At 67.4% G+C, this 57671-nt stretch carries 43 protein-coding genes, 1 pseudogene and 1 riboswitch (1 of these 45 running past the window's edge); of the genes and pseudogenes, 21 read left to right on the forward strand and 23 right to left on the reverse strand.

The genetic code is table 11. From position 1 onward, the window contains the following. The first annotated feature begins 254 nt into the window (after positions 1–254). From RZA67_RS11300 to RZA67_RS11310, 3 genes are all read left to right on the forward strand, one after another. Entirely contained in the window at positions 255–1118 is an 864-nt protein-coding gene (locus RZA67_RS11300; RefSeq protein ID WP_317212840.1) for a pirin family protein, read from the forward strand. 86 nt (positions 1119–1204) lie between these two features. Further along, positions 1205–1939: an aquaporin Z gene (gene aqpZ, locus RZA67_RS11305; RefSeq protein WP_317212841.1), complete on the forward strand. Its 735-nt coding sequence runs from the start codon at positions 1205–1207 to the stop codon at positions 1937–1939. A 99-nt stretch (positions 1940–2038) separates the two neighbouring features. Next, positions 2039–2563, forward strand: a complete 525-nt coding sequence (locus RZA67_RS11310) for a hypothetical protein (RefSeq protein WP_317212842.1) — start codon at positions 2039–2041, stop codon at positions 2561–2563. A gap of 39 nt (positions 2564–2602) precedes the next feature. On the opposite strand, the gene RZA67_RS11315 is transcribed toward RZA67_RS11310, so the two are convergent. Next, the gene (locus RZA67_RS11315) at positions 2603–3454 is read right to left on the reverse strand and encodes a pirin family protein (RefSeq protein ID WP_317212843.1); all 852 of its coding nucleotides are present in this window, start codon (positions 3452–3454) and stop codon (positions 2603–2605) included. A gap of 273 nt (positions 3455–3727) precedes the next feature. Between RZA67_RS11315 and RZA67_RS11320 the strand changes: the two genes are divergently transcribed. After that, positions 3728–5809, forward strand: coding sequence for a carbon starvation CstA family protein (locus RZA67_RS11320; RefSeq protein WP_317212844.1), 2082 nt, complete (start codon positions 3728–3730; stop codon positions 5807–5809). Beyond that, positions 5809–6033, forward strand: coding sequence for a CstA-like transporter-associated (seleno)protein (locus RZA67_RS11325; protein ID WP_317212845.1), 225 nt, complete (start codon positions 5809–5811; stop codon positions 6031–6033). Before RZA67_RS11320 ends, RZA67_RS11325 begins: the two co-directional genes overlap by 1 nt. Before the next feature lie 66 nt (positions 6034–6099). Here RZA67_RS11325 and RZA67_RS11330 read toward each other — a convergent pair whose 3' ends face one another. After that, positions 6100–7257: a DUF3103 family protein gene (locus RZA67_RS11330; RefSeq protein ID WP_317212846.1), complete on the reverse strand. Its 1158-nt coding sequence runs from the start codon at positions 7255–7257 to the stop codon at positions 6100–6102. Positions 7258–7599: 342 nt separating this feature from the next. On the opposite strand from RZA67_RS11330, the gene RZA67_RS11335 reads away from it, so the two are divergent. After that, positions 7600–8856, forward strand: coding sequence for a DUF819 family protein (locus RZA67_RS11335; protein WP_317212847.1), 1257 nt, complete (start codon positions 7600–7602; stop codon positions 8854–8856). On the opposite strand, the gene RZA67_RS11340 is transcribed toward RZA67_RS11335, so the two are convergent. Continuing rightward, positions 8834–10174, reverse strand: a complete 1341-nt coding sequence (locus tag RZA67_RS11340; protein WP_317212848.1) for a HAMP domain-containing sensor histidine kinase — start codon at positions 10172–10174, stop codon at positions 8834–8836. The two genes, RZA67_RS11335 and RZA67_RS11340, sit on opposite strands and share 23 nt — an antisense overlap. Continuing rightward, positions 10164–10868 (reverse strand): response regulator transcription factor, encoded by a 705-nt coding sequence (locus RZA67_RS11345; RefSeq protein ID WP_317212849.1) that lies wholly within the window; start codon positions 10866–10868, stop codon positions 10164–10166. Before RZA67_RS11345 ends, RZA67_RS11340 begins: the two co-directional genes overlap by 11 nt. 384 nt (positions 10869–11252) lie before the next feature. Here RZA67_RS11345 and RZA67_RS11350 point away from each other — a divergent pair, with 384 nt between their 5' ends. The 3 genes from RZA67_RS11350 (at position 11253) to RZA67_RS11360 (ending at position 15761) form a co-directional block, all read left to right on the forward strand. Further along, positions 11253–11945 carry a phosphatase PAP2 family protein gene (locus RZA67_RS11350; protein WP_317212850.1) on the forward strand — a complete coding sequence of 231 codons (693 nt, stop codon included), beginning with the start codon at positions 11253–11255 and terminating at the stop codon, positions 11943–11945. A gap of 80 nt (positions 11946–12025) precedes the next feature. Continuing rightward, the gene (locus RZA67_RS11355) at positions 12026–13603 is read left to right on the forward strand and encodes a phosphoethanolamine--lipid A transferase (protein ID WP_317214001.1); all 1578 of its coding nucleotides are present in this window, start codon (positions 12026–12028) and stop codon (positions 13601–13603) included. A 181-nt stretch (positions 13604–13784) separates the two neighbouring features. Beyond that, the gene (locus tag RZA67_RS11360) at positions 13785–15761 is read left to right on the forward strand and encodes a M2 family metallopeptidase (protein WP_317212851.1); all 1977 of its coding nucleotides are present in this window, start codon (positions 13785–13787) and stop codon (positions 15759–15761) included. A 105-nt stretch (positions 15762–15866) separates the two neighbouring features. Here the strand turns inward: RZA67_RS11360 and RZA67_RS11365 are convergent, their stop codons facing one another. Beyond that, positions 15867–16259, reverse strand: a complete 393-nt coding sequence (locus tag RZA67_RS11365) for a hypothetical protein (RefSeq protein ID WP_317212852.1) — start codon at positions 16257–16259, stop codon at positions 15867–15869. 69 nt (positions 16260–16328) lie between these two features. After that, a complete protein-coding gene (locus RZA67_RS11370) occupies positions 16329–17531 on the reverse strand; it encodes a multidrug effflux MFS transporter (RefSeq protein WP_317212853.1) in 1203 nt (400 codons plus the stop codon). 282 nt (positions 17532–17813) lie between these two features. Next, positions 17814–17916, forward strand: a riboswitch (glycine riboswitch). A gap of 62 nt (positions 17917–17978) precedes the next feature. Here RZA67_RS11370 and gcvP point away from each other — a divergent pair. Together gcvP and RZA67_RS11380 are read left to right on the forward strand one after the other, a co-directional pair. Next, positions 17979–20849: an aminomethyl-transferring glycine dehydrogenase gene (gene gcvP / locus RZA67_RS11375; protein WP_317212854.1), complete on the forward strand. Its 2871-nt coding sequence runs from the start codon at positions 17979–17981 to the stop codon at positions 20847–20849. A gap of 348 nt (positions 20850–21197) precedes the next feature. Continuing rightward, entirely contained in the window at positions 21198–21470 is a 273-nt protein-coding gene (locus tag RZA67_RS11380) for a hypothetical protein (RefSeq protein ID WP_317212855.1), read from the forward strand. Positions 21471–21538: 68 nt separating this feature from the next. Here the strand turns inward: RZA67_RS11380 and RZA67_RS11385 are convergent, their stop codons facing one another. Continuing rightward, positions 21539–22912 carry an amino acid permease gene (locus RZA67_RS11385; protein WP_317212856.1) on the reverse strand — a complete coding sequence of 458 codons (1374 nt, stop codon included), beginning with the start codon at positions 22910–22912 and terminating at the stop codon, positions 21539–21541. 81 nt (positions 22913–22993) lie between these two features. After that, the gene (locus RZA67_RS11390) at positions 22994–23704 is read right to left on the reverse strand and encodes an AraC family transcriptional regulator (RefSeq protein WP_317212857.1); all 711 of its coding nucleotides are present in this window, start codon (positions 23702–23704) and stop codon (positions 22994–22996) included. A 118-nt stretch (positions 23705–23822) separates the two neighbouring features. Here RZA67_RS11390 and RZA67_RS11395 point away from each other — a divergent pair, with 118 nt between their 5' ends. Both RZA67_RS11395 and RZA67_RS11400 read left to right on the forward strand, forming a co-directional pair. Beyond that, complete coding sequence (locus tag RZA67_RS11395; protein WP_317212858.1) at positions 23823–25919, forward strand: catalase; 2097 nt, start codon at positions 23823–23825, stop codon at positions 25917–25919. Positions 25920–25937: 18 nt separating this feature from the next. After that, positions 25938–26117: a hypothetical protein gene (locus RZA67_RS11400; protein WP_317214063.1), complete on the forward strand. Its 180-nt coding sequence runs from the start codon at positions 25938–25940 to the stop codon at positions 26115–26117. Here RZA67_RS11400 and RZA67_RS11405 read toward each other — a convergent pair. From RZA67_RS11405 to hflK, 5 genes and pseudogenes are all read right to left on the reverse strand, one after another. Then, positions 26114–26890 carry a hypothetical protein gene (locus RZA67_RS11405; protein ID WP_317212859.1) on the reverse strand — a complete coding sequence of 259 codons (777 nt, stop codon included), beginning with the start codon at positions 26888–26890 and terminating at the stop codon, positions 26114–26116. The genes RZA67_RS11400 and RZA67_RS11405 overlap by 4 nt on opposite strands. Before the next feature lie 123 nt (positions 26891–27013). Further along, a complete protein-coding gene (locus RZA67_RS11410; RefSeq protein ID WP_317212860.1) occupies positions 27014–29134 on the reverse strand; it encodes a methyl-accepting chemotaxis protein in 2121 nt (706 codons plus the stop codon). Positions 29135–29304: 170 nt separating this feature from the next. Further along, a complete protein-coding gene (locus tag RZA67_RS11415; protein ID WP_317212861.1) occupies positions 29305–30597 on the reverse strand; it encodes an adenylosuccinate synthase in 1293 nt (430 codons plus the stop codon). 280 nt (positions 30598–30877) lie between these two features. Next, entirely contained in the window at positions 30878–31741 is an 864-nt protein-coding gene (locus RZA67_RS11420; protein WP_317212862.1) for a protease modulator HflC, read from the reverse strand. Between the two features lie 155 nt (positions 31742–31896). After that, a pseudogene (hflK, locus tag RZA67_RS11425) lies at positions 31897–32868 on the reverse strand (FtsH protease activity modulator HflK); the annotation flags it as partial. A gap of 216 nt (positions 32869–33084) precedes the next feature. Between hflK and RZA67_RS11430 the strand changes: the two are divergent. Both RZA67_RS11430 and pilH read left to right on the forward strand, forming a co-directional pair. Beyond that, the gene (locus RZA67_RS11430) at positions 33085–34080 is read left to right on the forward strand and encodes a YhdH/YhfP family quinone oxidoreductase (protein ID WP_317212863.1); all 996 of its coding nucleotides are present in this window, start codon (positions 33085–33087) and stop codon (positions 34078–34080) included. 89 nt (positions 34081–34169) lie between these two features. Next, entirely contained in the window at positions 34170–34541 is a 372-nt protein-coding gene (gene pilH / locus RZA67_RS11435; protein WP_317212864.1) for a twitching motility response regulator PilH, read from the forward strand. A gap of 76 nt (positions 34542–34617) precedes the next feature. Here the strand turns inward: pilH and RZA67_RS11440 are convergent, their stop codons facing one another. After that, positions 34618–35511 carry a DnaJ C-terminal domain-containing protein gene (locus RZA67_RS11440; protein ID WP_317212865.1) on the reverse strand — a complete coding sequence of 298 codons (894 nt, stop codon included), beginning with the start codon at positions 35509–35511 and terminating at the stop codon, positions 34618–34620. Between the two features lie 263 nt (positions 35512–35774). On the opposite strand from RZA67_RS11440, the gene RZA67_RS11445 reads away from it, so the two are divergent. Then, entirely contained in the window at positions 35775–36254 is a 480-nt protein-coding gene (locus RZA67_RS11445; protein ID WP_317212866.1) for a peroxiredoxin, read from the forward strand. Positions 36255–36293: 39 nt separating this feature from the next. On the opposite strand, the gene pbpC is transcribed toward RZA67_RS11445, so the two are convergent. Continuing rightward, complete coding sequence (gene pbpC / locus RZA67_RS11450; RefSeq protein ID WP_317212867.1) at positions 36294–38678, reverse strand: penicillin-binding protein 1C; 2385 nt, start codon at positions 38676–38678, stop codon at positions 36294–36296. A 95-nt stretch (positions 38679–38773) separates the two neighbouring features. Here pbpC and RZA67_RS11455 point away from each other — a divergent pair, with 95 nt between their 5' ends. Further along, positions 38774–39556: a carbonic anhydrase family protein gene (locus RZA67_RS11455; RefSeq protein ID WP_317212868.1), complete on the forward strand. Its 783-nt coding sequence runs from the start codon at positions 38774–38776 to the stop codon at positions 39554–39556. A 52-nt stretch (positions 39557–39608) separates the two neighbouring features. On the opposite strand, the gene RZA67_RS11460 is transcribed toward RZA67_RS11455, so the two are convergent. From RZA67_RS11460 to prpB, 5 genes are all read right to left on the reverse strand, one after another. Beyond that, on the reverse strand, positions 39609–44534 hold the full coding sequence (locus RZA67_RS11460) for an alpha-2-macroglobulin (protein WP_317212869.1): 4926 nt from the start codon (positions 44532–44534) through the stop codon (positions 39609–39611). A gap of 168 nt (positions 44535–44702) precedes the next feature. Next, a complete protein-coding gene (gene prpF / locus RZA67_RS11465) occupies positions 44703–45890 on the reverse strand; it encodes a 2-methylaconitate cis-trans isomerase PrpF (protein WP_317212870.1) in 1188 nt (395 codons plus the stop codon). Positions 45891–45940: 50 nt separating this feature from the next. Then, the gene (gene acnD / locus RZA67_RS11470) at positions 45941–48559 is read right to left on the reverse strand and encodes a Fe/S-dependent 2-methylisocitrate dehydratase AcnD (RefSeq protein WP_317212871.1); all 2619 of its coding nucleotides are present in this window, start codon (positions 48557–48559) and stop codon (positions 45941–45943) included. A gap of 96 nt (positions 48560–48655) precedes the next feature. Next, a complete protein-coding gene (gene prpC / locus RZA67_RS11475) occupies positions 48656–49813 on the reverse strand; it encodes a 2-methylcitrate synthase (RefSeq protein ID WP_317212872.1) in 1158 nt (385 codons plus the stop codon). A gap of 36 nt (positions 49814–49849) precedes the next feature. Then, complete coding sequence (gene prpB / locus RZA67_RS11480) at positions 49850–50749, reverse strand: methylisocitrate lyase (protein WP_317212873.1); 900 nt, start codon at positions 50747–50749, stop codon at positions 49850–49852. 158 nt (positions 50750–50907) lie between these two features. On the opposite strand from prpB, the gene prpR reads away from it, so the two are divergent. Next, positions 50908–52488, forward strand: coding sequence for a propionate catabolism operon regulatory protein PrpR (gene prpR / locus RZA67_RS11485; RefSeq protein WP_317212874.1), 1581 nt, complete (start codon positions 50908–50910; stop codon positions 52486–52488). Between the two features lie 22 nt (positions 52489–52510). Here the strand turns inward: prpR and RZA67_RS11490 are convergent, their stop codons facing one another. Continuing rightward, entirely contained in the window at positions 52511–52972 is a 462-nt protein-coding gene (locus tag RZA67_RS11490; protein ID WP_317212875.1) for a DoxX family protein, read from the reverse strand. A gap of 110 nt (positions 52973–53082) precedes the next feature. Then, positions 53083–53700 (reverse strand): pyridoxamine 5'-phosphate oxidase, encoded by a 618-nt coding sequence (pdxH, locus tag RZA67_RS11495; RefSeq protein WP_317212876.1) that lies wholly within the window; start codon positions 53698–53700, stop codon positions 53083–53085. A gap of 21 nt (positions 53701–53721) precedes the next feature. On the opposite strand from pdxH, the gene RZA67_RS11500 reads away from it, so the two are divergent. Continuing rightward, positions 53722–54591, forward strand: a complete 870-nt coding sequence (locus RZA67_RS11500; RefSeq protein ID WP_317212877.1) for a kinase — start codon at positions 53722–53724, stop codon at positions 54589–54591. Here the strand turns inward: RZA67_RS11500 and RZA67_RS11505 are convergent. Next, on the reverse strand, positions 54560–54763 hold the full coding sequence (locus RZA67_RS11505) for a dodecin family protein (RefSeq protein WP_317212878.1): 204 nt from the start codon (positions 54761–54763) through the stop codon (positions 54560–54562). The genes RZA67_RS11500 and RZA67_RS11505 overlap by 32 nt on opposite strands. A gap of 348 nt (positions 54764–55111) precedes the next feature. On the opposite strand from RZA67_RS11505, the gene RZA67_RS11510 reads away from it, so the two are divergent. Further along, positions 55112–57313, forward strand: coding sequence for a hypothetical protein (locus tag RZA67_RS11510; RefSeq protein ID WP_317212879.1), 2202 nt, complete (start codon positions 55112–55114; stop codon positions 57311–57313). An 87-nt stretch (positions 57314–57400) separates the two neighbouring features. Continuing rightward, on the forward strand, positions 57401–57671 hold the beginning of the coding sequence (locus tag RZA67_RS11515; protein ID WP_317212880.1) for a shikimate kinase. It continues 272 nt past the right edge of the window; 271 of the gene's 543 nt are visible here — the first part of the coding sequence; its start codon is at positions 57401–57403; its stop codon lies off the right edge, out of view.

Here is a 57671-nt window from a genome sequence, read left to right on the forward strand (position 1 = left end):
GGGCTTGCGGGGGTGTGGGAGCCCTGGATGGGCGGACACAAGGCTACATGGATGTACTTGCGCCGTCCCCCGCGAGCCCAACCCGCCCGGCCTCCCCGCAGCCGCCCTTGCCCTTGCCCTTGCCCTTGGCACTGACCCCCAGCCGCAAGGGGCTGCGCCGTTGGCTGGAACACCCTGTTACCCCAACGACACCCTCCCCAGCACACAACGCGTGCGATCCTGACGCCCTGTTTTCTGCCAGCGAGATCGCCCGCATGACCACCCTCATCGCCCCGCGCGTCCATGACATCGGCGGGCTCGAAGTCCGCCGCGCCGTCCCGACCCTGCAGCTGCGCAGCATCGGCTCGTTCGTGTTCGTCGACCAGATGGGGCCGGCCGTGCTGCACCCCGGCCACGGCATCGATGTGCGCCCACATCCGCATATCGGCCTGGCTACCGTCACCTACCTCTGGTCCGGTGCCATCGGTCACCGCGACTCGCTGGGCTCGGACCAGGTCATCCGCCCCGGCGACGTCAACTGGATGACCGCCGGGCGCGGCATCTCCCATTCCGAACGCACGCCACCGCCGGAACGCGCCAGCGGCCATCCCCTGCACGGCATGCAGACCTGGGTGGCGCTGCCTAAGTCCTACGAGGAAGTGGAGCCGGCCTTCCATCACCACACCATGGCCAGCCTGCCCGAACTGCGCCGCGATGGCGCCCGGCTGCGGGTCATCGCCGGGCGGGCCTATGGCATGGAATCGCCGGTACAGGTGTTCGCCGATACGCTCAACGTCGCGGTCGATCTGGAGGCCGACGCGGAGATCGATCTGGATACCGGCCATCGCGAGCGCGCGGTCTACATTCTGGAAGGCCAGGCCCAGCTCGATGGCGTCGACGTGCCCGCCCAGCACCTGGTGGTTCCCGCCGACGGCGCCCGTGGGCGGCTGCGGGCCAGGACGCCGGTCAAGGCGATGCTGCTGGGGGGCGAACCGCTCGACGGGCCGCGTCACCTGTGGTGGAACTTCGTCTCCAGCTCCAAAGAGCGCATCGAGCAGGCCAAGCAGGATTGGGTGGCTGGCAGATTCGGCACGATTTCCGGTGACGATCAGGAGTTCATCCCCCTCCCTGCCCACTGATAGGCCGCGACTCTTTAAAACCGCTTAAGTCGCAGAAATCTCAAATGACGCCGCCTCGAGGTGAGGTCATCATTTGAGTAAACAGCATGAGCATTGGAAAACGGGCGGCTGCCGAGTTCATCGGCACGTTCTGGTTGGTCCTGGGTGGCTGCGGCAGCGCGGTGCTGGCCGCGCAGTTCGGCGGTGAAGGCAACCCGCTGGGCATTGGCCTGGTGGGCGTGTCGCTGGCGTTTGGTCTGACCGTTCTGACCGGCGCGTACGCCTTGGGCCATCTCTCCGGGGCCCATTTCAACCCGGCCGTCAGCCTTGGCCTCTGGGCGGGCGGACGCTTCCCCGCGCGCGACGTGCTGCCCTACATGGTGGCCCAGGTGCTCGGCGGCATCGTCGCTGCCTTCATCGTGCTCCAGATCGCCAAGGGTCAGCCGGGCTTTGCGATCGATGGCAGCCAGGCCGGCGCGTTTGCCAGCAATGGCTACGGCCCGCTGTCGCCCGGCGGCTACAGCGCCGCTTCGGCATTTCTTGTTGAAGTGGTGCTTACCGCAGGCTTCCTGGTGGTCATCATGGGCGTTACCCACGCACGTGCGCCGGTCGGGTTCGCGCCACTGGCGATCGGCTTCGCGCTGACCTTGATCCACCTGATCAGCATTCCGGTCACCAATACGTCGGTCAATCCGGCCCGATCGACCGCCATGGCCGTGTTCAGCGGCAGCGCCGCGCTGGGTCAGCTGTGGCTGTTCTGGGTCGCGCCCCTGCTGGGCGGTCTGATCGGCGGAAGCATCGGGCGCTGGCTGGGTTGCGACAGGCAAAACGGTTTCAGCTGAAACCGCGTTTGTGCGCTCGCTCACGTTCCGTTAAGGTCAGCTACGTCACCGCCGGTCGTGCAGACGGGTCGACGCGGCGCCAGGGGATGGCGGGCGGGCATGACAGCCCGCAACGCGGTCGCCCCCGGCGGGTTCGTCGATCTGCTCACCGGGGGAACCATGAACTACCTGCAGGCTGCGTTGCTTCTTTTTGCTACCACGGCTCTGCCCGCCTTCGGGCAGGCCGGGGTCGCTGCGGGCTGTCCTGGCCTGCCGGCCGACAGCGGCCTGCAATGGACCCAGCAGCAGGCCGCCGGCTTCACGGCGTGCCGCGCCTCAACCGCCGATGGCCGCGAGGTGCTGTCGCTGTTGTTGACCGGCACCGACCCGGGCATCGAACTGCAGCGCGCACTGCGCCAGGAACGCGACGAGTTCGCCGGCCAGCGCTTTTTCTGGTACCAGCCGGACCTGGGCGGGCAGCAGCCGGAAGGCTACGCGCACCGCCGGATCAGTGTGATCCGGTTGGACCGTGACCGCTTCGCCCAGGTGGCGTTGTACCCGGCCAGCGAGCAGGAACGCGACAGCCTGCAGAACCTGCTGCGCGGCGTGCGGCTCACCTCGACCGCCGTGGCGGCAGGCAACTGAGGCCGGCGGGGAACCGGCATGCGCTCCCCGCCGGCGTCATCAGAAGCGGCCTTCCTGGAAGTCGACAAACGCCTGCATCAGCTCCTGCCGGGTGTTCATCACGAACGGCCCGTGGCGCATCACCGGTTCGCGCAGCGGCCGGCCCGCCACCAGGATCAGCCGCGCCCCGCTCGACCCGGCGCGCAGCTGCAACTGCGCACCGCCGCCCAGCACGGCCAGCTGCTGGTGCGCCACCGCACGCGCCTGCTCACCCTCGCCCAGGCTGAGATCGCCCTCGAACACGTAGGCGAACGCGTTGTGGCCCACCGGCAGCGTGTACTGCCACGCCACGTCGGCTCCCAGTTCGATATCCAGATAGACCGGGTCGGTGGCCGGCTGCACGATGGGACCGCGCGTCTGGTCCACCTGTCCGGCGATCACCTTGACCTGCACGCCCGGCGCCGGGCTCAGCTGCGGAATATGGTCCGGGGCGAACTCCTGGTACTTCGGTGCGGTCATCTTGTCGCGCGCCGGCAGGTTCACCCACAGCTGGAACCCGCGCATGCGTCCACTTTCCTGCTCGGGCATTTCCGAATGCACCAGGCCGCGGCCGGCGGTCATCCACTGCACGCTGCCCGGGGTCAGCAGCCCCTCGTTGCCATGGTTGTCCTTGTGCCGCATGCGCCCGTCGAGCATGTAGGTGACCGTTTCGAAGCCCCGGTGCGGGTGGCTGGGAAAGCCGGCCAGGTAGTCCTCGGGCTTGTCGGTGCCGAACTCATCAAGCATCAGGAACGGGTCCAGATCCGGCAGCGAAGGACCGCCGATGACGCGGGTCAGGCGTACGCCGGCCCCGTCGGAGGTGGGCATGCCAGCGACGGTGCGCACGACGTGGGCCGGGTCGGAAGTGCTCATGGAATCTCCGGGATGAGTAACTGCAGTCAAGATGGCGCCTGCCGCATCCCGCACCAAGAGGGCGGATCGCAACCCATTGTTCCAGTCTTGTCGCCGCACCGCTGCCGACGCGGCCAGCGGAGTCGGCGCTGTCGACCCCGCGCAAGGCACGCCACGCCGACGGGAGGTGCCCTCCGGTTACTACCAAAGTACTAGCACTGAAACAGCCCGTTCGCATTGACCCATCCAGGGCAGCGCGGGACTCTTACGTCGTTCTCCGGGAGAGGTCACCTCATGAAAGGGTTTTCCAAGCTGGGCTGGGCGCTGCTCGCACTGCTCGGCGCGTTCTGTCTGGGCACCGTGGCGCTGCGCCGCGGCGAACACATCAACGCGCTGTGGATAGTCGTTGCTGCCGTATCCATCTATCTGATCGCATATCGCTTCTACGGCTTGTTCGTGGCCAACAAGGTCCTCAAGCTGGACCCGACCCGGGCCACGCCTGCGGTGCTCAACAACGACGGCCTGGACTACGTGCCCACCAACAAGCACGTGTTGTTCGGCCACCACTTTGCTGCCATTGCCGGTGCAGGTCCGCTGGTGGGACCGGTGCTGGCCGCGCAGATGGGCTACCTGCCCGGCCTGCTGTGGCTGGTGGTGGGCGTGGTGCTGGCCGGTGCAGTGCAGGACTTCATGATCCTGGTGCTCTCCAGCCGCCGCAACGGCCGCTCGCTCGGTGATCTGGTGCGCGAAGAGATGGGTCGGGTGCCCGGCACCATCGCCCTGTTCGGTGCGTTTTTGATCATGATCATCATCCTGGCGGTGCTGGCGATGGTGGTGGTCAAGGCACTGGCCGAAAGCCCGTGGGGCATGTTCACGGTGATCGCCACGATGCCCATCGCGATCTTCATGGGCATCTACATGCGCTACATCCGCCCGGGAAAGATCGGCGAGATCTCCGTGGTCGGTCTGATTCTGCTGCTGGCCTCGATCTGGTTCGGCGGCCACGTGGCGGCCGACCCGGTGTGGGGCCCGGCGTTCACCTTCACCGCCAAGCAGATCACCTGGATGCTGATCGGCTACGGCTTCGTCGCCTCGGTGCTGCCGGTGTGGCTGCTGCTCGCACCGCGTGACTATCTTTCCACCTTCCTCAAGATCGGCACCATCATCGCGCTGGCGGTGGGCATCCTGATCGTGATGCCGGAGTTGAAGATGCCGGCGCTGACCCAGTTCGCGGCCAGCGGCGACGGTCCGGTCTGGAAGGGCGGCATGTTCCCGTTCCTGTTCATCACCATTGCCTGCGGCGCCGTGTCCGGTTTCCATGCGCTGATCGCCTCGGGCACCTCGCCCAAGCTGCTGGCCAATGAAGCGCACGCGCGTTACATCGGCTATGGCGGCATGCTGATGGAGTCGTTCGTGGCGGTGATGGCCCTGGTGGCCGCATCGATCATCGAGCCGGGCATCTACTTCGCCATGAACAGCCCGGCGGCGGTGATCGGTGCCGATGCGGTCTCGGCCGCGCACTACATCACCAACACCTGGGGCTTTACCATTTCGCCCGAGCAGCTGGAAGCCACCGCCGTGGCCATCGGCGAGCCGACCATCCTGCACCGCGCCGGTGGCGCGCCGACGCTGGCGGTGGGCATCGCGATGATCCTGCACGAAGCGATTCCCAGCGCGGGCGATGCGATGATGGCGTTCTGGTACCACTTCGCGATCCTGTTCGAAGCGCTGTTCATCCTCACCGCGGTGGACGCCGGTACCCGTGCCGGTCGCTTCATGCTGCAGGACCTGCTGGGCAACTTCATCCCGGCGCTGAAGAAGACCGAGTCGTGGGCGGCCAACATCGTGGCCACCGGCGGCTGCGTGGCGCTGTGGGGTTACCTGCTGTACTCGGGTGTGGTCGATCCGTTCGGCGGCATCCAGACCCTGTGGCCGCTGTTCGGCATCTCCAACCAGATGCTGGCCGGCATCGCGCTGATGCTCGGCACCGTGGTGCTGTTCAAGATGAAGCGTGACCGCTACGCCTGGGTCACCGCCGTGCCGGCACTGTGGCTGCTGATCTGCACCACCTACGCCGGCCTGATCAAGATCTTCGACAGCAACCCGGCACAGGGCTTCCTGGCCCAGGCGCACAAGTACCAGGACGCCATCGCCAGCGGCACCATCACCGCCCCGGCCAAGACCGTCGGCCAGATGCAGCAGATCGTGGTCAACGCCTACGTCAATACCAGCCTGACCGTGCTGTTCCTGCTGGTGGTGTTCTCGATCCTGTTCTATGCGCTGAAAACCATTGCCGCGGCCCGCCGCAATCCGCAGCGCACCGACAAGGAGACCGAATACGTGAAGCTGCAGCCGCATCAGATGGCGGACCTGTAATGAGTACGCATCTGGTACCGGTCGGTCAGTACCAGGCCCATCGCCGCCTCTGGCGGCGGCTGGTGCAGACCGCGCGGCTGTGCTGCGGCATCCCGGATTACGACAACTACGTGCGCCATGTGCTGGAAAAGCACCCGGACCGCACGCCGATGGACTACAAGACCTTCTTCCGTGAGCGCCAGGAAGCGCGTTACGGCGGCAGGAACGGCGGGCGCTGCTGCTGAGCGCCCCTTATCGGACGGCGGCGCCTGCGGGCGCCGCCGTTTTTCGTTGTGGTGACCGGCTGCGGCTCAGTGCACGGCAGCGCCTCCAAGAGTGATCGCCGTCAGATCCACCGTGGCGTTGCCCGCCGCGCCTGCCAGCTGCGTGTATGAGCGCCCGCGCTGGATCAGGTAGTAGCTGTCCACGTAGTCATGCTCATCGATGTACCAGTCATCGGGCATCGCCTGCAGGATCGCGTCGGCGATCAGCGTCACCATGCCGATCGTGGGCTGAACCGGCCCGATGACCGTGGTCATCGCCTTGAGCAAGGCGGAGAGCATGACCTTGTAGTTGGTGTTTCCATCCTCTTCGAACAGCTGCACGTTGGCCGCGTCATAACGGTAGTCACCCCAGTGGATCCAGTCCTGCCCAGGGGTATATGCGGTGTTGTCATGATCCAGCCAGGGCATCTCGAACGTCCGCAGCATCGGCGCCTTCCCACCGAGCTGCAGACCCGAGCTCACCGCGAAGATCTCCGCAGCCCCTTTGAGCTCTGGTTCCTGGTCCGCCTTCAGTACGATGCGGTCCAGCCGCGTGGCGTCCAACGATGCAGCGGAGCGCGGGCGCGGCACAGGCTGCAGCCCGTGCGCCTGCAGCCCTGCGTTGACCACCCGCAACCCTTCGCGCAACGCCGCGCGCGTATCGATTTCCACCATCACCAGTGGGAAGGCCGGTCGCAGCGTGCCATCGATCTCCTGCAGCGTCCCGTCCAGCGCCCAGGTCCGCACGCTGCTGAAGTGCCGACGGTCACCGCCGGCGCCAACCGCCAGCCGCAGCTGGGCCGGGTCCAGTGCCGCGGCGTGCACGCCGCGCGGCCTGACCAGACGCGCCTGCAGCAGGGGCACGCCGTCGTCCGGCAGTCCCTTCAGTCGACGCAGCGCGCGCTCGCGCGCATGCAGCTCGCGGCTCACGGCGCTGCGCCCTGCGGGGTCGAGCGAGCGCATGATGACCTGCAAGGGCGCCGCCGCGTGCGGTGCCCGCTGCAGGGTTTCCAGCAGATGCTGCCTGAAATCTGCATCCCGCAGCTGCGGGCCGATCTGTGCTGCTGTCTGCTCGACAAGCGTAGCAACGCCCTGGGGGCTTTCCTCGATGAGGGGGGATGCGGCCATCGGGCTGGCCGCAGCGGCGGCGATGTGCGCTGCGCTGAGCGCGGCGGCGAACAACGAGGCGACAAATGTGCGTTTCATGGTGCATGGCTCCAGACATGCCGGTGAGCGGCGGGTGAGACCTGGCGGCCGATGCCGCAGGTGCTGGAGCGCAACGTAATGTCGCAAGCGGAGCCATCGGCGTGTAGTGCACCGCACTCCACGCACTCAGGGCGAATTTCTGACCTTGAGCAGCGATATTTCCCCAGATGAGCCACTGCGGTCTGGCGGGCGTTGGTTAGATAGACGCCGATTGCATGATGCTGCAGCGTCGGGCCTCCCTGACCTGTGGCCCATGGCGTCAATCGTGAAGCCGGTGTTAATCTCGACCCGCGCCGCTGATAGCGGCGCTTTCTTTTTGCCTTTCGATCGACAGAGGACGCCATGCCGACCGAGCCTGCCACCGCTACTGCCCTGATCAGCAACGATATCGTCGGCCTCGGCCTGATCGCCGCCACCCTGGCATTGATCTTCTGGGCCGCCAGTGGTCCCACCCCGCTGCTGAAGAAGATCTTCGCCTGGGTCCCTGCCCTGCTGCTGTGCTACTTCATCCCCGCCATCTACAACACTGCGGGACTGATCGACGGAACAAACACCTCGCTGTACAACCCGATCGCGCGCGATGTGCTGCTGCCAGCCGCGCTGGTGTTGCTGACCCTGTCGATCGATCTCAAGGGCGTGCTCAAGCTCGGTCCCAAGCTGCTGCTGGTGTTCTGCGCCGGTACGGCAGGCATCATGCTCGGCGCCATTGTCTCCTTCCAGGTGATGAAGCTGATCCACCCGGCCACCGTGGCCGGTGACACGTGGGCCGGCATGGCAGCGCTGGCCGGCAGCTGGATCGGCGGCGGCGCCAACATGGTGGCCATGCGTGAGGTCTTCGGTACCGACGCCACCACGTTCGGCCAGTTCGCCGTGGTCGATGTCGCCTGCGCCAGTCTGTGGATGGCAGTGCTGCTGTTCCTGGCCAACCGCTCCAGCCAGATCGATGCACGCAATGGCGCAGATACCCGCGCCATCGACGAGATGAAGGCACGGATCAGTGCCTATGAATCGCAGAACGCACGCATTCCCAGTCTGACCGACCTGATGGTGATCGTCGGCGTCGCATTGGGTGGGGTCGGTCTGGCCCATGCCATTGCCACGCCCTTGGCCGGCTGGTTCAAGGCCAACGTCAGCTGGGCCAGCCAGTTCAGCCTGGACAGCGCGTTTGTCTGGGTGGTGCTGCTGTCCACCGCGCTGGGCCTGGCGCTGAGCTTCACCCGCGCGCGCCGCCTCGAATCGGCTGGCGCCTCAAGGCTTGGCACGGTGTTCCTGTACTTCCTGATCGCCTGCATCGGCATGCAGATGGACCTGCTGTCGCTGCTTGATCGGCCGTGGCTGTTCCTGCTCGGTATCATCTGGATGGCCACCCATGTGCTGGTGCTGTGGGTGGTGGCCAAGCTGGTGCGCGCGCCGCTGTTCTTCTTCGGCGTCGGCTCGATGGGCAACATCGGTGCGGCCGCTTCGGCGCCGGTGGTCGCCGCCGCGTTCCATCCCAGCCTGGCCCCAGTCGGCGTGCTGCTGGGCACGGTGGGCTATGCCACCGGCACCGGCCTGGCCTATGTCACCGGGCTGATCCTCAAGGCGATGGCCGGCGCGTGATGCGGGTACCGGCCTGAGCGGTGCCGACCACGGTCGGCACCTGTGCAGCAGCAGGACTGAAATCCAGCGTGGCCTCGGTGCCGCGCGGCGACACGGCGGCAAACTGCAGCGTCCAGCCGAGGTGTTCGCACAGCCGCCCGATCAGGTCCAGCCCGATGCCCCCCTGCGCCGTGCGCAGGCCGCGTGCCAGCTGCGCATGCGCACGCGCGATCTCTTCCGGGCTCATGCCGTGGCCAGGATCGCGCACGTGCAGCACGCCCCGCGCATCGAGCACAAGCTCGATGCAGCCGCGGTCACTGTTCTCGATCGCATTGCGCAGCAGGTTGCCTACCGCAGCCTGCACCACGGCCAGCGGCGCCAACAGCTGCAGCGGCTCGGCACGTACCACCACCTGCAGATCCTTGCTGCCCAGCAGATGACGATGATCATCGACGATGCGCGGCAGCAGCTGCTCCAGCGCGATGGGTTCCGAGCGCGCCGCCAGCCGCCCGGGATCGCGCGCCAGCACCAGCAGCAGTTCGATCAGTTCCTCGACATCGGCAGCAGTGCGCTGCGCACGCTGGATCTGCTGCCGCGCCCGTTCCGGCACACCCGGCTGCTCCAACGCAAGCTCGGCCGCGCCGGTGATCACGGCCACGGGCGTACGCAGCTCATGGCTCACCGTGCCGATGAACACCCGCTCGCGCTCGACGAACCGGGCGTTGCGCAGCAGGTAGTCATTGAGCGCGTGGGCAATGGTGTGCAACTCTGAACTGCCACGTGGATCCACCTCCACGCGCTGGCCGGCATCGCCCGGCGTGAGCTGCTCGATATCACGTGAGAGCTGGCTCAAGGGTCGCACCAGCCGGCGCATGCCCAACAGGGCCATCACCACGGTGACGCCGATCATCACCAGCCCGGCCAGCAGCACCCAGCGGGTGGCGAACTGTTCCAGATCGTGGAAGTCGGTGATGTCCAGCGCCAGCGCCACACGTCCCATCGTGGGGGTGTCGCGCACCATCACCGCGGCCTCGCCCGCGCCCAGCTGCACGCCGTCATGCAGGCCCGGGTGCAGCGCACGCAGTGTTGCAGGTGTCGAAGCGGCATCGAAGCGGTACAGGCGCAACGTGTCCGAATCCTGCCAGCGGTAGGCGGCATCCTCGTCAACGTGGGCCAGGATGCTGTCCAGCTCGGAATTGAGCAGCGCACGCCAAGCGGCATGCTCGGCGTGCTCGTGGACGTAGTTGCCCACGCCGAACACTGCCAGTGAAATCAGCGCCAGATAGCCGAGCATCCAGCCCAGCACGTGCCGGTACAGCGGCCGCAGCCTAGCGGCCATGGTCGGCCTCCGGCGCGGGGTCCGCCGCCGCCAGCCGGTAACCCACCCGCGGCAGGGTGTGCACCAGCTTCTGCGCGAACGGTCCATCGACACTGCGACGCAGCTCGTAGACATGCGAGCGCAGCAGGTCACCGTCGGGCAGGTCGTCGCCCCACAACGCGAACTCCAGCTGCTGCCGGGTCACAGCCCCCGGGCTGGCCCGCATCAATACCTCCAGCAGCTTGCGGCAGGCCGGGTACAGGTGCAGCACCTGGCCGCCGCGCTGGGCCTCCAGCGTCGCCAGGTCCAGCACCAGGTCGGCCACCTGCAGGCGCCGCCGCGGGTTGCGGCCGCGCGCGCGCAGCAGCAGTGCTTCCAGCCGCACCTCCAGTTCGGGCAGGGCGAACGGTTTGGTCAGGTAGTCGTCGGCCCCCGCGCGGAAGCCGGTGATCTTGTCCGGCAGCTCGTCGCGTGCGGTCAGCATGATCACCGGCACCTCCGAAGCGTGCTCGGCACGCAGCCGGCGCAATACCTCCGGCCCCTCCATGCGCGGCAGCATCCAGTCCAGGATGATCGCGTCGTAGGGCTGGCACACCGCCAGATGCAGACCGGTGATTCCATCGGGCGCGACATCCAGCACATGACCGCGGGCTTCGAAATAATCGAACAGGTTGGCCACCAGCTGACGGTTGTCTTCGATCACCAGCAAGCGCATCGCGCACTCCTTCTCATGGCCGGGTCATGGTAACGCCGCGCACGTCGGAAACACGTCGGACGCCGCGCCCGGCCGGCGTCGGCACAGAGCGGTTTCTGCGCCGGATGCCGTGTCTGGCCCAGACACGGACGCAGAGCAGCGCGCGCGGCCACCGCGCCTTCCAAGCCCATGCCCTGTCGCAGCCGCCGTCCGAGGCCGCAGGGACGCGGCTGCGGGCACCCTGCCGAGCCAGGCTGAACCCGCTGCAGCGCTTAACCGGCAGCGAACGCGCGTCCGACTCTTCTCCGACACGCCGCTGCCCAGCATCGTCAGCCTCTCCGGTCCATTCCTTTGCGCATGCGCCCCCTGCTTCAGTTTTCTTACCGCTGCCGCCTGGCCGCACCAATGAGCGATCCGCTGCTGTGGCTGCCCCTGGCGATCGCCATTCCCGTGTTCGCGCTGCTGATGTTCGGCGGCGGCGACCGTTGGCTGGCCGATCTGCTGTTCCGCTGGGAGGGCGGCCGCTGGGCCCTGCAGAACGCCTGGCTGACCAGCACCGTGCTGCACAAGGGCGGCAAGTGGCTCAGTGTCGCGGCCAGCGTCACGTTGCTGGCCATCTGCCTCGCCCAGTGGTGGCGTGGTGGCGACCGGCGGCTGCGCTGGACCCTGCTGTATCTGGTGGTCTGCGTGGCGGTGGCCACCGGTCTGATTTCGGTGTTGAAGACCCTGCTGCCGATGGACTGCCCTTGGGACCTGCTGCGTTACGGCGGCAGCCGGGGCTTCATCGGCCTGCTGCAGCAGCGTCCGGCCGACTGGCCGCGTACGGCGTGCTTTCCGGCCGGCCATGCCAGTGCTGGCTATGCCTGGCTGTGCCTGTACTTCGGCGCAAGGCTGTGGCGTCCGCGCTGGCGCATCGCCGGGCTGTGGATCGGGCTCGGCAGTGGGCTGCTGTTCGGCGTGGCCCAACAGCTGCGAGGCGCGCACTTTCTATCTCACGACATCGCCACCGCCGCGCTGTGCTGGCTGCTCGCCGTGACGCTTTATCTCCCTGTCCGCTGTCACCTCGATGGCTCCCGCCCGCCGCAGGCCCACGCATGAATGCTTCACTCCACCGCCCATGGTCCGTTGCAACGACGCTGAGCGCCGCCTGGCGCACCGCGCTGCGCTGGCGCCCCGTCATGAGCAGCGGCACGCTGGTGCTGTTGCTGAGCGCGTGGTTCGCGCTGGCCGACAATGGCCTGTTCTGGCAGAGCGCTATGGCCAGCCATCCCGGCAGCCTGCGCTACGCGCTTTCGTTGCTGCTGGTGCTGCTGGGCGGGCACGGCGTGCTGCTGGGGCTGCTGGTCTGGCGCTGGAATGCCCGGGCGCTCGGCAGCGTGCTGCTGCTGGTCAGCGCCTTGGCCGCGCATTTCATGGGCCGCTACCACATCTATCTGGATGCGGACATGCTGCGCAACGTGCTGGCCACCGACCCCAAGGAAAGCGGCGAGCTGCTGACCCCCTCGCTGATCTGGCCGCTGCTGCTGGCGGCGCTCCCGATTACCGTGCTGTGGCGTGTGCAGCTGCGCCGACAGCGCTGGTCAAGCGCCCTGCTCAGGCGTGGCCTGTTGCTGCTGCTGGCCGCGCTCACCGCGCTCGGTGGCGCCCTGCTGTCCTTCCAGGATGTCTCGGCACTGATGCGCAACCAACGCGAGGTGCGTTACCTGGCCACACCCGGCAACCTGCTGCTCGGCCTGCCGCGTGCGCTGCGCAACCAAACGCCGGCGGCGCGCGCGCCGAAGCTGCCACTGGGGCTGGATGCCCACGTCACGGGGCGCGCAGCGGGCAGCCGCCCGCGTCTGCTGGTCATCGTGATGGGCGAGACCGTGCGCGCGCAGAACTGGGGCCTCAATGGCGGCCGCAACACCACGCCGGAGCTGGCCCAGGCGGACGTGATCAACTTCCCCGACATGCATTCCTGCGGTACCAGCACCGAGGTCTCGCTGCCCTGCCTGTTCTCGCCATGGGGACGGCATGACTACGACGAAAAGAAGATCCGCGCGCATCAGTCGCTGCTGCACGTGCTTGAGCACGCGGGCATCAGCACGTTGTGGCGCGACAACCAGTCCGGCTGCAAGGGTGTATGCGAAGGACTGACGATGCAGTCACTGGCCGATGCCACCACCCCATCGCTATGTGCCAACGGCCGTTGCATGGACGAGATCCTGCTGCAGGATCTACCGGCGCAGGTCCGCGCACGGCCGGGCGATCGCGTGGTGGTGCTGCATCAGCTCGGCAACCATGGCCCGGCTTACTTCGAACGCTACCCGTCCACGTTCCGCCACTTCAGCCCGACGTGCGATACGCGCGACCTGGGACGTTGCACGCGCGAGCAGATCGTCAACAGTTACGACAATGCCGTGCGCTACACCGACCATGTGCTGGCACGCACCATCGGCACCCTCAAGGGCATGGAAGACTACGACACCGCCATGATCTACCTGTCCGACCATGGCGAATCGCTGGGCGAGAAAGGCCTGTATCTGCACGGCGTTCCTTATGCGATCGCCCCGCAGGAACAGACCCGCGTGCCGATGGTGATGTGGTTTTCGCCCGGTTTCGTGGCCTCGCGCGGGCTGGATACCGCGTGTGTGCAGCAGCGGGCGGCGCAGTACACCGACCATGACAACATCTTCCCGTCGGTACTCGGGCTGCTGCAGGTCCGTACGGCACTTTACGAGCGGCAGCGCGATCTGTTTGCCGGCTGCGGCGGCTGATGACGGGTGGCGGGCCGCGCTTCGCGCGTGTGACGACCAACGGTCGTCACCTACCGACGCCCGGCGCTACCCGGGCGCGGCCGCGCCAGTAAAGGTCGTCATCCCTCCAGGCCTTGGCCACTTGCAGGGAAGCGCGAGCGCCACTAGCCTTCAGCGGTCGTTCACCACCCAAGGACACCCCGTGAAGCATCGTCATCTCCTGCTGGCATCGGCCATCGCCGTGGCCACGCTGTCGTTGGCCGCATGCAAGAAGGAACCGTCGCCGGACGCCGGCAGCCCTTCGAGCAGCGCCGTCGCCAACGAAACCGCCGACCAGTTCGTGGCCCGCATCAATGCCGAGTACAAGGCCGCCTACCCGGAGATGACCTCGGCGCAGTGGCTGTCCTCCACCTACATCAACAGTGACTCCGAGCGCGTCGCCGCCAAGGCCAACGAGCGCTGGTTGACCATGCTCAACGGGTGGATCGAACAGGCGGCACGCTTCGACGGCCAGCAGATGTCCGATGACAGCCGCCGCGCGCTGACCCTGCTCAAGCTGATGTCTTCCATGCCGGCCCCGCGCGACCCGGCCAAGCTGAGCCAGCTGACCCAGATCGCGACCCGCATGGAAGGCAGCTACGGCGCCGGACGCTACTGTACTGATGCAAGCAACCCCGACACCTGCCGTCAGCTCGGCGATCTGGAGCAGGTGCTCGCAAACAGCCGTGACTATGACAAGCAGCTTGATGCGTGGCAGGGCTGGCACGGCACCACCAAAGCCATGCGCGCCGACTACCAGCAGTTCGTCAGCCTGGTCAACGAGGGCGCCAAGGGCATGGGCTTTGCCGATGCCGGCCAGATGTGGCGCAGCGGCTACGACATGCCGGCCGAGCAGCTGGGCCCGGAAACCGACCGCCTCTGGGAGCAGGTCAAGCCCATGTACGAGCAGCTGCACTGCTACGCACGCGGCAAGCTGGACGCCACCTACGGCAAGGACAAGGCCGAGGTGGGCAACGGTCTGATCGCCGCGCACCTGCTGGGCAACATGTGGCAGCAGGATTGGTCCAATCTGTGGGACCAGCTGGAGCCCTACCCCGGCGTCGGCAGCCTGGACATCACCGCCGCGCTGGAAAAGCAGTACCAGACCAACCTGAGCGCTGCGCTGGCCCGCGCCGGCGGCAGCACGAACGTCGAGGGCCTGTACCGCGCGCAGCGTGACGCCGAACTGCGCACCGCCCGGCAGATGACCGAACGGGCGCAGGACTTCTACGTTTCGCTGGGCATGCCGGAACTGCCGAAGTCGTACTGGGAAAAGACCCAGTTCATCAAGCCCAATGACCGCGACGTGGTCTGCCACGCCAGCGCGTGGGACATGAACATGGACGGCGACGTGCGCACCAAGATGTGCATCAAGCCGAACGAAGAGAACTTCACCACGATCTACCATGAGCTGGGGCACATCTATTACGACCTGGCCTACAACCCGCTGCCGCCGATGTTCCAGGGTGGCGCCAATGATGGTTTCCACGAAGCGATCGGCGACACCATCGTGCTGGCGATGACGCCGAAGTACCTCAGCTCGATCGGCCTGGTCGACGCGCCGAGCGAAAGCCGCGAAGCGGTGATCAACAACCAGATGCGCATGGCGTTGTCGGGGGTGTCCTTCCTGCCGTTCGGCCTGATGATCGACCGTTGGCGCTGGGGTGTGTTCGATGGCTCGATCACGCCGGACAACTACAACAAGGCCTGGTGGGAACTGAAGGCGCGCTACCAGGGCGTCGCCCCGGCCAGCGAGCGTGGCGAGGAGTTCTTCGACCCGGGTGCCAAGTACCACGTGCCCGGCAACACGCCCTACACCCGCTACTTCCTGGCGCGGATCCTGCAGTTCCAGTTCTACAAGGGGCTGTGCGACGCCGCCGGCTACACCGGTCCGCTGCACGAGTGCAGCTTCTACGGCAACAAGGCAGCCGGGCAGAAGTTCTGGGCGATGCTGAGCAAGGGCGCCAGCCAGCCGTGGCAGGCCACGCTGAAGGAGCTGACCGGCACCGACAGGCTCGACGCCGGCCCGATGATCGAGTACTTCACCCCGGTCAACGAGTGGCTAAAGCAGCAGAACCAGGGTCAGATGTGCGGCTGGCAGGCCAGCGCCGCAGCTCCGGCAGCACCGGCAGCACCGTGACATCAGGGGCGGATCGGCAACGGTCCGCCCCGCCACCCCGGGCAGCCGGGCATCGCCCGGCCCTGCCCACCGGCGGCAGCCGGCGCACGGCGTCGCCGCGCTGCTTCAGCCCGCTTTGTGCGCGGCCATCGCGGCGGCCAGCTCGGCCTTGAACTCGTCGAACGTCTGCCCCTTGGCCTTCGCTTCGGCCTCAGCGGCATCGCGCAGCGCGTCGGAGTACGCCAGCCGCACCGGTGTGCCCTGCCGCTCGTGCAGCTCGCCGGCCTGCATGATCAGCGCCAGTACCTGGGCGGCGCTTTCCGACTGCCCGGCGATGCGGCCATCCATGCCCAGCACCCATTCGCCGTCGCGACGCACAACACCGGCCAGCAGGGTCCGTGCCTGATCACGCAGCTCGGCATGCGGCTCCACCGGCGATGCGTTGGCCTTGGCCTTGTTGGCGGCGATCTGTTCGTTGCGGCGACGCAGGTCGCGGCGCAGTTTGGAGGTAGTCGACATCGTCAGACCAGGGCAGTGGGGGCGCAAGGATAACGCAGGGCAGACACGGCAGGCGTGCAGGGATGCCACTCAGGCCTTGAGCGAACGGCGGTGCTCCCAGTACCAGAAGGCAAAACCGGCGGCGAAAAACGCGGCCTGGCCCAGCGCCAGATGCAGCGGACTGCTGTTGAGCAGCGGCGAGAACACGCCGGCCACCAGGGTGCTGGCCATCAGCTGCAGGAACGCCTGCAGCGACGATGCCAGCCCGCGCTGGTGCGGGTACATGTCCAGCACGGCCAGCGCCAGGACCGGGAAGATCAGCGCCATGCCGAGACCGCCGAGGAAGATCGGCAGCACCGCCCAGGGCAGCACCAGCTGCTCGACCGAACTGACATAGGCAATGTTGAGTAGTGCCGACAGCGCGCAGCAGATGAAGCCGATGCTGACCTGGCGGGTGGGGGTGGTGCGCCCGGCCATGCGCCCGGACAGGAACGAGCCGGCGGTCATGCCGCCGATGGTCGGGATGAACAGCCAGGCAAACCCACCCTCGCCCAGCCGCAGGTGCTGCATCACGTAGGACGGTGCCGAGGAAATGTAGAGGAAGATGCCGCCGAAATTGATGCTGCCAGCCAGTGCCAGACGCATGAAACGCGCATTGCGCGCAATGCGCAGGTAATCGCGCACCAGGCTGCGCGGCGACAGCGTGACCCGCGCCTCCGGCGGGTGGGTTTCGGGCAGGAAGCGGGCGGTGGCCACCAGCAGCACCAGCGAGAACACCACCAGGAACCAGAAGATCAACGGCCAGCCGGCGCCGCTGAGCAGAATCCAGCCCCCGATGATCGGAGCGATCGCCGGGGCGATGCCGAAGATCATTGAAACCTGGCTCATCAGCCGCTGCGCGTCGTCGCCGTGGTACAGATCGCGGATCACCGCACGGCCGACGATCATGCCCACACCGGCCGACACGCCCTGCAGTGCGCGGAACACCAGCAGGGTGCCCAGATCGGTGGACAGTGCGCAGCCCACCGAGGCACCGACAAACACCGCCAGCCCGGCCAGGATCACCCGCTTGCGGCCCAGCGCGTCGGACAGCGGACCGTGGGCCAGGCTCATCAGGCCGTAGAACAGCAGGTAGATGCTGACGGTCTGCTGGACGGCCACCTCGTCCACCGCCAGGCGCTGGGCCAGCTGCGGGAAGGCCGGGAAGATGGTGTCGATGGAGAACGGACCGAACATTGCCAGGCCGGCCAGCAGCAGCGCGAGACGACGGGTCGATGGGGAGGCGGCGGTCATGAGAGAGTCCGGGCAGCGCGCGACAAACGCAGCAGGCACCGCGCTCACTGCCCTGCAGGGCATCGAGGCGGCGCCAGATGAATAGGAGAATGCCCGCATTCTATGCCCAGCGGACCGGCATTTCCATTCGCTTGCCCTCGTGGCCGTACTGAGACCCATGCGCCATTCATCCGCCACCGCGGCGCGCAGGCTGGCTATAATCGACAGGCAACACGGTGGGAGAAGCGGAACACCGCTGCCGAAGGCGCAACGCCCGTAATCGCTCAGGCCCGATACCACCTGCATCAAAACTCTGGAGAGACCGGTGTTATCCGGCGCCGAAGGGGCACGAAGCTGCGGCCAGCCGCGCTTTTAAACTCTCAGGCAAAAGGACAGAGGGGCGCCCCGCAAGTCCGCCAGCCGGCGGCTTGTGCCCGTGCGTGCGCCCTCTCTGACGGATCCTTTGCCATGTCCCAGAACACCCCTACCCTGCGTGAGCTCGAACACACCAATGCGTTCGTGGAGCGTCACATCGGCCCCAACGACGCCGAGATCGCGCAGATGCTCGACGTGCTCGGCCACGCGTCGCTGGATGCGATGACCGACGCGATCGTCCCGGCCCGGATCAAGTCGCCGGCGCCGCTGGCCCTGCCCGGTTCGATGACCGAGGTGCAGGCGCTGGCAAAGATCCGTGCCATTGCCGACAAGAACAAGGTGCTGCGCAGCTTCATCGGCCAGGGCTACTACGGTACCCATACGCCGAACGTCATCCTGCGCAACATCCTGGAGAACCCGGCCTGGTACACCGCCTATACCCCGTACCAGGCGGAAATCTCGCAGGGCCGCATGGAAGCGCTGATCAACTTCCAGACCCTGTGCGCCGACCTGACCGGCATGGAAATCGCCAATGCCTCGCTGCTGGACGAGGCCACCGCGGCGGCCGAAGCGATGACGCTGGCCAAGCGCTCGGCAAAATCGAAGTCCGACGTGTTCTTCGTGCACGACGCCGTGCACCCGCAGACGCTGGAACTGCTGCGCACGCGCGCCGAGCCGATGGGCATCGTGCTGCGCGTTGGCACCCCGGCCGAGGCCATGGAAGCCGAAGCGTTCGGCCTGCTGCTGCAGTATCCGGACACCTTCGGCCAGGTTGGCGATTACAAGGCTCTGGTTGACGCGGTCCATGCGCGTGGCGGTCTGGTGGCCGTGGCCACCGACCTGCTGGCGTTGACCCTGCTCGCCGCACCCGGCGAGTGGGGCGCGGACATCGTGGTCGGCAACAGCCAGCGCTTCGGTGTGCCATTCGGCTTCGGTGGCCCGCACGCCGCGTTCATGGCCTGCCGCGATGCCTACAAGCGCTCGATGCCGGGCCGCCTGATCGGCGTGTCGATCGATGCCGAAGGCAAGCCGGCCTACCGCCTGACCCTGCAGACGCGTGAGCAGCACATCCGCCGCGAGAAGGCCACCTCCAACATATGCACCGCGCAGGTGCTGCTGGCGGTGATGGCCTCCATGTACGCGGTGTACCACGGCCCCGAAGGCCTGACCCGGATTGCCCGCCGCACCCATCGTCTGGCCGCGATCCTGGCCGCTGCGCTGGGCAAGGCCGGCGTGCAGGTCGGCAGCGACTTCTTCGATACGCTGCACATCACCGGCGTTGACGCCGACAGCGTGCATGCCAAGGCCCGTGCGGCCGGCTACAATCTGCGCGGCATCGACAGCGGCGCGCTGGGCATCAGCCTGGATGAAACCACCACCCGCGAGGACATCGTCGCGCTCGGCGCACTGTTCGGTGCCGAGGTGGATGTCGATGCGCTCGATGCCAGCACTGCCGATGCGCTGCCGGCCGGCCTGCTGCGGCAGTCGCGCTTCCTCGAGCATCCTGTGTTCAACACGCACCACAGCGAGCACGAACTGCTGCGCTATCTGCGTTCGCTGGCGGACAAGGACCTGGCGATGGACCGCACGATGATCCCGCTGGGCTCGTGCACCATGAAGCTCAACGCCACCGCCGAGATGATCCCGGTGACCTGGCCGGAGTTCTCGCAGATCCACCCGCTGGTGCCGGCCGACCAGGCGCTGGGCTACAAGGAACTGATCGAGACGCTCGAAGCGATGCTGGTCGAATGCACCGGCTACGATGCGGTGAGCCTGCAACCCAATTCCGGCGCGCAGGGTGAGTACGCCGGCCTGCTCGCCATCCGCGCCTACCACCGCTCGCGCGGCGAAGGCCATCGCGATATCTGCCTGATTCCGGATTCGGCGCATGGCACCAACCCGGCGTCGGCGCAGATGTGCGGCATGAAGGTCGTGGTGACCAAGACCGATGCCAATGGCAACGTCGATGTCGAGGACATCCGCCGCAACGCCGAGAAGTACAGCGACCGTCTGGCCGCGATCATGATCACCTACCCCTCCACGCACGGCGTGTTCGAGGAGGAAGTGGTGGAGATCTGCGAGATCATCCACCAGCACGGCGGCCAGGTGTACACCGACGGTGCCAACATGAACGCCCTGGTCGGTGTGGCCAAGCCGGGCAAGTGGGGCTCGGACGTGTCCCACCTCAACCTGCACAAGACCTTCTGCATTCCGCACGGCGGCGGCGGTCCGGGCGTGGGCCCGTGCGCGGTCAAGGCGCACCTGGCGCCGTTCCTTCCCGGCAAGCTGGGCGACAACGGCGCGGTCGGCATGGTCTCGGCGGCCAGCTTCGGCAGCGCCTCGATCCTGCCGATCAGCTGGATGTACATCGCGATGATGGGCAGCGACGGCCTGCGCAAGGCGACCCAGGTCGCCCAGCTCAATGCCAACTACATCGCCAGGCGCCTGGCACCGCACTTCCGCACGCTGTACACCGGCCGCAACGGTCTGGTGGCCCATGAGTGCATCCTGGACGTGCGCCCGCTGGAAAGAACCAGCGGCATCGGTGCCGAGGACGTGGCCAAGCGCCTGATCGACTTCGGCTTCCACGCGCCGACGCTGAGCTTCCCGGTGGCGGGCACGCTGATGGTCGAACCGACCGAGAGTGAGTCCCTGCATGAGCTGGACCGCTTCATCGACGCGATGATCCAGATCCGCCAGGAAATCGCCGCCATCGAAGATGGTCGCCTCGACCGCGAGGACAATCCGCTGAAGAACGCGCCGCACACCGCCACGGCGGTCACCGCCAGCGAGTGGACCCACGCCTATCCGCGTGAGCTGGCGGCCTTCCCGCTGCCCAGCCTGAAGCTGGCCAAGTACTGGCCCCCGGTTGCGCGCGTGGACAACGTCTACGGCGACAAGAACGTGATGTGCGCCTGCATTCCGGTGGACGCCTACCGCGACGACGAGGTCGAAGCGGTGTGATCTGCGCGGGCGTGGCGGGCCTGACCCGTCACGCCCCACGCTGTCGCTATCGACGCGTAGGTTTTCTCCGCACGCTCGCTTCTTCTCGCTGGCCCTCGCGGGAGATGCGTGGCCGGACACGTCTGAAACGGGCGGCGGCGCATAGGCGCACAGCCAGCCCCGTCACGAAAGCAGAATTCTCCCGCCAAAGCGGGCGCACGGTCACACCTTGGTGCGGGCGACGGCGCCCCGGCAGCCGATGATCAGTTCCGTCGCGACAACCCGTGTCGCGACGATGCTTCCCGCACCGAGGCATCCGTTGCACCGGCCCAGCTGAGCCGATGCCCACGATTGAACTGGAGAATGCTCATGACCGCTCGTTCCCTGATCGCAGTGCCCCTGCTGCTGTGCGCAGCACTCAGCAGCCCTGTTGCGCTGGCCGGCAACGCAGGCCCCCAAGGCGGGGCCGAAGCCCAGTGTTTCGTCAAATTCGCCCAGTGTCTGATGTCGGGCAACATCATGCAGTGTTTCACCGACCTGAAGGATTGTCTTGCCGGCGGCGGTGACGACGGTGGTGATGACGGGGATGGCGACGGCGGCGATGATGGCGATGGCGGCGACGACGGCGGTCCCAATCCCTGAGTCGGCCGCCCGCTGAAGAACACGGACACGGCCCGCCTGCGCGGGCCGCGTTCCGTTCTGATCGCGGCTCAGCCGCGCAGGCGGCGGGCCACGTTGCTGGCCAGTGCGACGACCGCGGTTAGGGCGACCATCGCCAGGAACTGCAAGCGGGTCTGCTCACCGACCAGCAGCAGGGCGAAGATCAGCGCCAGGATCGCCAACGCGATGCAGGTCAACCAGGGGAAGCCGGCCATCCGGAACGGCAGCCGCACGCCGCTGCGGTCGGCGCGACGCCGCAGCACCAGTTGCGAGAGCAGCGAGAACGTCCACACCAGCAGACAGGTCGAGCCGACGATGTTGAGCAGCACCGGCAGGACCTTGCCCGGGAACAGCAGCTCCATCACCGCGGCCGCGAAACCGAACAGCACGCTGGCGAGCACGGCCAGCATCGGCACCTGGCGCGCATCGGCACGTCCCAGTGCGGCCGGCGCCTCGCGCCGCTGCGCGAGCGAGTAGATCATCCGCGACGCGCCGTAGAGGTTGGCATTGAGCGCAGACAGCAGCGCGATCACCGCAATCAGCGTGATCGCCGTGGCCGCTCCCGGAATATTGGCCACTTCGAGCACGGCAGCGAACGGTGAGTTCAGCGCCGGGCTGTTCCACGGCACCACGGCGATGATGACGCTCAGCGAGCCGATGTAGAACACGAGGATGCGCCAGGCCACCGTGCGGATCGCACGGGCGATGCTGCGCTCGGGGTCCTCGGTTTCCGCTGCGGCCACCGCCACGATCTCGGTGCCGCCAAAGGCAAACACAACCACCAGCAGCGCCGCACCGATACCGGCCAGCCCCTGCGGCGCGAACCCGCCGTGGGCTGTGAAGTTGCTCAGCCCGGGTGAGGCCACCTGCGGCAGCCAGCCCAGTAGCAGCGCCGCGCCGACCGCGATGAAGCCGAGGATGGCCAGCACCTTGAGAATGGCGAACCAGAACTCGAACTCGCCGAAGTTGCGCACGCCCAGCAGGTTGATCGCAGTGAACAGGAGCATGAACCCCAGCGCCACCCACGGCACCGGCAGCACCGGCCACACTTGGGCCAGCAGGCCAGCGGCACCCACTGCTTCAGCGGCGATGACGATGACCAGCTGGATCCACCACAGCCAGCCAACCGTGGCCCCCGCCGTCGGGCCCATGGCGTCGGCTGCATAGACCGAGAACGCACCGCTGGTGGGCTTGGCAGCTGCCATCTCGCCCAGCGCGTTCATCACGATGATCACCAGCGCGCCGGCCAGCAGGTAGGAGAGCAGCACCGCCGGGCCTGCCGCCTGTACGCCAACACCGGAGCCCAGGAACAGGCCAGCGCCGATCGCGCTGCCCAGCCCCATCATGATCAGCTGGCGCGGTTTGAGCGCATGGCCCGGACGCGGAGAGGGAGTGGGTGCGGCGGAAGATGGATTGGCTGGCATCGAGGGGCACGTATGCGGCAACAAGGCCGTCACATTACCTTGTCCGGGCGCGCCGTGGCATAGGACCGATGGCCTGTCTGCTCAGCTGCCGGCCAATTCGCTGATGCGGGCCCGGTAGGCGCGCGGCGATACCCCGGTTTCCGCCTTGAATTTGCGGGTGAACGCGCTCTGGTCACTGAAGCCGCAGGCCTGGCCGATGCTGGCGATGCTTTCGCTGCTGTGCAGCAGGTGCATCGCCATCTGGATGCGCAGCCGGCTCAGCACCTGCTGCGGCGTCATCTGGAAGACCTTGCGAAAGCTGCGCTCGAGCTTGGACAGCGAGAACCCGGTAATGTCCATCAGCGTCTGCATGCGCACGTTTTCCGCGTAATGCGCGTTGAGGTGGGCCAGGGCCAGCCGCAGCTGCTCGTACTGCGCACCCAGACTGTGCTTCTGGCCGAGGTCGCGCGAGATGCCGATCAGCCCCTGTACCTGGCCGTCCACTTCCAGCGGCCGTTTGCAGGTCAGGCACCAGCCGGGCTCCCGGTTGGCGAACAGGTGCAGTTCCATCAGGTTCTCGATCACATCACCGGCCAGCACACGCGCATCCTGCTCGGCGTAGTCAGCACTCAGACCGGTGGGATAGATCTCCGCTGCGGTGCGACCGATGACCTCCTTGCGCGACTTCAGACCCAGACGCCGCAGCATGGTCTGGTTGATGTGGGTGTAGCGCCCCTGGCAATCCTTGATGAAGAACAACACGTCCGGGATCGCGTCGAACAGGGCTTCGATGTCGGCAGGCTCAACACGCATCGGGGAAGGATACCTGAGCACGGTTTTGCCTGCGCGTTCACCCGCATGGGACTCCCGCTTAACATCGCTCCGGCCACTGTGGGGACTGTTCTTTATCCATCCCCCTTTGGAGAATCAGATGGCCGCCAGCAAGCCCAACGGCACGCCCGCCGCTTCCGACAACGTGCCCGCCACTGCCCAGCGCGGCGAAGGTGGCGAGCTGCACCAGCAGGCCGGCGGGAGCCATCCGCCGTTGACCACCAACCAGGGCATTCCGGTTTCCGACAACCAGAATTCGCTGCGCCAGGGACCGCGCGGACCGACGCTGCTGGAAGATTTCGTCCTGCGCGAGAAGATCACCCACTTCGATCACGAACGCATTCCCGAGCGCATCGTGCATGCACGCGGCAGCGGCGCGCACGGCTACTTCGAGCTGACCCACTCGCTGGAACGCTATACCCGGGCCAAGGTGCTGACCGAGACCGGCAAGCGGACCGAGGTGTTCGCCCGCTTCTCCACGGTGGCCGGCGGCGCCGGTTCAGTGGACACCCCGCGCGATGTGCGCGGCTTCGCGGTGAAGTTCTACACCCCGGAAGGCAACTGGGACCTGGTGGGCAACAACATCCCGGTGTTCTTCATCCAGGACGCGATGAAGTTCCCCGACCTCGTCCATGCCGTGAAGATGGAGCCGGACCGTGCCTTCCCGCAGGCGGCCAGTGCGCATGACACGTTCTGGGATTTCATTTCGCTGATGCCTGAGTCCATGCACATGATCATGTGGGCGATGAGCGACCGCACCCTGCCCCGCTCGCTGCGCACGATGGAAGGCTTCGGCGTGCACAGCTTCCGCCTGCTCGACGAGGACGGCAACTCCACCTTCGTCAAGTTCCACTGGCGGCCGAAGCAGGGTCTGCAGTCGACGATCTGGGACGAAGCGCTGAAGCTGCAGAGCGCGGACAATGACTTCCACCGGCGTGACCTGTTCGAGGCGATCAGCCGCGGCGACTTCCCGGAATGGGAGCTGGCCGTGCAGCTGTTCACCGAGGAGGAAGCCGAGCAGTTCCCGTTCGACCACCTGGACCCGACCAAGATCGTGCCCGAATCGCTGGTGCCGCTGCAGGTCATCGGGCGGATGGTGCTGGACCGCTGGCCGGACAACTTCTTCGCTGAAACCGAGCAGGTGGCCTTCTGCCCGGCCAACGTGCCGCCGGGCATCGACTTCAGCAACGATCCGCTGCTGCAGGGACGCCTGTTCTCCTACCTCGACACCCAGCTGAGCCGCCTGGGCGGTCCGAACTTCCACCAGATTCCGATCAACGCGCCGCGCTGCCCGTTTGCCAACAACCAGCGCGATGGGCACATGCAGATGCAGGTGCCCAAGGGCCGCGTGGCCTATGAGCCCAGCTCGCTGCAGGACGACAGCCCGCGCGGGACGCCGCGCGGCTTCACCAGCCACGCCACCGCCGACGACGGACGCAAGGGGCGCACCCGTGCTGCCAGCTTTGCCGACCACTACAGCCAGGCCCGCATGTTCTTCCGCAGTCTGGAGGCGCCGGAGCAGGCGCATCTGGCCTCGGCGCTGGTGTTCGAGCTGTCCAAGGTCGAGACCGCCAAGGTCCGCGAACGCACGGTGAGCCAGTTGCGCAACATCGATGACACCTTGGCCCAGCGCGTCGCCGATGGCCTTGGCATGACCGCGCTGCCCGAGCCCGCGCCCGCTGCCATGCCGGCACAGGACCTGCCGCCGGCACCGGAAGTGCGGGTGATCGGCCGCGGCCTGGAGACGCTCGCCGGCCGCAGCATCGGCATCCTGTTTGACGAAGGCTCCGACGCTGCACTGCTTGGTGCGCTGAAACAAGCCGTGCAGAAAGCCGGCGCAGCGGTCACGCTGGTCGCCCCCAAGGTGGGCGGCGCGCGCCTGAGCGATGGCAGCCATCAGCAAGCCGACGGCCAGCTCGCCGGTACGCCGTCGGAAGTTTTCGACGCCGTCGCCATCGTGCTCAGTGCCGAGGCCGGCAAGGCATTGGCCAAGGAAGCGGCCGCCATCGACTTTGCCAGCCATGCCTGGGCACATCTGAAGGCGCTGGCCCACGACGAGGGCGGCAAGGTGCTGCTGCAGGCAGCCAACGTCGGCAACGACGAAGGCATCGTCGAGGCCACGCAACCGGCGGCCTTCGTCAAGGCTGCCAGCACCCGCCAATGGTCGCGCGAGCCCTCGCTGCGCCTGCTGGCCTGACCCGACCGGAGCACCGACATGCCACGCGGAGACAAATCGGCCTACACCGACAAGCAGAAGCGCCAGGCCGAGCATATCGAGCAGAGTGAGCGCGAACGCGGCGCCAGTGCCGGCACCGCCGAGCGCATCGCCTGGGCCACGGTAAACAAGCAGGATGGTGGCGGCAAACGCAGCGGGAGCGGCCGCAAGAAGAGCTAGTGCGGCGCCGGCGCGGCGACCGGCCGCGCTGGCGCAACCGGAGGAATCGGACGTGCGGTGATTGCCGGCGACTGCAGCCGCCGCACGGCGGAGACCGGCAATGCCTCGGCGCGCCGCTGCTGCGGCCACCAGAGGAAGATGAAGGCGCTGCTGGTTCCCAGCAGCCGCGCTGTGCCCGGCAAGGCAGCGGTGTCGCCGCTCAGGTGCACGGTAACTACCTCGCCACTGCCCTCGGTGCGGATCGCCTCGCCCTTGCCCATCACGTAACGGGCCGCGCACAGCGCCATCAGCAGGGCCACCGCGCCGGTCATCGCCGTGAGCGGGCGCATCCCGGTCAGATCCCAGCTGGTGAACACCGAGCGCGACAGCAGCATGCGCCAGCCCCAGCCGCGTGCACGGAGCTGCTCAAGCTTGCCGGCATTGCGCCGTCGCAGGGTATCGGGCCAGTTGCAGAGCGCGACCGCCAGCATGCCCACGACCAGCAACAGCGCGTACATCGGGTCGCGCAATCCCGCCACGAGGAAATCGCTGGCCTGCAGATAATCGAGAATGGAAAGGCCAAAGCCGCGGTAAAACCAATAGCTGCACCAGAGCCCCAGCAGCGATACCAGCAGATACCCGGTGGTGACCAGCAGTGCCGGCTCGCGACCAAGCCGGCGCAGCGCGCGCATGACCAGCGCGTCGTCGCTGCCATCGACCACCGGAACCAGCGACCAGTCGGTGGCCGGTTCCGGGGGTGTGTCCTGCCTCACCTGCTTGTCCGTACGGCGCATGGGCTCCTCCCTGAAACGCGAGCATCGCCGAAAACGGGCAGGCCGGGTAGTGCCGGGCTCTGCCCGGCACGTGGCCTGGAAGCATCCCGTGCCGGGCAGAGCCCGGCACTACCGCGCCGTTCGTTACGCGGCGGCGGCCAACCGCGGACCCGTCTGGGCCTGCAGGTGGAACACCGCCACCGAACTGGTCAGCGCCTGGGCCTGTTCCTCCAGCGAGCGGCTGGCCGCTGTGGCTTCTTCCACCAGCGCAGCGTTCTGCTGGGTGACCTGGTCCATCTGCACAACCACCTGGTTGACCTGCTCGATGCCGGCCGCCTGCTCCTTGGTGGCCGCCGCAATGTCACTCATCAGCTGGTTGGTGCGCGCGCTCGCTGATGCCAGACGGGCGATCGCCGCCTCCGATTCCACCGTCACCGCCAGCCCGCTGCGCACCTTGTCGCTGGCCACATCGATCAGATCCTTGATCTCCTTGGCCGCGACACCGGCCCGCTGGGCAAGGCTGCGCACTTCGCTGGCGACCACTGCAAACCCACGCCCGTTGTCACCGGCACGTGCCGCTTCCACGGCCGCGTTCAAGGCCAGGATGTTGGTCTGGAATGCAATGCCATCGATCACCGAGGTGATCTCGGCAATCCGCGCTGATGACTGGTCGATCTCACGCATCACCGTTGCCATCTGCGCCATCGACTGCTCGGTGGCGCGCACCGCGTCACCGGCGGCGTGTGCCTCACGGTCGGCCTGGTTGGCCAGCTCCGCGTTCTGGCGCACCGTGGAGGTCAGCTCTTCCATCGAGGCGGCTGCCTCTTCCAGGTTCGCCGCCTGCTGTTCGGTGCGGCGCGACAGGTCGGCGTTGCCGGCAGCCAGCTCCTGGGCGGCGGTATCGATGTTGCCTGCCGCGACCTGGATGCCCTGCACGATGCCGGTCAGCTGGTCGCAGGTGCGGTTGGCGTCATCGCGCATCCGCGCGAACACGCCGTGGTACTGGCCCTGCATGCGCGTACCCAGGTCGCCCGCTGCAATCGCCGTGAGCACCTGCGAGACATCGTCGATGCTGCGCTCGGCGCCGGTCATCATCGCGTTCAGACGTGCCACCATGCCCTTGAACTGGTACTGGAACGCTGCTTCGTCGCCGCGCACGCTGAAGTCGCCGGCCTGGGCTGCTTCAGCCAGCGTATCGATCTGCTGGCTGATGGCCACCAGATTGCCCTTGACCGTGGCCATGGTCCGGCTGAGAACGGCCTTTTCCCCTGGGTAATCGCGCAGGTCCGGGCTCAGATCACCGATCGCATAGCGCTCCATCACCTCCACCATGTGGAACTGCACGTCGACATGCGATTTCACCACGTGGTTGGTGGCCGCCACCATGCGACCGAAGTCGCCCGGGAAGGCGTCCGCTTCGAGCTGGTAGCTGATCTGCCCTGCTTCGTGGCGCTGGGCCATGTCCAGCTGCGCGCTGATCGCGGCACGCACGTTGTCGCGGACGCTTCCCATCGCCTGACCCAGCCGGGTCAGCTCATCACGGCCACCGAGACGGAAGTCCTGTTCGAACTCACCCTTGGCCATCCGGTCGGCCAGCTGCACCGCCCGCGCCAGCGGTGCGGTCATGCTGCGTGCGATCAGCACCGACGCCAGCACACCGACCACCAGGGCAATGGCACCCAGCACCAGCAGGATCGTCTGATTACGCTCACCGAGCGCGACCGCGGCGGCGCCCGCAGTGCGTGCGGTGGCTTCCTCATGGGCCACGCCATCGGCCAGCGCCTTGTTCCACGCGGCAGCTGCTTCGCGCACCTGACCAAGGGTAAGTGCCACCGCAGCGGGATAGTCACCCTGCGCCATCAACGCGCCGGCCTGTTTGTTGAGCGGACGTGCCAGCGAACGCCTGGCCGCCACGGTATCGATCAACGCCCTGCTCTGCGCATCCATCGGCAGTGCCTGGTAAGCCGCCCAGCTCGCTTCATAGCGCTTGACCAGGGCGGCGATGCGGGCCTCGTCCTCGGCCAGGCCGTTACCCTCACGGATCAGCATCTCGCGCCGGACCACCAGCATCTCGTTGTTGGCATCGAGCATGTCCGACAGCAGACGCACCTTGGCCATGCTGACCTCGGTCAACTGATGCATCGCGCGCTTCTGCGCCGCGTTGCCGGTCATCGCGGTGATGACCACAGCCGTCACCAGCACCAGCAGCAGGCCAAAGCCCATGCCAAGACGCCAGACGACCCTGGCGTTCCTCAAGAAATCCATCACGGTGTACCAAACGAAGGGGAGTGCCCTGTTATCGGCCGCGCCACGCCGGCCTGTAGAGGGCCGGTGAAGACCCGGCGTGCGCCGGCGCGGCGTGCCCGGGCCAGCAACAGAAAGCCCCGCTTGCGCGGGGCTTTCCGTGTTGATCAGCAGGGCTTACCGCCACCGGCTCAGGCGAACGGGTCCTGCAGCACCATGGTGTGGTCACGGTCCGGACCGGTGGAGACGATGCTGATCGGGCAACCAGCCAGTTCTTCCAACGAGCGCAGATAGGCGCGCGCGGCCGGCGGCAGGTCATCCCAGTTGGTGATGCCGTGAGTGTTCTCGCTCCAGCCCGGGAACTCCAGGTAGACGGGGGTGCACTCTTCCCAGCCCTGCGCGTCCAGCGGCGCGTACTCGGTGCGCTTGCCGTTATATTCGTAGGCGATGCAGACCTTGAGCTTCTCCATGCCGTCCAGCACGTCCAGCTTGGTGATGCACAGACCACTGATGCCATTGATGGCCACCGCGCGCTTGAGCGCGACGATGTCCATCCAGCCGCAGCGTCGCGGGCGGCCGGTGGATGCACCGTACTCGGCGCCGCGGTCACGGATGCCCTGGCCGATGTCATCGTCCAGCTCGGTCGGGAACGGACCACCGCCGACACGGGTGGCGTAGGCCTTGGCGATGCCCAGCACGTAGTCGATGGAATCGGCGCCCACGCCAGCGCCGGCCAGCGCGCCGCCGACGGTGGTGTTGGAGCTGGTCACATACGGGTAGGTGCCGTGGTCGATGTCCAGCAGCGCACCCTGCGCGCCTTCGAACAGCACCCGCTTGCCCTGCTTGCGCAGGTCATGCAGGATGCCGGCCACGTCGGACTTCATCGGCTGCACGTATTCGCCGAAGGCCAGCGCCTCGTCGAAGGTCTTCTGGAAGTCGACCGCGTCGGTGTTGAGGTATTTGGTCAGCACGAAATTGTGGTAATCCAGCGCCGTGCGCAGCAGCTCTTCGAGCTGCCTGGGGTAATGCAGGTCGGCGATGCGGATGCCGCGGCGGGCCACCTTGTCTTCGTAGGCCGGGCCGATGCCACGACCGGTGGTGCCGATGGCCTTGCCGCCGGCGGCGCGCTCGCGCGCCTGGTCCAGGGCAATGTGGTACGGCATGATCAACGGCGCGGCCGGGGAGATCTTCAGCCGCGAACGCACTTCCACGCCGGAGCTTTCCAGTTCGGCGATTTCCTTCTGCAGCGCGGCCGGCGAGATCACCACGCCGTTGCCGATCAGGCACAGCGCGTCGTCACGCAGGATGCCCGACGGGATCAGGTGCAGGACGGTCTTCTTGCCATTGATGACCAGCGTGTGGCCGGCATTGTGGCCGCCCTGGAAGCGCACCACCGCACCGATTTCCTCGGTCAGCAGGTCAACGATCTTGCCCTTGCCTTCATCGCCCCACTGGGCACCCAACACTACGACAGACTGACCCATGACGGGCTCCTCGATTTTGTTGCGGCCATCGGGGCCGCGGACGGTTGAACCGTGGACGGGCTGGCCAGCGCGGCAATGGCCGCTCCAAACGGGGAGCAACCGGCGATGGAAGGCCCAGACACGGAAAAAGCCGAACGGGGAGGCCCGTCCGGCTTTTGTGCATTATCCGGGTTTGGAGGGGCCGGCGCCACCCTGCCGCAGGCCGGCTTCACCGGCCGCTCAGCAGGGCGGATCCGCCCCCGGATGAGGCCCGGCTCGACCGGGCCCTTCACCGCTGGCCTCAGCGATCGCTCTTCAGGTACTGCAGGAAGGGATCGTTCTTGTCCAGCACGATGACACCATTACCGTCGGTCATCGAGCCGCGGTACGCCTCCAGGCTGCGGTAGAAGGCGTAGAACGACGGATCGGCCGAGCCGGCACGCCCGTAGATGCGGGTAGCATCGGCATCACCTTCACCGCGGGTCCGCTGCGCGTCACGCTCTGCCTCGGCCACCAGCACCGTGCTCTCGCGGTCGGCCTGGGCCCGGATGGTCAGCGACTGCTCCTCGCCTTCGGCGCGCAGCTTGGCCGCTTCCTGCTTGCGCTGGGCGCGCATGCGCTCGTACACATCGTTGATCACCTGGCTGTCGGTCGGCAGGTCGATCTGCTTGATGCGCAGGTCGATGATCTGCATGCCCAGCCCCTGCACCGCCTCGTTGATTCCCACCAGCTGGTCGGCGATCAGCTCGCTGCGGTCACCGGACACGAGTTCCTGCAACGAACGCGAGTTGATCTGGTTGCGCAGCGAGTCGGTGATGATCGGCGCCAGACGCGCGTTGGCCAGGCGGGCATCACCACCGGTGGCGCGGAAGTAATCGCCAACGTTGGAGATGTAGCCGATGGCGAAGAAGTCGACGCTGACGTCCTTCTGCTCGGCGGTGAAGTAGCGCGCCGGCGTGGTGTCGAGCACCTGGAAGCGACGGTCGAACACCCGCACCGACTCGATCAACGGCACCTTGAAGTGCAGGCCCGGCTTGATGTCTGCCCGGACCACCTTGCCCAGGTTCAGCACCATGCCGGTCTGGTCCTCACGGACCACGTAGACCGAACCCAGCAGCCCCAGCAGGGCCACCACCACCAGACCAATCCACAGAGAGTTTCTCATCGGGCGCCCTCCTCACGGCCAGCCGGACGTCCAGCCGGACGGCCGGCAGGCCGTCCCGCATCACGCGATTCCACGGGGGTGCCGGTCGTTGCCGGTACGGCAATCTCCGGGTTGGACAGCGGCACCGCCGCCGCACCGGCAGGGCGCTCCTGGCCCGGCAGCGGCACGTACAACAGCTGGCGACCGTCGCCCCCGATGATCTTGCGGTTCTCCGACAGGACCTGCTGCACGGTTTCCAGCCACAGGCGCTTGCGGGTGACCTCCGGTGCGTTCTTGTACTGCTCCTGCAGCAGGGTGAAGCGCTGCGCGTCACCCTCGGCGCGGGCCACCACGGCCTGCTTGTAACCTTCGGCGGTGGTGCGGGTGCGCGCCGCCTGGCCGCGGGCCTCGGGCACGACCTTGGCCGCGTAGGCCTGCGCTTCGTTGATCAGGCGTTCCTTGACCTGCTGTGCGCCGTTGACCTCGTCGAAGGCCGGCTTCACTTCTTCCGGCGGACGTGCGTCGGGCAGGGTCAGGCCGGTCACCGTCACACCGGTGCGGTAGGCACCGAGCAGCGCCTGTAGGCGGGTCTCGGCAGCGGTGGCGAGCGGGCCGCGGTTGTTCAGTACGGCATTGAGGTCGGCCCGGCCGACTTCCTCACGTACCGCGCTCTGCGAGGACTGTTCCAGCACCTGGTCGGCATCGAAGGTGCCGAACAGGTACAGACGCGGGTCGTCGATGCGGTACTGCACGTTCATCGAGACGTTGACGATGTTCTCGTCGCGGGTCAGCACCGGCACGGAAATCGAGAAGGTCTTGATCTCGGTCGCGTTGACCTTGGTCACCGATTCGATCGGCCACGGCAGCTTGAAGTTCGGGCCAGGCTGCAGGATGCGCGAGAACTGGCCAAAGCGCAGGACCACGCCGCGCTGCTGTTCGCCGATCAGCTGGAAGCTGGAAAACAGCAGCAGCAGCACCAGGGCGATCACCACCCAGCGCACCACGCCGCCATCGAACATGTCCTTCAACGGACCGGGAAAACCACCCCAACCACCGCCGAATCCGCCGCCGCCTGGCCGGGAAGGCCCGCGTCGAGTGTCGTCGGGACCTTGTCCGCCCCTGTTGCCGCCGGGTGTATTCCAGGCCATGCACGCTCCATCTTGATAGGGCCGCGCCACGGGCCCTTCCCGTGACACCAGCCGTAAACCGTAACCGATTCTACAAGATGGGGCAGCCCAGCAGGATTGGAAGGGCCACGACGATGAACGAACCGATTCAGATGGGTCCGCGCAGGGGCCTGCGCCCTGCCCGTCCACGTGCACAGCCGGTATGGTGTCGATCACGTCCCCCGCATGAGAGCGCCGATGTCCCCGCCCGACTCCTTCACCGCCTTCCGCATCCATCAGGAGCCCGAGGGTCACCGCAGCGGACTGGAGTCCATGCAGGTCGACGCGCTCTCGCCAGGGCAGGTGCTCATCCGCGCGCAGTGGTCCTCGGTGAACTACAAGGATGCGCTGGCCGGCACCGGCAAGGGGCGCATCCTGCGCCGCTTCCCGCTGGTGGGCGGCATTGATGTGGCAGGTACCGTGGTGGCCTCCACCGATCCGGCCTGGCACGAGGGCGATGCGGTGCTGGCCACCGGCTGCGGCCTCAGCGAGACGCGCGACGGAGGCTACAGCCAGTATGTGCGGCTGGAGTCGAGCGCGGTCATCGCCCAGCCGGCCGGACTCACCGCGCGCGAAGCCATGGTGCTGGGCACCGCCGGCTTTACCGCCGCGCTGGCGCTGCTGCGCCTGCTCGACAACCGTCTTACTCCCGGGCATGGGCCGCTGGCGGTCACCGGGGCCAGCGGCGGAGTCGGCAGCCTGGCCGTGGACATCTTCAGCCGCGCCGGTTTCAGCGTCCACGCGGTCAGCGGCAAGCCCGAACAGGCGGCCTGGCTGCGTTCGATCGGTGCCAGCGAGGTCATCGGCCGCGACGCGCTGGGCGAGACCGGCGCCCTGCAGTCGGCCCGCTTCGGCGGCGGCCTGGACAACGCCGGCGGCCCGATGCTGGCCAGCCTGCTGGCGCAGACCGTGCCCTACGGCAGCGTGGTCAGCGCCGGCCTGGCCGCCAGCCCGGCGCTGGACATGACGGTCATGCCCTTCATCCTGCGTGGCGTCTCGCTGCTGGGCGTGTCCTCGGCCAATGCACCGCGTCCGCTGCGTGAGCAGGTCTGGGAGCGCCTTGGCAGCGACTGGAAGCCCGCGCATCTGGAGCGGATCTGCACAGCCGAGGTCGAGCTGGGCGGTCTGCCGGCGGTCTTCGAGAAGATGCTCGGCGGCGGCTCACAGGGCCGCACCGTGGTCCGGATCGACTGAAGGCAGCGACCGGGCGACGGACGGCAGGGCCGCGTCTTCACCTTGCCCCGATGCCAGCACTACACTGTCGGCATCATCCGGGGAACACCATGGCACGCATCCTGATCGTCGACGACTCGCCGTCGCAGTTGCTGGGCATACAGCGCATCGTCGAGAAGCTGGGACATCAGATCCTCACCGCCACCGATGGCGCGGCGGGTGTGGAAGCGGCCAGGACCGAGCTGCCCGATCTGGTGCTGATGGATGTGGTGATGCCCAACCTCAACGGTTTCCAGGCCACCCGCACGCTGGCGCGCGATGCCGCCACGCGGCATATTCCGGTGGTGCTGGTCACCACCAAGGACCAGGACACCGACCGCATGTGGGGCATGCGCCAGGGCGCCAAGGCCTACATCACCAAGCCGTTCTCCGAGGACGAACTGGCCGAGGTGATCGAACGCGTGTTTTCCACCCGCGTCTGAGCGACTCCCGAGCCCGGCGCGGCGTGCCGCCCGTGTCCGATGCTGCCGGCCCCGATCAGGGCCGGCAGGTGGGGTTTCAGATGGTCTCGCCAAACGCCTTGGCCAGATCACGGTAGGCCTTCTTCTGCGCCTCGTCGGTGGCCGGCGGCGCGACGATTTCCAGTTCGACGATCTGGTCGCCGTCCGGACTGCCCGGCAGGCCGCGGCCACGCAGGCGCAGCTTGCGTCCAGCCTCGGAACCGGCCGGCACCTTCAGCTCCACCGCACCGCCCAGCGTTGGCACGCTGATCGCCGTGCCCAGTGCTGCCTGCCAGGGCGTCACCTGCAGGGTGTGCAGAATGTTGCGGCCGTCGACCTCGAACTGCGGGTGCGCGGCGTACTCCACTTCCAGCAGCAGATTGCCGCCGTCGTTGCCCTGCCCGCCCAGGCGGATCACCTGGCCGGGGCGGATGCCCTTGGGCACGCGCACATCCAGCTGCCGGCCGTTAACCGTGATGCGCAGAGAGTCGCCCTTGTAGGCAGCCTCCAACGGCACCGACAGCCTGGCACGCGTATCGCGGTTGGGCGCCTGACCGCCACTGCTGAAACCGGGCCCGCGACCGCCACCGCCGGCACCCCGTTGGCGCGCGAACAGGCTCTCGAAGAAATCACTGAAGCCGCCGTTGGCCGCACCGCCGCCACCGAAGACCTCTTCGAAGTTGAACCCACCACCGCCGTAGTTCGGTGGCACATTGAACTCTTCGCCGGGCCGATAGCCCTGCGCACGCAGCTGGTCGTAGGCCGCGCGCTTCTGCGGGTCGCGCAGCGCCTCGTAGGCCTCGTTGATGGCCTTGAAGCGGTCTTCGGCCCCGGTCTCCTTGCTGACATCGGGGTGATACTTGCGCGCCAGCCGACGGTAGGCCGTCTTGATCTCGGCATCGCCCGCACCCGGCTCCACCCCGAGGGTGGCGTAGTAATCCTTGAACTCCATCCCGCTACCTCATTCGCTTTGCTGGCCCCGTACGGCGCCGGCCCGTCGCCATTCTAGCGCCGCCAGCCGTGCAGACCGTGCAGCGCACGCCGGTCTGGGCCATGATGTGATCCACCGCAATGCGCCAACGCGCTGCGCCGCTCCACACTGCCGTTGGCAGCAGGCACGCTCTGGCAGTGAATCTGGGCGCGCATCGCGGGATTTCAATGTGCAGCCCCATCCTTCCCGGCGGCACCCGCGCCGCCGACGTACCAGGAGCTTCCATGACCATCCAGGTTGGCCAGCAGATTCCCGAAACCACGCTCAAGCGCATCCGCGAGGGCATCGAAACGGTGGATACGCATGCCCTGTTCGCCGGCCGCAAGGTCGTGCTGTTTGGTGTGCCAGGCGCGTTCACCCCGACCTGTTCGGCACGCCACCTGCCCGGTTTTGTGGAGCAGTTCGCCCGGTTCCGCGACAGGGGCGTGGAGGTCTACTGCATGGCGGTCAACGATCCGTTCGTGATGAAAGCCTGGGCGGCCAGCCAGGACGTTCCCGATGGGCTGCTGATGCTGGCCGATGGCAATGGCGAGCTCACCCGCGCTCTGGGGCTGGAACTGGATGCCAGTGCGTCGGGCATGGGCGCGCGCTGCCGCCGTTTCGCGCTGTATGCCGATGACGGCGTGGTTCGCGGCCTGTGGGTCGAGGAGCCCGGCCAGTTCGCGGTATCCGGCGCTGAGCAGGTGCTCGCCCATCTGCCCTGAGCGCGGGCATGGCCGCCGGGCGCTGCGGCGGGTCGGCACTCAGTGTGACGCCAGCACGCGGAAACGCACGGTGGCCCAGGCGCCGTCGGCCGCCAGCGCCGTCAGGGTGTAGCGCCCAGGGCGCTCGAACTCCGCGGTGAACAGCTGCGTGCCCCGGGTCTGGCCGATCCGACGGCCATCGAGCAGCCAGTCGATGGCCTGCTCGCTGCCCAGCGCGCGCAGCTGCAGGCGCACGCCGTGGCGTGCATTCGGCGCGGGCGCCAGCGTTGCCCCGTCGTTGAGGCCATCCACATGCAGCGCAGCACCGGCGGCACGGCCATCATCCCGACAATCCGGTGCGAGCGGTGGAAGCTGCGACGCCTGACGTGCCGCTGCGGACAACCACGGCGACAGCAGCGCCGGCCAGCGCGCGATCTCGGCATCCACCACCTCGTGCGGCTGCGCGCAGTCGGCCGACACCCGCCGTCCACTGTCACGGTCCTGCTGGTATCGCTGGCGCCCCGGCTGCCAGCGCCGCGCTTCGCGCTCGGCGAAGGTCGGCGGCACGTTGCCATCGAGCAGCCATGCCGACAGACGGCGCTGGCATACCGACGCCGGCAGACCCTGTGCCAGCTCGCCGGTCGGCCAGCACACATCGGCCTGGCTCACCGACGCCGGCGGCGGCAAGGCCTCGCTGTCGCCACGCTGCCGCGGCAGGCTGTCCACTACTTCGAACATCAGCGGCAGCGCGGTGACCGCGCCATACTGGCCCGGCAGCGGTGTTCCGTCCGGGCGGCCGACCCACACGCCCACGGTGTAATGCCGCGTGCTGCCAATCGCCCAGGCATCGCGGAAGCCAAAGCTGGTCCCGGTCTTCCATGCAACCCGCGGGCGCCCGGCCACTTCGAACGTGCCGCTGCCATACCCGGGTCGCGGGTTGGACTCAAGGATCTCGCGCGTGATCCACGCGGCGCCGGGCGACACCAGCCGACGCTCGACCAGGGCAGCATCTTCGGTGTAACGCACGCGACCGGCGATGCCATCACGGTTGAACGCGGCAAAAGCGCCCACCAGATCCTCCAGCCGCGCCCCGGTCCCGCCCAGGATCAGCGACAGGTTCGGGCTGCTGCCGCGCGGAAAGCGCAGGTCGATGCCGGCATGGGAAAGACGGGCGGCAAAGCGCGCCGGACCCACGCGGTCGAGCAGATCGACGGCAGGCACGTTCAATGACAGCCGCAGCGCGCTGGCCGCGCTCACCGGACCGTTGAACGCAGCATCGAAATTGCCGGGCCGGTAGCCGCCGAACCCCTGTGGCGCATCGACCAGCAGGCTCTCTGAATGGATCAGCCCGTCATCCAGCGCCATCGCGTACAGGAACGGCTTGAGTGTCGAGCCCGGTGATCGCCAGGCCTGCACCATGTCCACATGGCCCAGCCGCTGGCGGTCGCCGAAGGCCAGCGTGCCCACATAGGCGCGTGCCTGCAGGGTGCGGTTGTCCACCACCAGCAAGGCAGCGGAAGTGCGGTCGGGCAGCGTGGAAAAATAGCTCGCTACCCGCGCTTCGAGCGTGCGCTGAAGGTCAATGTCCACGGTGCTCTGGATGCGCGCGCGCCGCGGATGCTCGGCGTGCAGGCGCTGGGCCAGCAGTGCGGCATGCAGGGGCGGCCTGAGCGAGCGGGTCACCACTGGCTCGATGCGCGCATCGTCGATCTGGTCCTGGCGCCAGTGCTGCAGGTCGGCCATGCGCTGCAGCACCTTGTCGCGCGCCTGCCGCGCGGCCTCGGGGTGCCGGTCCGGTCGCAGCCGGCTGGGCGCCTGAGGCAGCACTGCCAGCAGGGCCGCCTCGGCATGCGACAGCCGCGCCGAAGACTTGCCGAGATAGGCCCAGCTGGCTGCCTCCACGCCTTCGATGGTGCCGCCATAGGGCGCACGCTGCAGGTACAGCGCGAGGATCTCACGCTTGGTCAGATGCAGTTCCAGCTGCATTGCGCGCAGCATCTGCCGCGCTTTGCCCCACGGCGTGCGTGAGTGCGGCTCCAGAATGCGCGCGACCTGCATGGTCAGGGTCGATCCGCCGGAAACGATGCGCCCATGGCGCAGCAGCTGCCCCCCGGCGCGCAGCAGCGCGACCGGGTTGATGCCCGGGTGGCGCCAGAACCAGCGGTCCTCGTACCCGAGCAGCGCCTGCAGATACAGTGGCGAGATCGCCTCCACGCTGGCCGGGTAGCGCCAACCCCCCTCCGCATCGGCAAAGGCGCGCAACGGGCTGCCGTCGGCGGCCACCACCAGCGTGCTGGTATCGGCCTGGCGCGGCAGCGGTGGCGGGAACGCAAGGTCAAGAACCAGCAGAACGGTCAGCACCGCCGCGCACGACCAGCGCAGCACCTGGCAAATAGGACCGGAACGATGTTGTCCGGCCCGGCGGGCCGAGGACCATGTGCTCATGCTGGCACCTGCCCGCTCACCGTCGTACGCGACACATCGCGACGCGACAAGCTCACTGTCAGACCGGCTCTTCTTCCCCTTCCAAGGACACACTGATGATGCTTACGTCCATTTCCCGGCGCGTACGCCCTGGCCTGCTCGCCGCCGCGCTGGCCATCGCCCCCGCCGCGCTTGCCGCCGACGCCGCCCCGGTGCACTGGGGCTACGATGATGTGGCTTCGCCCGCACAATGGGCGGCCATCGCGCCGGCCTGCAAAGGATCTCTGCAGTCGCCCATCGATCTGTGGAGCCGCTCGGTCATGCACGAGGGAGCGCAGCGGCTGAAGGCGGCCTACCACCGCGTGCCGTTCGCCGTCATCAACAACGGGCATACGCTGCAGGCCACGCCGCAGGGGCAGCCGCTCAACAGCATCGAGCTGGACGGCGAAACCTTCACCCTGGCGCAGTTCCACGTGCACACGCCCAGCGAACACACCGTCGACGGCAAGGCCCACGACATGGAGCTGCATCTGGTGCACACCAGTGTCTCGGGCAAGGTCGCGGTGGTCGCCGTGTTCTACGACATCGGCGACGCCAACCCGGCCCTGGCCGAACTGTTCGACCGCACGCCTGGCGAGCTCTCCCATGCCGGTGAGCGGATTGCCCTGTACAGTGCGCTGGATCCGGCCGACCTGCTGCCGGCGCACTCGAACGTGGTGCATTACACCGGCTCGCTGACCACACCGCCGTGCACCGAAGGCGTGCTCTGGAACGTGGAGATGACGCCGCAGCAGCTGTCGGCCGAGCAGCTCGATGCCCTGCGGTTCGTGTTCCCGCACAACGCGCGTCCGGTGCAGTCGTTCAACCAGCGCACGCTGGTGGACGAACCGGGCCACTGAGGGCGAGGTCGACCCGCGGGGGACGACCTCGACACGCCGGCCATCGACCACATCATGGCTGCACCACGGTGATCGTGGTCGGCGTGCTGCGTCCCACACCACGCAGCTGCGGCCGGTACATGTCCTCCACCAGTGCCGGCGGCACTGTATAGGTGCCCGGGGTCACCGCCCGCACCAGATAGAACACGCTGGCCTTGCTGCCACGCGCAAGGTTCAGCGCTGCCACATAGCGGTCGTCGCGGAACTCCTCATGGCGGACGTCGGCCGCGTTGCCGCGGTCGCTGATGCTGATGCCATCGACAACCACGTCCGCCCACTGGCGTGCGTCACCCAGGTTGAAGTTCTCGATCTCCAACCCGGCCGGCAGCAGATCGGTCAGCAGGGCGTCGGGCATGCTGCTGTTGGCGGTCACCGCCACACGGACGATCAGGGCTTCACCTTCCTTCAAGGGACGCGGTGTCCACGGCTTGCCGTCGGTGCCGTAGTAGCTGCGCTCGACCCCGATCACCCGGTTGTCCGGCGCTGGCGCGCTGCGCGGAATACCGGCCACGTCGATGCTGGCGAACATTGGCGGTCGGCCTTGCGGCGAGAAACGCACACCGGCGGCCAGCTGGGGTGCGGTGAGACCGCGGGCGAACAGGCGCTGTCCGGTCACCGTTTCCTGGTTGTCTCCCGTAACCAGCGCACCGGCAACGCGCTTGTCCTGATCGGCAGCCAGCGCCTTGCCCAGACGCGCGATGGCGACCTGCTCCTGGGTGCTCAGCCACATCCATCCGCTGTTGCGGCGCGCATCGAGCTCGCGTCCCAATGCCACCGAACGCGCATCCCAGGCAGGCTGGGCCAGCCCGTGCTCATGGGTCAGCGCGATCATCAAGGCGTCATCGCGAACCGCGCTGCCATAGTCGCCGAGATAGCCCGGCCGTTCGCTGCTGGACTTGGCAAAGCCCGCCGCCAGCGACGCTTGGCCACGACGACGGTCGCCCTGCAGTGACAGCGCCACGCCCAGGTGCACCAGCGGCAGGCCACCGATCGCCTTGCTGCGTTCGTTGTCATACAGCGCACGCAGGGTGCCCAGCGGCGCACGGTTGACCCGGGCCAGCACGTAGCCCGAATAGGCCTGGTTGGCAAAGCGCAGGTTCTCACGGCGCTCGCTGCCGTAGAACTGATTGCCGGAGGACAGCAGGTCCTCGCTGAGACGGTCCAGTGCCTTCTGCAACACAGCATCCGGCACCGCAAACCCGGCCTCGCGCGCGTCCAGCAGGAACTCGGTGACATAAGGCGTGAGCCAGGGATCCACGTACCCGTCATCGCCCCACATCGAGAAGTTGCCGTTGGCTACCTGCATCGATGCCAGCCGCCCGAACGCCCCTTCCATACGCTCGCGTCGCTTGTCGGCGTCCAGTCCGTCGGCCCCAAGCATCGCCGAGGTCGCCGCGTCCAGCATCAGGGCAGCGTACCCCTTGCTGGTGGTCTGTTCGGCACAGCCGTAGGGGTAGTTCAGAGCGCCCTGCAGCGCGCTGGCAAACGGAATCGGCGGTAGTGGACTGACCAGCAGGCGCGCACTGACCGAGTCGGGCATCAGCCCGTCGAGCAGGCTCGCATCCAGCGTTACCGGCGCCAGCGGGTCCAGCGTGCGTACCTGCGAGCGCAGCACCTGCGGCCATGCGGCGCGCACCGGCAGCTCGTAGCGACGGTCGACCTTGAACCCGTTGCCGTCCACACGCACCCGCACGGCCGCCACCGTGTGACCCTCACGCGCGGTGAGCGGGAAGCTCAGCGTCTGCTTGGCGTCAGCCGCCAGCTGCAGACTGCGGCTGCCTTCGGCCAGCGCCAGCGGCCCTTCCCCATCCACCCGCACGCTGAAGCTGCCCGGCTTGCCGGTGAAGTTCTGCACGTCCAGGGTCACCGTGCTGCGATCGCCCGGGGCGAGCACGCGCGGCATGCTGGCCTCGGCCAGGATCGGCGCGCGCACCACCGTCTCCGCGTCACGCTGGCCGTAGTGCTGCTCGGCATAGACCAGTGCCGACACACGCAGTGTGCCGTTGAAGTCGGGCACCTTCAGCGTGACCCGCGCAGTACCCCTGGCGTCGAGTGTGACCGGGCCGGCGAACAGGTCAACGGTCTGCACCCGCGCGGTGGGGCGCTTGGCCTGCGGCAGCGCGGCCAATGCCATGTCACCGCCGAACTTGAGCCGGCCACTGCTGCCGTCGAAGCTCTCGATGACCCGGCTGTAGATGTCGTAGGCATCGATGCCCAGGCGGCGCTGCGCGAAGAAGTGTGCCGCTGCGTCGGGCACCGGGAAACGGGTGATGTTGAGGATGCCCACATCCACCGCCGACACCGTGACGTGGGCGCGCTTGCCGGCCAGCTGAGGCGCGCTCACCGTGACCGGCAGGTCCTGCTGTGGTCGCATCTGCGCAGGTACCGAAAGGCCCACGGCCACCGTCCGCGCGCGCCGGTCCATCGGCACATGGACCACACCGACCGCCCGCGCCGGCGTGACCTTGCTCGGGGCGCTGCCTCCACGGAACACCAGCGCCGTGATGTAGACATCGTGGCGTTCCCAGTCGGCGGTGACCGGTATGCGGAAGGTGCTGCCTGCCTTGGCGTCGATCTCCTGCACGTACAGCAGTCGATCACTTTCCACCATCAGCAGCCCCTTGCCCTCGTGGGGCGGGGTCACGCTGAGCTCCAGTGTGTCGCCGGCCTTGTAGCCGGTCTTGTCCAGACCCAGCTTGACCTTGTCCGGGCGCGCATCGAGCCCGCGGTTGTCATCGCCCCAGCTCCAGCCGGCGCGGAACGGGTAGCGGCTGGTGAGCCCGGTGGTGGGATCGAACACGTCCACGCGGTACTCGCCCCACTCCACCGGGAAGTCGAAGGCCACTGCCGCCGTACCGGCGTCCAGCGTGCGCGTTTGCTTGTTCTCGAAGCGCCGGGTGAAGTCGTAGTCCCAACGGTTGTCGTTGAAGGTCCAATGGTAATCGCGCAGCTCGCGCACCAGGGTGACCTTCAGCCCCTTGGCTGCCTGCGGCCGTCCCTGCGCGTCCACGCGCAGCAGCTCGAAGCGCGCGCTGCCGTTGGCATCGGCGCCGTCATCGGGGTTGAACAGTGGACGTACCCCTACCAGCGTGGCAGCCGGCCACACCACGCGCTTCAATGTGCGCGTCACCGTACGACCGCCGGTTTCGTGCACGCTGCCGGACACCACCACCGCTACCGGCGTCTTCGCGCTGGCTGCTTCCTCGGGCAGGTCGATGTCCTGGCGCAGCTGACCGTTGCCGGGCAGTCCGGTATCGATCACATCGCGCGCCTCACGCGGCAGGGCCACGGTGGGGTCGCCAAAGACATACCCGGGGAGCCCTTCGACCGGCGCGCGCTCGACCGCCAGCGCCAGCCGCGCGGTGAACCGGTTGCCATCAGCCGGAGCGCCGTAGAGGTACGCCCCATCGGCATGCAGGCGCAGTGCGTCGCCGGGCTTGAGCGTCTTCTGCGGGCTGTCCAGGTCCAGCTTCATGCGTTCGGGCAGGAACTCCTCGATGCGCAGCGTCATGCCCTGGATGGCTTCGCGGCTGTTGGGATCGGTGCGGAACTCGACCTGCCAGCGGCCGGTGGGCGCTTCAGCCGGGATCACCTGTTCGAAGCTGAAATACCCCTGCTCGCCCGGCTGCAGACGGGTCTGGCGGAACGTTTTGCCGTCCGGCTGCTTGAGCCGCAGGAACACCGCCTGCGCGCCGTCCTTGCTGGCCGCCACCGGCTTGCCATCGTTGTCGCGCAGCAGCGCCGACAGCCGCACCGTCTCGCCGGGGCGGTACAGGTCGCGGCCAGACCAGGCAAAGACATCGAACCAGGCATTGTCGCGGCCCGCCACGGCAAACTCGCTCAGGTCCAGCGCCGGCTGGTTGAACGGCAGGAAGCTGGTGTCCTTGCCGCTGCCGGCCACGAGCACATGCGCGGCGTCCAACGTGTAATCCAGCAACGCATTGCCATTGCCGTCGGTACTGCCCCGCAGCACCACTTCACCCTTGCCATCGAGCACGCGCAGGTCGATCTTCTTCAATGCACTGCCGTCCTTCAGCGAGGCGGTGTGCACGAACAGCTTGTCCTTGTACGCGCGGGTGTGCAGTCCGATGTCACTGACACTGAAAAACGCGGTGTCGTACTGGCCGTCGTAGGCACCGGTGCGCTTGAGCACTGCAAAGTACAGGCCCGGCTCCTGCAGCTCCTTGATGTCCTGGGTCGGCAGGTAGGTCAACACCCTTTCGTTCTGCTTGCCGCCAAGGATGAAGCGGTTGACGTAGACCGGCTCGGCCAGGGTCGAGATCGGCGTACGGTCGCCATAGTCGCTGTCCAGCTCCCAGCTGCCACGCCGCCCGCCACGCTGATACTGGCTGAAGAACGTCGGCAGTTCCTTTTCGCGCACGCGCAGGAACTCCACGTCCACTTCCGGCACGTTGACCGAGACCACCGGCAGGCCGCGGCTGTCCCGCGCGGGCAGCACACTGCCCTGCGAAGCGAACCCTGCCGCCGGGGTCAGCTGGCCACTGAACACCTTCTGCCGCAGTTCCTTGCCCAGACGGCTGCCATCGGCCGCCAGCAGGTCCGGCGAGACCACAAGGGTGAACTCCTTGCCGGCCTCCACGAAGGGATAGCGCAGGGTGCGACCATCGTCGGAGAGGGTCCAGCTGCTGTCGTCGGTGCCGACTTTTTCCTCGAAGCGCACCAGCGCATCGAAGTCCTGCGTACCGACCAGTGGACGTGAGAACTCCAGTGCGAGCGACAGACTGTCGCTGCGTTGATCCGGCCACGCCCGCAGCAAGGTGAAATCCTTGACCTGCTCGGCCTGGGTGGCGATCGCCTCGCCGCTCGGCGCAGGCAGCTGGCCACTCTCATTGCGACCGCAGCCTGCCAGTGCCAGCGCCCCCATGGCCAGAACCGCCGCCGTCCATCCCCACCTGCGAAGCCGTGCCGGAACGTGCATATCCCACTCCCTGATCGAGCCGCCATTATAGGCGTCAGAATCCCGGGCACCGGAGTCGTGGCAGGTAGGTGACGACCGTTGGTCGTCACGCTCCAGAAGCACGATCAAGAGCGTGACGACCAACGGTCGTCACCTACCGGGGCAGCGACCGGGCAGGCGTTCCCGCCGTCAGCCCAGCGTGTCGCCCGGCACCCGCACGGCGCCTTCCATCAGCACCCGGGCGCTGCGGCTCATGATCGCCTTGGTCACTGTCCACTGCCCGTCCACCTGCTGGGCCTGTGCACCCACCCGCAGGGTGCCGGAGGGATGGCCGAAGGTCACCGCTTCAGGGGCTCCGCCACCAGCGGCGCGATTGACGAGCGTCCCGGGGATCGCCGCCGCGGTGCCGATGGCCACGGCCGCCGTGCCCATCATCGCGTGATGCAGCTTGCCCATCGACAGCGCACGCACGTGCAGGTCGATGGCGGCGGCACTGATGGCCTTGCCACTGGAACTGACGTAATCCTGTGCGGGCGCAACGAAGGCGACCTTCGGCGTGTGCTGGCGCGTGGCGGCCTGCTCAAGCGAGCTGATCAGCCCCATCCGCAGCGCCCCGTGGGCGCGGATCGTCTCGAAGCGCTCGAGTGCGGCTTTGTCCTCGTTGATCGCCGGCTGCAGTTCGGTGCCGCTGTACCCCAGGGCAGCGGCCTCCAGAAAGATCGTCGGGATGCCTGCGGTGATCATCGTCACCTCGAAGCGGCCAACCCCGGGCACCTCCAGCGTGTCGACCAGGTTGCCCGTCGGGAACATCGCACCCGCATCGCCATCGTCGGACGGATCGACGAACTCCAGCTGGATCTCCGCGGCGGGGAAGGTCACTCCATCGAGCTCGAAATCACCGGTCTCCTGCACCTGTCCATCGCGCATCGGCACATGGGCGATGATGGTCCTGCCGATGTTGGCCTGCCATATGCGCACCGTGCACAGCCCGTCGCGCGGCACCCGGGCCGGATCGATCAGCCCGTTGGCGATGGCAAACGGACCCACTGCCGTACTGAGATTGCCGCAGTTGCCGCTCCAGTCCACGAAGGGGGCGTCGATGGAGACCTGGCCATACAGATAGTCCACATCGTGCTCCGGCACCGAGGCACGGGAAATGATCACGCACTTGCTGGTGCTGGAGGTCGCACCGCCCATGCCGTCGGTCTGCTTGCCGTAGGGATCGGGTGAACCGATCACCCGCAGCAGCAGGGCGTCGCGCGCCGCGCCGGGCCGCTGCGCCGCCGTGGGGAGGTCTTCCAGGCGGAAGAACACCCCCTTGCTGGTGCCGCCACGCATGTAGGTGGCAGGAATGGAAATCTGTGGCAGAAAAGCCATGCAACGGTTCCTTGCGTTGAGCGGCGGCCCGCTGCCGGGCCGCCGCAGGGTCATGCCACCTGCGAAGCGTCGAGGAAGTCCTGGGCGAAACGCTGCAGCACGCCACCGGCTTCGTAGATCGCCACTTCTTCGTCGCTGTCCAGGCGGCAGGTGACCGGCACCACCAGCTGCTGGCCGTCGCGGCGGTGGATGATCAGGCTCAGGTCCGCGCGCGGCGTACGCGCACCGACCACGTCATAGGTCTCGCTGCCATCGATGCCCAGGGTCAGCCGGGTGGTGCCCGGCTTGAACTCCAGCGGCAACACGCCCATGCCGATCAGGTTGGTACGGTGGATCCGCTCGAAGCCTTCGGCGGCGATGGCCTCCACCCCCGCCAGACGCACGCCCTTGGCGGCCCAGTCACGCGAGCTGCCCTGCCCGTAGTCCGCGCCGGCAATGATGATCAGCGGCTGCTTGCGCGCCATGTAAGTTTCTATCGCCTCCCACATGCGCATGACGGTGCCTTCCGGCTCGACCCGCGCCAGCGACCCCTGCTTCACGCTGCCATCGTCATTGCGCACCATTTCGTTGAACAGCTTCGGATTGGCGAACGTCGCCCGCTGCGCAGTGAGGTGGTCGCCGCGATGGGTGGCATAGGAATTGAAGTCTTCTTCGGGCAGGCCCATTCTGGCCAGATATTCACCGGCAGCGCTGGATGCCAGGATCGCGTTGGACGGCGAGAGGTGGTCGGTGGTGATGTTGTCGGGCAGTACCGCCAGCGCACGCATGCCACGCAGTGTGCGCTCGCCGGCCAGTGCACCCTCCCAGTATGGCGGACGCCGGATATAGGTGCTCTGCGGCCGCCAGTCGTACAGCGGCGGCACCGGTGTGCCGTGCTCCACGCGCACGTTGAACATCGGATTGTAGACGCGGCGGAACTGCTCGGGTTTCACCGCAGCCTTGACCACCGCATCGATCTCCGCATCGCTGGGCCATATGTCCAGCAGCCTCACCTCGTTGCCCTGCAGGTCTCGGCCGAGCACGTCCTTCTCGATGTCAAAGCGCACGGTGCCGGCGATCGCATAGGCGATGACCAGCGGCGGCGATGCCAGGAAGGCCTGCTTGGCATACGGATGGATGCGGCCGTCGAAATTGCGGTTGCCCGAAAGCACCGCCGTCGTAAACAGGTCGCGGTCGATGATCTCCTGCTGGATCGCCGGGTCCAGCGCGCCGCTCATGCCGTTGCAGGTGGTGCAGGCGAACGCCACGATGCCAAAACCCAGCTGCTCCAGCTCCGGCAGCAGGCCCGCCTCTTCCAGATAGAGCTGCACCGCCTTGGAGCCCGGCGCCAGCGAGGTCTTGACCCACGGCTTGCGTAGCAGACCACGCGCATTGGCATTGCGGGCCAGCAGGCCCGCAGCAATGACGTTGCGCGGGTTGGAGGTGTTGGTGCAGCTGGTGATGGCCGCGATGATCACCGCTCCATCGGGCATCAGGCCCTGGGCCTGTTCCAGCGTTCCGGCCTCCAGCTTGCCGGGATCGGCGATGCCACGGGCAGCCAGCTCGGAAACCGGCAGGCGCCGGTGCGGATTGCTCGGGCCAGCCATGTTGCGCACCACGCTGGACAGATCGAACTGCAGCACGCGTTCGTACTGGGCCGTGGCCAGATCGTCAGCCCACAGCCCGGCGCTGCGCGCGTAGTTTTCGACCAGCACCACCTGCTCTTCCTCCCGGCCGGTCAGGCGCAGGTAATCCAGGGTCTGCCCGTCGATATGGAACATCGCCGCGGTCGCCCCGTATTCGGGGCACATGTTGGAGATGGTGGCCCGGTCGCCGATGGTCAGCGCTGCGGCGCCTTCACCGAAGAACTCCAGCCACGCGCCGACCACACGCTGGGCCCGCAGGAACTCGGTCAGCGCCAGCACCACGTCGGTGGCAGTGATGCCCGGCTGCGGCCGACCGGTGAGCTGAACGCCGATGATGTCGGGCAGGCGCATCCAGGATGCGCGCCCCAGCATCACGTTCTCCGCCTCCAGACCACCGACGCCGATGGCGATCACACCCAGCGCGTCGACATGCGGGGTGTGGCTGTCAGTGCCTACGCAGGTATCCGGGAATGCCACCCCGTCCTGCACATGGATGACCGGTGACATTTTCTCCAGGTTGATCTGGTGCATGATGCCGTTGCCCGGCGGGATCACGTCCACGTTCTGGAAAGCCTGCCTGGTCCAGTCGATGAAGTGGAAGCGGTCCTCGTTGCGGCGATCCTCAATCGCGCGGTTCTTCTCGAACGCCTGCGGGTCGTAACCGCCACATTCCACCGCCAGCGAGTGATCCACGATCAGCTGCACCGGCACCACCGGATTGACCTTGGCCGGGTCACCACCCTTCTCGGCGATGGCATCGCGCAGACCGGCCAGGTCCACCAGCGCGGTCTGGCCGAGGATGTCATGGCAGACCACACGCGCCGGGAACCAAGGGAAGTCGAGGTCGCGCCGGCGTTCGATCAGCTGCCGCAGTGACGCCTCGAGCGTGGCCGGATCACAGCGGCGCACCAGGTTCTCGGCCAGCACGCGCGATACGTACGGCAGCGTTGCATAGGCGCCGGGCTGCAGCGCGTCGACGGCGGCGCGCGCGTCGAAATAATCCAGGGAGGTGCCGGCAAGCGGCTTGCGATGGTTGGTATTCATGGGCTGGCTGTACAAAGGGCGGGCCGGGTGCCGCCGCAGGGGCGGGCAAGGCCTGCGACCGGCAATGCCGGCCGCAGGAGGTAGCGCATGCGCCGGTCAAGCACGCTTGTCGATCGGCACGAAGGCCTGGTCTTCCGGACCTGTGTAGTTCGCGCTGGGACGGATGATCTTGCCGTCGATGCGCTGCTCGATGATGTGCGCGCTCCAGCCGGCGGTACGGGCAATCACGAACAGCGGCGTGAACATCGCCGTCGGCACGCCCATCATGTGGTAGCTGACCGCACTGAACCAGTCCAGATTGGGGAACATCTTCTTGATGTCCCACATCACCGACTCCAGACGTTCGGCGATGTCGTACATCTTCATGCTGGACTGTTCTTCGGACAGCTCACGGGCCACGTCCTTGATCACCTTGTTGCGCGGGTCCGATACGGTGTACACGGGGTGGCCGAAACCGATCACCACTTCCTTGCGCTCGACGCGGGCCTTGATGTCGGCCTCTGCCTCATCGGGGCTGTCGTAGCGCTTCTGCACCTCGAACGCCACTTCGTTGGCGCCGCCGTGTTTGGGGCCGCGCAGCGCACCGATGCCGCCGGCGATGGCGCTGTACATGTCGCTGCCGGTACCGGCGATGACCCGGCAGGTGAAGGTCGAGGCGTTGAACTCGTGCTCGGCATACAGCACCAGCGAGGTGTGCATCGCCTTGACCCACGATTCCTGCGGCTTTTCGCCGTGCAGCAGATGCAGGAAGTGACCGCCGATCGAATCGTCATCGGTTTCCACGTCGATGGCGCGGCCGTTGTGGCTCCAGTGATACCAGTAGAGCAGCATCGAACCCAGGCTGGCCATCAGCTTGTCTGCGATGTCCCGCGCGCCCGGATGGTTATGGTCGTCCTTCTCCGGCGCCACGCAGCCGAGCACCGACACGCCGGTGCGCATCACATCCATCGGGTGGGCCGAGGGCGGCAGCTCCTCCAGCGCGGCCTTCACCGCGGCCGGAATGCCGCGCAGTGACTTCAACTTGGCCTTGTAGCCCTTCAGTTCGGCGCGCGTGGGCAGCTTGCCGTGCACCAGCAGATACGCGATTTCCTCGAACTCACTGGTGGTGGCCAGATCCAGGATGTCATAGCCGCGATAGTGCAGGTCATTGCCGCTGCGGCCAACGGTGCACAGGGCGGTGTTGCCGGCAGCCGTGCCGGACAGCGCAACCGACTTCTTCGGCTTGAAGGTCGGGGTGGCAGTCGTATCGTTCATGTTTTCCTCCAAAAACGTGATGGTGCAGATTACTGCTTATTTCTTTGCGGCGAACAGCGCATCGAGCTGCTGCTCGTAGGCGTGGTAGCCGATGCGGTCGTACAGCTCCTCACGGGTCTGCATGCGCTCGAGCAGGTCGCGCTGATGGCCCTGGCGGCGGATGGTCTGGTAGACATCCTCGGCGGCCTTGTTGGAAGCGCGGAACGCGGACAGCGGGAACAGCTGGATTGCCACACCGGCCGAGGCCAGCTCATCGCGGGTGAACAGCGGCGTCTTGCCGAACTCGGTGATGTTGGCCAGCACCGGTACCTGGACTGCATCGACAAAGCGACGGTAGGTAGCCAGGTCGTATGCCGCCTCGGCGAAGATGCCATCGGCCCCGGCCTCGACACAGGCGATGGCGCGTTCGATGGCCGCGTCCACACCATCCACCTGGATGGCGTCGGTACGCGCGATCAGGAAGAAATCCGCATCGGTCTTCGCATCGGCGGCGGCCTTGACCCGATCCGCCATCTCGCCCTGCGACACGATTTCCTTGCCGGGGCGGTGGCCGCAGCGCTTGGCGCCAACCTGGTCCTCGATGTGGCAGGCGGCGGCGCCGGCCTTGATCAATGACTTCACCGTGCGCGCGATGTTGAAGGCGCTGGGGCCAAATCCGGTATCGATGTCCACCAGCAGTGGCAGGTCGCAGACATCGGTGATGCGGCGCACGTCGATCAGCACGTCTTCGAGCGTGTTGATGCCCAGGTCCGGCAGGCCCAGCGAGCCGGCGGCCACGCCGCCACCTGACAGATAGAGGGCGCGGTAGCCGGCACGTTCGGCCAGCAGCGCATGGTTGGCGTTGATAGCGCCAATCACCTGCAGCGGCGATTCGGCTGCCAGCGCCTGGCGGAAGCGGGCCCCGGCGGTCGGGTTCGAAGTAGCGGTAGCACTCATGCGGCAATCCATTGTGTGGGTCGATGTGTTCAACGCAAACGCCGTGCCAACGCCAAGCCATTGATTCCATTGATGGCAAAGCACGCCCAATCTGAAACAATGAAACATTGAAACGGATGTATCATGAAACATCATGATCCGACGGCGCACCGCACACCATGGACGCTTCTCTGCCCTTCCGTAATGCCGAAAACGACATCGCTCGACCCACCATCTGGACGGTCAGCGTCTCCCGGCTGACCGGACTGCTGCGCGATGTCATCCCGGAGTTCGATGGGCGCGCACGCTTCGAACAGATCAACCTCGGTTTCGAGGAAGCCGTGCAGGTGATCGGCCAGCGGCTGCGGCGCGAGCACTGCGATGTGGTCATCGCCGGCGGTTCGAATGCCGCCTGGCTGCGCAGCCGGTTGGAGGTACCACTGGTGCCGATCCAGGCCAACGGCTTCGACCTGATGGAGGCGCTGGCCCGCGCACGCCGGATCGCCCCGCGCATCGGCCTGGTCACCCATGCCACCGACGTGCCGACGTTCGACAGCTTCCAGCGCAGCTTCGGGCTGGAGATCGAGCACCGTCGCTTCATCACCCGCGAGGACGCGCGCGACTGCATTGCCGACCTGCGCGCCAACGGCATCCAGGTCATCGTCGGCACCGGCATGGCCATCGACCTTGCCGAACAGGTTGGCCTGCCCGGCGTGCTGCTGTACTCGGCCGACTCGGTGCGCCATGCCTTCGAACATGCCCTCGAGCTGACCCGCACGCTTGCCCGGTCCAGCGACCGGCCCAGGCGCAACCACCGCCGCAGCGCGCGCGACAGTGCGATCGCCCTGCTCGGTGACAGTGCTCCGATGCAGCAGGTGCGCGACCAGATCGCGCTGTACGCGCCGCACCAGAGCACCGTGCTGATCACCGGCGAAACCGGCACCGGCAAGGAGCTGGTGGCGCGCCAGCTGCACGCGGCCAGCGGACGGCGTGGCCGTTTCGTCGCCATCAACTGCGGCGCGATCAGCGAGTCGCTGCTGGAGTCGGAGCTGTTCGGCTACAGTGACGGCGCGTTCACCGGCGCCCGTCGCGGCGGCCGTACCGGCCTGGTGGAAGCCGCCGACGGCGGCACCTTGTTTCTGGACGAGATCGGTGAACTGCCGCTGCCCCTGCAGACCCGGCTGCTGCGTGTACTGGAGGAGCGCGAGGTGCTGCGCGTGGGTGCGACCGAACCGACGGCGGTGGACCTGCGCGTGGTGGCCGCCACGCTGCAGTCACTTGAGCAGCGCGCGCAGGCGGGTCAGTTCCGTGTGGACCTTTACTATCGTCTTTCTGCGTTGCGGATCGCCCTGCCCGCCCTGCGCGAGCGGCGCGAGGATATTGCCGGGCTGGTTGACCACTTTTTCCAGCAGCTGCGCGGCGTACCCGCACCGCTGCAACCCGGCGCGATGCAGCGCCTGGAAAACGCAGCGTGGCCCGGCAATGTGCGTGAACTGCGCAATCTGATCGACCGTCTGCGCATCCATTGGCAGCCCACCGAGGGATCGCTGGACGCCGCCCGGCTGCTGCTGCTCGCCCCTGAACTGGGGCCGGCGGCCGCTCCCTCGCAGGCGGTGCAGGGCAGCGGCCGACGCCCTGACGTTGCCCGCCTGCAGCATCTGCTGCAGGCCCACCGCAACGACCGCGAAGGCATGGCGCAGGCCTTGGGCGTCTCCCGCACCACCCTGTGGCGATGGCTGCGGGCCGCAGGACTGGGCTGAGCGACACGCGCGCCGATGCCGCTCAGCGCGCCCGGCGCCTCTCCAGCGCCAACCGTCCACTGCCGGCTACGGCGATCCATGACAGCAGCACCGCCAGCACGACCTCACTCAGGTAGAAGAACCAGCTCAGCCAGTCCAGCACCCCCAGCCCGGCGGGAATCCTGCCGACGCCATCGGTGAGCGCGGCGACCACACAGATCGCGGCCAACAGCAGCGACGCGGGGCGGCTGAGCAGCCCCAGCACCAGCAGACCCCCGGCAATCCATTCGATGGTGCCGAGCACCGGCGCGGCCATCACCGGCAACGGAATGCCGGCGTCGATCAGCGTGTGCACCATGCGCTCGCGGCCCGGCACGGTAAATACCTTGTTCCAGCCGGAAACACAGAACATCACCCCGGCCACCAGCCGCGCCGCCAGCAGCAGCCACCCTTCCGCGCCGGAACGCGCCGGCATCACCTTGAACAGTTCGCCCAAGCGCTTCATACCGCACCACCTCACCGAAAAAGACGCACTGTGCCCGGCGCGCCCAAACCTTCGCTGAAGCCAGCCAAGGCATACGCGTCAGCACCCCGCCGGCGCTGCGGAGCGCTGTTTCATGGGTACAGCAGGCGTACGCTCCATTGGCCATCGACGCCTGCTTCATAGCACCAGCGTTCATGCAGACGGTACTGCGCGCCATACCAGAACTCCATCCGCGCCGGCACCACGCGCAGTCCGCTCCAGCCCGCCGGGCGCGGCACGTCCTGCCCGTCAAACCGGGCGTCGGCGTCGGCCACGGCCGCCTCGAACGCCTCACGCGAGGCCAGCGTACGCGACTGCTGCGAGGCCCAGGCACCGATCTGGCTCATCCGCGGGCGCGAAGCGAAATACGCATCGGCCTCGGCATCATCCACCTGCTCCACCCGTCCCTCGATGCGCACCTGGATGCCCGCTTCGCGCAGGCTGCGCCACAGGAACAGCAGCGCCGCCTGCGGATTGGCCCGCAGGGCACGGCCCTTGTCACTGTCCAGGTGGGTATAGAACACGAAGCCGCGCGCATCGAACGCCTTGAGCAGCACGGTGCGTGCCGCCGGCCTGCCGTCTGCATCGGCGGTGGCGACGGTCATCGCGGTCGGGTCGATCTCACGGGAGTTCTTCGCCTCTTCGAACAGCTCGGCAAAGGTCTGCAGCGCCTGCGCATACACATCATTCATTGAAGCACTTCCTGACACGGACTGCGCTATTGTGGCGCCATGGTCGCCCCCGCGTACATGCCCAAGGAAAAAGGCTTCCCGCCCACGCTGGTGGACCAGGCGCTGGACGATGCACTGGCCTCCAGCGCGGCGGTGCCGGTGCTGGCCCTCAGTGGACTGCAGGGCAGCGGCAAATCCACCCTCGCCAGGCAGATGGTGCAGCGCGCCCGGATGAGGGGACTGCACGCAGCCACGCTCAGCATCGATGATGTTTACCTGCCGCGCGTGCACCGCCAGCGTCTCGCCCGCACGGTCCACCCGCTGCTGGTCACCCGGGGTCCGCCGGGCACGCATGATCTGCCGCTGGCCCATGAGGTGTTCGATGCCGTGCAGAGCAGACGGCCGATCGCGCTGCCGCGTTTTGACAAGCTGGCCGATGAGCGGCTGCCCACCACACAGTGGCCACGTGTGCAGCGCCCATTGGATCTGCTGGTATTCGAGGGCTGGTTTCTCGGCACCCCGGCCGAGCACGATGAAGCTGCGTTGCAGGAACCGCTGAACGCGCTGGAGCGCGAGGCCGATGCGGACGGCGTATGGCGCCGGTGGTGCAATGCACGTCTGGCCGGCGACTACCCCGCTCTATGGCAGCGCTGTGATCGGCTGTGGTTTCTGCAGCCGCCAGGATTTGCCGTCGTGCCGCGATGGCGCTGGCAGCAGGAACAGGCGCTGCAGGCGGCCCAGCCTGGGCGGAGCGGAATGACCCGCCCGCAGCTGGAACGTTTCGTCCAGTACTACGAACGGGTCAGTCGGCTGGCGCTGCGCAGCCTGCCGTTACTTGCTGATCGCGTGGTGCCGCTGGACGGCGAGCGACGCGTAGCAGACGGACGGGCAGCAGAAGTCAATCCACCAGGAACGTCACCCGCAGATTGACGCGCCACTCGCGGATGCTGCCATCGGCTGCCGTCACCACCTTGGTTTCGTTGATCCAGGCGCCCTGGATGTTCTTGACCGTTTCGGCGACCTTCTTGAGGCCGGTACGCACCGCTTCTTCCACACTGGTGCTGGAAGAGGCGTTGACTTCGATGATCTTGGCAACCGTCATTCGCGTGTTTCCTGCTGTGCGCGGGCCATTCCCGCCGTCCCGACGTTGACGTGAAGGATGTAAACAGCGCGCCACAGTGGCGTTAGCGCGGATGTGGACGTGCGCGGTCGGATCAGGACCGCAGTCAGGCTCAGCGCGCATCGGCGCGCGCCTGCGGCTGCGCGATCTGACGCCATCGCACTGCGGATCAGACATGCGGCCACCGGCCCGATTCAGATTCAATTAAAACCATCACCTCCAGGCACGGCTTCCAGCCCCCTGTGGCCTGGCGGGGATCGCCACGGCTGTTGTCGCGGTCGAATGCAGTCAACCATCCGGTTTCCATCCGCCACCTCAGCCGCCTCTCCAATGGATCCCCTGAGCGAGCCACCCCGTTCCGCCAGCACCCTCGACGACCTGCGCAGGCGCCTGCGCAAGGCGTGGGCTGCAAGCACCCGCCACAACGAACGCCACGCGCACCACATGGCGCAGCACCTCAGAAAGGCCGACAAGGTCCGCCATCCCGGCAGTGCAGCAATGAAGACCGGCTCGCTGCAGGCGGGTCTGGAAACCGGACTGCCCGGCCTGTCGTTCGGGGTGCAGGTTTCGGCCGGACTTGCGCGCTCGCAGGGACTGCAGACCTACGCAACGCTGGAAGTGGCCAGCGCGGTCAGCCACACCTTCAGCGCGCGCGGCGGCGGCGAAATCAATGTTGCAGCCGGCGTGGTGCGCATCGGCGCCGAGGGCGGTTACGTGCACAGCCGGACCGATGCCCTGGCCGCCGATTCGCCGGAGCACCATGCGCACCTGCAGGCCGACGCCGCAGTGCGTGCGGTCACCCGGCGCAGGGGTTGGCGTGACCGCCTGCGCTCGATCTTCGGCCTGAAACCACGCGCGCACGACGTCGACGCGCATCGTCGCCTCGAGCTGCTGCTGCAGCACCCGCAGGCGCGGGACGCCGCGCCGGAGCTGTTCGACACTGCGGCCCTGCCACGCCCCCCTACGCCGGTGGCGCCAGCCATCACGGTGGTGGTGGACAGCACCACATACGATCTGCAGGGTACGGCGGCAGCCCTGGGACTGGACGGCTCGGTCAGCGGGTCGCGCAACGCCACCGATGTGAGCCTGGATATCCCGGTCTGGCTGCCCGCACATACGTTGTCGGCCACCGAGCATGCGGTGCTGCTGCCGGCCATGATGCAGCGACTGCAGCGATCTTTCGGCCAGTCCACTGGCCGCAACGGGCACTCGGCGGCGGCGCAGGCGCGCGCGCTGTTCGCTGAACCGCCTGCGGGTGCTGTGGCCCTCACCCCGGCCTGCCGCCTGCTGGATGCGCTTGAGACCGAGTTCGAACATCTGCAACAGCTGGCACGGGTCCGTGCCAGTGGGATCGAGCGCACGCAGGTCGATGCGATCGAGGCCAGCCTGTTCCGCGACTGGGGCGCCGGCTCGCTGCGCGAAACCTTGACCCGCCTGCATCAGACTGCAGAGACCCTGATGCTCGCCCTGGACCCGCGCCACGCAGGGGGCACGGCGGACGGCGTGGAGGCGCATGCGCGGCTTGGCGTTCTGCTCACCGCGATCCACGACGGCTTCGGCAGGGAGTTCGGCCCGGGCGCGCTGCTCGATCTGTACGCCTCCCAGCCGGCCGAGCAGCACTCGCGCAGCACCACCTATCGCTTGAGCGGCGGCTACGGGGCGCACGGCCTGGGCGCCGAGGCCGGCCTGCAGGTCAGCGTCGGACGTGAAGAAAACTACAACCCGATGCGCCACGGCCGCTTCATCGAAGTGGCGATCAACGGCAGCGGTCAGTTCGATCCAGCGCGCCTGACACGCAGCGTGGCCAGCCTGGCAGGTGAGCCGGCAGGCCGCATCGCGCAGGTGATGACACCTGCGATCGGCGCTGGCGCCCGCGCCGATGCCACGGTGACCACGCGCAGCTTCAAACCCGATTACCTGCGCGAGGCCGCGTTTTCCGCGCGGGACAATGCCTTCGGTCTCGAGCAGATTCGTGCCCAGTACAGCCGCAGCGGCGGGCTCCATCCCAGTGCCCGCCTGCCCGTGGCGCCAGGTCTGACTATCGCGCTCGGCGGCGGAGGCGCACATGCCACCACGCGTGCGTTCGCTCCGGACAGCTTCGGCGACAGCTTCTGGGGGGCTTCGCTGGTGCGCTATGCCGCCATGCAGGGGCAAAGCCATCAGCACCGCGATCCATGGCAACGCATGGTCAACGACCACGCGCCCTCACTGCTGAAGCAGGCACAGGCATTGGCGGCAGACCAGGGCAGCAGTCGCCGGCAAGCCGAATACTGGATGGCCAGATCACCCTCTGCCGACGACGCGCGCGATCGGCAGCGGCTCGACGCGCTGGTCGCGCTCTGCAGAGAGCAGCCGCTTCCGCGCGATCCCCAAGCTCCCCGCTCGGCAACGGTCCTGGCGGGCCTGAAGGATATCTACGACCAGATGGCCGCCGGCATGGCCGCCGAACAGGCCCGGTCGCCGCTGATGGGCGCGCTCGCCCTGCGCGACGGCCCCGGTGTGCGGCCTGCCACGCGCGGCATGTCGCGCTGACGCGTCAGGGTCGGCGCACCCATGCGACCCGGCGCTACAGCGCCGGGGAGCCTGGCCGCGTGCCCGGAGGTGGTAGCATCAGCGTCGATGAATCCTGCTCCGAACCTGATCCTGATCGGCCCGATGGGCGCTGGCAAGACCTGCATCGGCCGCCGTCTGGCCGAGCGCTTCACGCTGCGTTTCGTCGACGCCGACCAGGCCATCGTCGATACCGCCGGCGCCAGCATCGCGAGCATTTTCGAACACTCCGGCGAGGCCGGTTTCCGCCAGTATGAGCATCAGGTACTGACCGGGCTGCTGCAGCACAGCGGCCAGCTGATCTCCACCGGCGGCGGTGCGGTGCTTGACGCGCGCAACC

The sequence above is a fragment of the Stenotrophomonas sp. C3(2023) genome, from assembly GCF_032911385.1.
In the GTDB taxonomy this organism is placed as follows: Bacteria; Pseudomonadota; Gammaproteobacteria; order Xanthomonadales; family Xanthomonadaceae; genus Stenotrophomonas.

Bases quoted from the DNA above. Each gene is read 5' to 3' on its own strand.
- RZA67_RS11300 (WP_317212840.1), top strand. From the start codon at position 255: ATGACCACCCTCATCGCCCCGCGCGTCCATGACATCGGCGGGCTCGAA.
- aqpZ (WP_317212841.1), top strand. From the start codon at position 1,205: ATGAGCATTGGAAAACGGGCGGCTGCCGAGTTCATCGGCACGTTCTGG.
- RZA67_RS11310 (WP_317212842.1), top strand. From the start codon at position 2,039: ATGACAGCCCGCAACGCGGTCGCCCCCGGCGGGTTCGTCGATCTGCTC.
- RZA67_RS11315 (WP_317212843.1), bottom strand. From the start codon at position 3,454: ATGAGCACTTCCGACCCGGCCCACGTCGTGCGCACCGTCGCTGGCATG.
- RZA67_RS11320 (WP_317212844.1), top strand. From the start codon at position 3,728: ATGAAAGGGTTTTCCAAGCTGGGCTGGGCGCTGCTCGCACTGCTCGGC.
- RZA67_RS11325 (WP_317212845.1), top strand. From the start codon at position 5,809: ATGAGTACGCATCTGGTACCGGTCGGTCAGTACCAGGCCCATCGCCGC.
- RZA67_RS11330 (WP_317212846.1), bottom strand. From the start codon at position 7,257: ATGAAACGCACATTTGTCGCCTCGTTGTTCGCCGCCGCGCTCAGCGCA.
- RZA67_RS11335 (WP_317212847.1), top strand. From the start codon at position 7,600: ATGCCGACCGAGCCTGCCACCGCTACTGCCCTGATCAGCAACGATATC.
- RZA67_RS11340 (WP_317212848.1), bottom strand. From the start codon at position 10,174: ATGGCCGCTAGGCTGCGGCCGCTGTACCGGCACGTGCTGGGCTGGATG.
- RZA67_RS11345 (WP_317212849.1), bottom strand. From the start codon at position 10,868: ATGCGCTTGCTGGTGATCGAAGACAACCGTCAGCTGGTGGCCAACCTG.
- RZA67_RS11350 (WP_317212850.1), top strand. From the start codon at position 11,253: ATGAGCGATCCGCTGCTGTGGCTGCCCCTGGCGATCGCCATTCCCGTG.
- RZA67_RS11355 (WP_317214001.1), top strand. From the start codon at position 12,026: ATGAGCAGCGGCACGCTGGTGCTGTTGCTGAGCGCGTGGTTCGCGCTG.
- RZA67_RS11365 (WP_317212852.1), bottom strand. From the start codon at position 16,259: ATGTCGACTACCTCCAAACTGCGCCGCGACCTGCGTCGCCGCAACGAA.
- RZA67_RS11370 (WP_317212853.1), bottom strand. From the start codon at position 17,531: ATGACCGCCGCCTCCCCATCGACCCGTCGTCTCGCGCTGCTGCTGGCC.
- gcvP (WP_317212854.1), top strand. From the start codon at position 17,979: ATGTCCCAGAACACCCCTACCCTGCGTGAGCTCGAACACACCAATGCG.
- RZA67_RS11380 (WP_317212855.1), top strand. From the start codon at position 21,198: ATGACCGCTCGTTCCCTGATCGCAGTGCCCCTGCTGCTGTGCGCAGCA.
- RZA67_RS11385 (WP_317212856.1), bottom strand. From the start codon at position 22,912: ATGCCAGCCAATCCATCTTCCGCCGCACCCACTCCCTCTCCGCGTCCG.
- RZA67_RS11390 (WP_317212857.1), bottom strand. From the start codon at position 23,704: ATGCGTGTTGAGCCTGCCGACATCGAAGCCCTGTTCGACGCGATCCCG.
- RZA67_RS11395 (WP_317212858.1), top strand. From the start codon at position 23,823: ATGGCCGCCAGCAAGCCCAACGGCACGCCCGCCGCTTCCGACAACGTG.
- RZA67_RS11400 (WP_317214063.1), top strand. From the start codon at position 25,938: ATGCCACGCGGAGACAAATCGGCCTACACCGACAAGCAGAAGCGCCAG.
- RZA67_RS11405 (WP_317212859.1), bottom strand. From the start codon at position 26,890: ATGCGCCGTACGGACAAGCAGGTGAGGCAGGACACACCCCCGGAACCG.
- RZA67_RS11410 (WP_317212860.1), bottom strand. From the start codon at position 29,134: ATGGATTTCTTGAGGAACGCCAGGGTCGTCTGGCGTCTTGGCATGGGC.
- RZA67_RS11415 (WP_317212861.1), bottom strand. From the start codon at position 30,597: ATGGGTCAGTCTGTCGTAGTGTTGGGTGCCCAGTGGGGCGATGAAGGC.
- RZA67_RS11420 (WP_317212862.1), bottom strand. From the start codon at position 31,741: ATGAGAAACTCTCTGTGGATTGGTCTGGTGGTGGTGGCCCTGCTGGGG.
- RZA67_RS11430 (WP_317212863.1), top strand. From the start codon at position 33,085: ATGTCCCCGCCCGACTCCTTCACCGCCTTCCGCATCCATCAGGAGCCC.
- pilH (WP_317212864.1), top strand. From the start codon at position 34,170: ATGGCACGCATCCTGATCGTCGACGACTCGCCGTCGCAGTTGCTGGGC.
- RZA67_RS11440 (WP_317212865.1), bottom strand. From the start codon at position 35,511: ATGGAGTTCAAGGATTACTACGCCACCCTCGGGGTGGAGCCGGGTGCG.
- RZA67_RS11445 (WP_317212866.1), top strand. From the start codon at position 35,775: ATGACCATCCAGGTTGGCCAGCAGATTCCCGAAACCACGCTCAAGCGC.
- pbpC (WP_317212867.1), bottom strand. From the start codon at position 38,678: ATGAGCACATGGTCCTCGGCCCGCCGGGCCGGACAACATCGTTCCGGT.
- RZA67_RS11455 (WP_317212868.1), top strand. From the start codon at position 38,774: ATGATGCTTACGTCCATTTCCCGGCGCGTACGCCCTGGCCTGCTCGCC.
- RZA67_RS11460 (WP_317212869.1), bottom strand. From the start codon at position 44,534: ATGCACGTTCCGGCACGGCTTCGCAGGTGGGGATGGACGGCGGCGGTT.
- prpF (WP_317212870.1), bottom strand. From the start codon at position 45,890: ATGGCTTTTCTGCCACAGATTTCCATTCCTGCCACCTACATGCGTGGC.
- acnD (WP_317212871.1), bottom strand. From the start codon at position 48,559: ATGAATACCAACCATCGCAAGCCGCTTGCCGGCACCTCCCTGGATTAT.
- prpC (WP_317212872.1), bottom strand. From the start codon at position 49,813: ATGAACGATACGACTGCCACCCCGACCTTCAAGCCGAAGAAGTCGGTT.
- prpB (WP_317212873.1), bottom strand. From the start codon at position 50,749: ATGAGTGCTACCGCTACTTCGAACCCGACCGCCGGGGCCCGCTTCCGC.
- prpR (WP_317212874.1), top strand. From the start codon at position 50,908: ATGGACGCTTCTCTGCCCTTCCGTAATGCCGAAAACGACATCGCTCGA.
- RZA67_RS11490 (WP_317212875.1), bottom strand. From the start codon at position 52,972: ATGAAGCGCTTGGGCGAACTGTTCAAGGTGATGCCGGCGCGTTCCGGC.
- RZA67_RS11500 (WP_317212877.1), top strand. From the start codon at position 53,722: ATGGTCGCCCCCGCGTACATGCCCAAGGAAAAAGGCTTCCCGCCCACG.
- RZA67_RS11505 (WP_317212878.1), bottom strand. From the start codon at position 54,763: ATGACGGTTGCCAAGATCATCGAAGTCAACGCCTCTTCCAGCACCAGT.
- RZA67_RS11510 (WP_317212879.1), top strand. From the start codon at position 55,112: ATGGATCCCCTGAGCGAGCCACCCCGTTCCGCCAGCACCCTCGACGAC.